Consider the following 57671-nt stretch of genomic DNA (forward strand, 5'->3'; position numbering starts at 1 on the left):
TTTTCCCATCTGGTTTTTCACCGTCTTGATTACCTTGGTTTTTCCCATCTGGCGTTTTACCGTCTTGGTCACCTTGATTTTTCCCATCTGGTGTTTTACCGTCTTGACCTTCTGGTTTTGGTTCTTCTGTTTTGCCACCGTTAGGTTCTTCTGTTTTACACGTCCCGAACTTATCTAACGTTTCTTTCAATGTTTCCTGGCTTATATTGCTCCAGTCTGAAACAAAGCGAAAGACAACAACATCTCCAGATTTTAATTTATAACTATCTGCTCCGACTTCTGCAGACTTATCATTTACATCATACAGCCAAGCACTTGTAGCCCCGGCCATTAAACCATCGATGCCTTTTACATATGTTCCAAACGACATCGTTTCAGATTCTACCTTGTCCCCCATGACCTTTTGCAGCAAACTTAAAGCTGTTTCCCCATCTTTAATTTGCTCTTCTTTCGGACATAACATAATGCCTTTTTGTGATTCCCCAATAATTGCAAGTTTTGCTGTATTTTCTTCAGCAAACGTAATATGTACTGTATTCGCAAAAGAAACAAATACAAGTGTCACTGCCATTAACGACGTAAGCAGCCACTTTTTCAACATTGCCATCCCAAAATTTCCTCCCTTACTACCATTTACACAAAAAAAGGCCCTTCAAGGGCGTGCGATTGACACTCTCTTTTTGTAAGTGTCGAACAAAAATGTACAACACCTCCTACCCGCATTATTCGCGGCTATATTTGTATAGGAAAAATAATTTTGTTTATGAACGTATCATTGTGATAACATTCACTTTTCTTGGCACAACTTACTCCCATTTAAGTTATCGTAAAACGATAAACCTATACATTCTGTAAATTTTAAATTTCTGTATTATTTTACTATTGACAAAGAATTTTGTCCATGCTTTATCGGATTTATTTTCTAAGAATAATAACTTATTAACTCTTAACTATGTAAACTCTTTTCACTAATAATGACGCCATCTTCATCCGCATAAACATATTCATTTGGATTCCAATCCACTTGTCCAAAATGCAATGAAATATTTCGTTCTCCTTTTCCTTCTTTCACACTTCTATTTGGCATTGTCCCTAACGCTAAAATACCAATATTAATATTCTTTAGTTCACTAGAATCACGAACATACCCATTCACAATAATTCCTGCTAGCTTTCTTTCTTCTGCAATAGCTGCCAAATTATCACCAAGTAACGCACAATTCCTAGACGCTCCGCCATCAACAACTAATACTGTTCCTTCTGGTAATGTTTGCAATCCTTCCTTCACTAGTACATTATCATCTTTCACTTTTACAGTTGCAATTTTCCCGTGGAATTGTTCTTTCTTCCCAAAAGACCGAAAAGACTGGCGACATATTTGTAATTCCTTTTCAAACTCATCACATAGATCTGTAGTTTTCCACATCTTGTTCCCTCTTTTCCTTTTTCTTTCTACATAACATATTCTTGGCTTATTATCGTTTCCCTGTCTAATATTGCAATAATTTGTATGTACGGGAAAAGGATACAAAAACTATTGCCTTAAGAAGCTACCTTTATTATAATCTATTTCACAGATTGAATTCAGAATATTAAAATTAATAAAGTGAAGAAGGAGGAATTTTATGCAAATACAAACTGAGGCAAAAAAACAACCTAGTAAACAAAAGTTTAAAATGCCTGATGCGTACGTACTACTATTTTTTATTGCCTTACTTTGCGCCATTGCTACGTATTTCGTTCCTGCTGGAGAATTTAAAAGAGTTACAAACGGGACCGTTACAACGACAATACCGGGAAGCTATCATTCTGTTCCGCAATCACCTGTAGGATTTGTTTCTTTTTTTACCGCTATTGAAAAAGGAATGACACTTGCTGCTCCGATCATCTTTTTAATTTTATTTACAGGCGGTGCCATTGCCATTCTTGAAAAAACAGGTGCTCTTGACGGTTTAATCTATCATGTTATTAACAAATTTCGGAATCAGCAATTACTTTTCATTTGTATCGTTGCCGCACTTTTTTCTATTCTCGGAACGACTGGCATTATCGTTAATTCAGTTATCGGTTTTATCCCCATCGGTATCATCGTTGCACGCACATTAAAATGGGACGCTATCGTCGGTGTAGCAATTATTTATTTAGGCACTTATGCTGGTTTTAACGCTACTATTTTATCCCCCTCACCTTTAGGCATTTCACAAAAGATCGCAGAACTTCCGATGTTTTCGGGAATTGGTTTACGCACAGCTATCTATATATCTTTTTTACTTGCCACTATCCTTTATATTAATTGGTATGTAAAGCGCTTGAAAAAATTGAATAAAGGAAGCATTCTTGGCGACAACTGGTTTCCAAGTAACGCTCTTTCAAGCGAAAAGGAAGCAGAGAAAAAAGAAGTTCCTTGGACGATACGTCATAAATTAATTTTACTCGTTTCAGCTTTATCATTAATTGCATTTTTAATAGGCGCTTTTCGTCTACATTGGACGGACGCAGAAATGACCGCTACTTTTATTTTCATAGCAATTACAGCCGGAATAATAGGTGGCATGAAAGCAAACGATATCGCTTCTACTTTTCTAAATGGCTGCCAAAACCTTATCTATGGTGCTTTAATTGTCGGAATGGCTCGCTGTATTTCAGTCATTTTAGAACAAGGCAAATTACTTGATACTATCGTTAACCAGCTCGCACAGTCTCTTGAAGGACAAAGCCCTGTATTTGGTGTTATCGGTATGTACGTAAGTAGTGCCGCATTACATTTCCTTATTTCATCCGGAACAGGAGAATCGGTTATTTTTATTCCGATATTAGCTCCATTAGCTGATTTCATGCACATTACACGCCAAGTTACAGTACAGGCTGTTATGCTCGGCGAGGGTGTAGTAAACTGCCTTAATCCAACTTCCGGTGTTTTAATGGGCGTTCTCGCAGCGAGCGGCATTTCTTATGGAAAATGGATTCGTTTCATGGCTCCACTTGCACTCATTTGGTTTATCATTGGACTTGTTTTTCTTATTGTTGGGGTGAATATTGAGTGGGGACCTTACTAAATACTTAACTAGATAAATAAGTACTATCGTTCCATATAAATATCTATTCTATTTCCCTCACTAGTCCTATAAAAATCATTTATTCTAGTAAAAATATAAGAAGGGATTGATCATAATGATCAATCCCTTTTATCAAAATATAATACCTTTAAAAATCTTAGTTCCAGATTTTATTTACCCATTCTGGATGATCAATAAAAGGATTGCGGTTATGTTGATATTTTGTAAAAATCACTTCATTACGCTTTCGCTCTAAATCATCGACCGGGTCTTGTTCATTCCATTTTAATAAGACAGATAGTTTCCCCATGTATGGATCTTTATTGTTATTCACTTTTTCATTTAGTTCTAAATCTATTTCGCCGTTGTCTCCCTCGTAACGAACAGCCATATAAAACAGCATTCTAGCAATATCTCCTTTTACACTATCACGAGGTTCCCAAGAATCACTATCATATTTACATTCTGTCGCTTCAGAATGATTCACACCACCATTATCAAAATCCAGATTTCCACGTGAACTATTTACAGATACATCCGTCGCTCTTAAATGATGTAGATCTGTTCCAGGTCCTGCAGTCGTTCCAAAGTCACCGTGAGATTTTGCCCAAACATGCTCTCGGTTCCAGTTATTTACTCCTGATCCATTCGTAAGTTTCCCTTGCGAACGACCAGTATATAAGAGTATCACATTATTTTTATTATTTGGGTCCTCATCAGTATCTCTTAGCGCTTCCCAAACCGCACTGTATGATAGCTTTGTATGATTATCAATAATATTATGCAGTTCCTTCTTTAATTCTAAACCCGTTTTTCCTATTGCGTTATTATAATATGTATCGTCATAATTTTTCACAATAATCTCTTGTGCTGATGCAGAAGCTACTTCACCGTGTATAGTATCTGTGAATGATAGAGATGCAGAACCTAAAATAAAAAATGAAGACAGTGTAATCATAGCAAGCTTTGTATTTCGAAACTTCATATACCCATTTCCCCTTTAAAATATAATTTGAAGCTATTCACTAAAAAATGCTTTCTAACTCCCGAAACCTTTTAGAAACCCCTACCCCTTTTCTGTTTATTTAATACAAGACTCTATCCAGTCTGTATCACTTCTAAACTTTTTATTTATTCACATTCCAAACAATTTCACTTTTAACAAGAAATATCCTTCTCCTATAAAGATTATTAAAATATTCTTTACAATTTAAAAGTAGTTTAATATTAACTTATAAATTTAAATTTATTTATGCAATAATGCATATTTGATAAATACTTTAAAAAACAGTTTGAATAAAATGCATTCAAAGAAAACCGTGCCACAAAACAGATACAATCTAAGACAGAAATAATAAAAATCAAGATGATAGCTCGACTTTTCCCTTTTCCATAACTGTCTTTATTTTTGTGTAAAACCTTTCTTTCCCTGAATAATACGCACAAAAATAGATTGGATACCATGTAGGCACCAATCTATTTTAATTAAAGAAACTGTGTCAATTCTGCGTTCACAACACGTTGTGCAGTAATAATAACATTTTCAGCTGTTAGTCCATAAACACTATATAGTCCACCAGGTTGATTAGGAACAATTTGAACTTCATATTCAAATGCTTGTCCAAAAGTAGGATGAACTAAACTTAGAGTTGCAAAAGTAGAAGCATTAGAATTCACATTGAAGTTTACCTGTTCAATTAATACTAATGAACCGTCAAGTCTAAAAACTCTAGCTACTCCAGTAAGTGGGCCCGCAGTACGGTTAAGGATTTTCACCCTAACTCTATTTGCATTAGCAGGTTGATTTCCTACGTTTTCAATTGGTCCTGTAGTAAGAGCCATATAACATCACCTCCATTATATTATTATGATATTCAACGATAAACATTAATGTTATAGTCTAATTACCCAATTTACTTAAAATAAAAAGAAGCTCCAAATTCTATTATATTTAGGTCATAGATATTAAACTTAATAAAATCAAAGGCAGGAGCATATTTGATATGTTCCTGCCTTTTTATTGTGGGATACCGATAAATAGCCCTCTAGCTAAGATTTTAAAGTGCTACAAAATCAAAAATTTTATCTCACCACAGTTTTCTACGAGAATCCAGTGAACAGCTTATTTACATAATTTTTGTTCTCGGAAGTTGATTTTGTAGCGCCCTTTCTCGTAATTCACTATGTTTTCCAAAGAAAATAGTGAAAAACAGGGCGATGAATACATTTACAAAATGACAAAACTGTAAGAATACACGAATGTTTGTAAGAAAGTTCGATGTTTTCTTTTTCCTTTTTTTATTATAGTGAAAAAGAAGAACAAAATATTCTCTTATGTAGGAAAGGAAGATAATAATGATTGATCTATTAAATAAATGGATGTTAGAAAGTACAGCCAATTTTAATATCGTTGTAGGACTTACAGCACTTCTATTTTTGGGTTCAGTAATTGCACTTATTATTATTTACAAAAAAATTGGTAAACCGGTTGAAAGAACAAATACTATTTATTTAAAAATTACTTCTCGTATGTTTACTACTCAAATTCTAATGAATGCTATATTTATTTCTTTAGTTGGTAAAGATATTGAGAATTTCCGTCAAATCTTTATATTATTTGAAGCTTTTGTATTCTTTATTGGAGCTATTTATTCGTTTAAATTATATAGACAGGAGTACAAATGATTTACTTATAAGAAACAATAAAAAACAGTAGTGATTTTACATTACTGTTTTTTATTGTTCATTTTTAATTGTAAACTTTTCATTTTTAGTTAACTGTATATTCTATACATATGAGGTTAACATAACCCATCATTAGCGTTAGCGAGGAAAAAGGACAACCCTGCTCTCACAAATGAACCCTTTTTTAGTTCTATGAATCTATACATATTATATACATTCCTATCCTAACGTGGTTTTAGTGCTCTTGTTTGTTACTGGATTAGCCAAAAAACTGTATAAAATCTTGCATACTATTAGCGTGTTTTTTCAAAAATACTGGCATCCCCCAATTTGTGCTTTCTTATGGATATTTCTTGACTCCTCATTAAAACACTCTCCTGTTCTTTGTCTATCTTTAAGAATAAACCCTGCTTGTTTATTTCAAGTTCTTGCATCGAGGTTTTACCTTCTCCCAAAGCCAAACAAACAATTCAGATTACATGCCTATATCAAACTAAACATTCAATCTTTATCCAGTTTGTAAATAAAATAGGATAATCAGCCCCATAACGGACTAACTATCCTATAAATTATTATCTAAATTCAATAAAGTGAGACTTTAATCAGCCCTCACCAATCGGGCTTTTACGGGCAGTTGATCCCCACCTAATTTCTTTGCTTCCGCTGAAATTTGAGATGAGGGTCTTACTGCCCGGCAAATAGCGGGATAAAACTAGAACTTCTTTTCCTATGTATCATTACTTCGTTACCTCACCAAACTGCGCTCTCGTCACCTTCGCCAAGTCCTCTACTTTCAGCTCAATTTGTATACCAATTTTCCCGCCACTCACTATCATCGTTTCAAGTGATTGGGCACTTTCATCAATACATGTAGAAAATAGCTTTTTCATTCCAACTGGTGAACAACCGCCGCGAATGTATCCTGACACTTTCGTAATATCTTTAACAGGAATCATTTCAATTTTCTTTTCACTTACTGCTTTTGCGGCAGCTTTTAAATTTAGTTCCTCATCTACCGGAATAATAAACACATGATAATTTTTACTATTCCCTTGAGCGATTAACGTTTTATATACTTCTCTCACTTCTCGTCCAATTTTCTCGGCTACTGATACGCCATCAATTTTCCCATCGTCTGGATCATATGACATCATCGAATATTCAATTTTTTCTTTATCTAATATTCGCATCGCATTTGTTTTATCTTTTTTCATAACGTTCTCCTTAAAAGGTTATTTCATATTATTAAGTTTTATTATACACCCTTTTCCATTTCTCCTACATAACTTCACGTATATTTCAAAACTAAAAATATTGATAATTCAAAAATCATCTGATATAATTTGGAAAAACTTATGTTAAGGAGAGATTTGTAATGCGAAATTTTAATACTTCTTTCCAACTTCATCATCATACGTAACGCCGTGTATCCGAAGAAAAATTTTTCTTCGTGGGTACAGGGCTTTTCCTGTTGACCCACGAAGCGTTCATAAAGCTATGTGGGTATTTTTATACTCACATAGCTTTTTTTAATTTAAAAAGGAGTGATTACAATGGAAATGAGAAATGTAAAAGGAACGAAAGACTATTTACCAGAGGAACAAGTGCTGCGAAATAAAATTAAAAGAGCTTGTGAAGATACGTTTGAACGATACGGATGCAAACCTTTAGAAACGCCGACGTTAAATATGTATGAGCTTATGTCTTACAAGTACGGCGGTGGTGATGAAATATTAAAAGAAATATATACACTTCAAGATCAAGGAAAACGTGAGCTCGCCTTACGATACGATTTAACTATTCCATTCGCAAAAGTTGTGGCAATGAATCCGAACCTCCGCCTCCCTTTTAAACGTTATGAAATTGGGAAAGTATTTCGAGATGGGCCAATTAAACAAGGAAGATTTCGTGAATTTATACAATGCGACGTTGATATTGTCGGTGTAGAATCAGTCATGGCTGAAGCGGAACTCATGAGCATGGCGTTTGACCTGTTCCGAACATTAAACTTAGAGATAACGATTCAATATAATAACCGAAAATTGTTAAATGGTATTCTTCAGGCCATTAACATCCCTACTGAATTAACAAATGACGTCATTTTATCATTAGACAAAATCGAAAAGATTGGGATTGATGGTGTACGAAAAGATGTATTAGAGCGCGGAATTTCTGAAGAAATGGCTGATACAATATGTAATACTGTATTATCTTGTCTAAAGCTTACAATAGCTGACTTTAAAGAAGCTTTCAATAACCAACTCGTTGCCGATGGAGTAAACGAATTGCAACAATTACAGCAATATTTAATCGCTCTCGGAATAAATGAAAATACGATATTCAATCCGTTTTTAGCAAGAGGACTGACAATGTACACAGGTACTGTATATGAAATCTTCCTAAAAGATGGCTCAATTACATCTAGCATAGGTAGCGGCGGCCGTTACGATAACATTATCGGAGCATTCCGTGGTGATAGTATGAACTATCCAACAGTCGGTATCTCATTCGGTTTAGACGTTATTTATGCAGCACTATCGCAGAAAGAAACAATCTCATCTACAGCGGATCTATTTATCATCCCGCTCGGGACAGAATTACAATGCTTACAAATTGCCCAGCAATTACGTTCCACCACTTCCTTAAAAGTTGAACTTGAACTAGCAGGACGCAAATTAAAACGTGCCCTTAATTATGCCAATAAAGAGAATATCCCTTATGTGCTTATTGTTGGTGAAGAAGAACTTAGTACAAACACTGTTGTGTTGCGGAATATGAAGGAAGGTAGTGAGATGAAGGTTCCGATTTCTTCTTTAAGTAGTTATTTATAATACGAACCACCCTCGTTTGGGTGGTTTTTCTATTTTATAGATTATAATTAGTTTACATAAAATAATTACAATCTACTCAAAGCTACAAATATATAATATCAAATTATTCATTATTTTTGGTAATATATAGCTATGAATGATTTTAGGAGGATTCACTTTGAAAACCTACATACAAGCACTAAAGTGGACTACAGGTATCTATCATCTTTTATTACTTCCTTGTTATTATGTATTTCCAAGTCTTGTTAACCTATATGGGATACCTTTACTTCTATTGATTGTGTTACATATCACTACTATTTTATTAGCTAAAAAAGTAGACATGAATACGTACCCTCATTATATCGGCATTATCGTTACTCTAGTTGCCTTTTTCCCTTATATAGACATCGTTCTACATATGATAGCAGCCATTTTCCTTATATTAGATGCTGCTTCTACGAATGCAAAAGAAGTTTATGATTCATAGATGGATAAAATGAAACTTTAATCCATTGAGTTTTGAAATAGGTCAGCAAAAAGGATTTACTTTTTAAGTAAACCTTTTTTCATTTTTAATTACTTTCCTTACTCCAGAATAATAAAAGAATATTCTGTTTAATTTTTATAAATTTCTAAATATTTATAAAACATTCAAATTAACATACATTTTAGTTATGTAAAAAATCTAAGTTTTAAGGAGATGAATCCATGCTTAAAAAGTTGATAGCAGGTGCATTATTAACTGTTTCGTCGTTAACTGGAGGAGTGGGATTAGTATCAGCTAGTACCGAAAAGGATTATTCGATTTCCTCTTTCGAATATGTAACTGTAGATGAAAAGACTGTTGATTCGTTTAACAAATTGAGTGCTCCATCAAAGAAAGACGTAAAAATAACATTAGTTCTACCGAAACAAAATCAAAATGGAGACTGGTTATCTTATGGATTTTCGAGCAAAGAAAGTTTAGAGTCTTTTATTGAAAAAGATAAACAAAGGTTGAATAATTCAATCACTCCCCTTGGTGTTGGTGGAAGCGGACCTGGTAGTACAGACTTCTATAAACACACAAATCAAGGTAGCGAGTATTTTTCTCTAAGTAGCGGTTATAAAAACTTGTCTGCTAGTTGGCAAAATCAAATTGTTTCTGTACGTACAGCATCCCCCACTGCTAGCTATTCAACAACGCTATGGGAACGTACTTCAACGGACGGATATGGAAAAGGTGTTGTTTTTAAACACGCTGATTGGTATGGTCAAATTGCAAACTTAAATAACTTTCCAACTTCAGCAGTTGAAGTTGGAAAGTAAAAATATAGAAATAAAAGGTGTTTTCACGTATGGAAACACCTTTTATTTCTACAACTATTTCACATATCTCGTCTATACTAATTTCAACTCTTAATTATTATTTTTCGTATTCCTACTCTCCAAAACCTTCTCCATATTATGAGTTGCCCACTCCATCATTAATAAAATCATTGGACGAAGAGATTCACCAAGATCGGTTAACGAATATTCTACTTTAGGTGGCACTTCACGGTATACTTCACGATGTATGATGCCATCTGCTTCAAGTTCTCTAAGCTGAAGTGTTAACATTCTTTGTGTGATATTAGGTTTTAATCTTTTTAATTCATTAAACCTCTTTTTCCCATCTAATAAATGATACAAAATAACACCTTTCCATTTTCCACCAATCACCTCTACCATCGCTTCAACTGGACAAGAATATTTATTTAAAAATGGGTAATTTATATTTTTTTCATTTGAACAATCCATAATAAATCCCTTCTCTTAACAATAGTATCTTTTTTGATACTATAACACATAAATGTGCGTACTTGTATCTATGTTACTTTAAAAATATAATTTACTTACAAAATAAATTAACGAAAAGAGGAACTTTTATGACAAATACAAACGAAATTACAAAAGAGAAAATTATGGAGGCTTTTCATTTCAGACATGCATGTAAAGAGTTCGATCCTATGCACAAAATTTCAGAAGAGGATTTTAAATTCATTTTAGAAACAGGCAGATTATCTCCTTCTTCTTTTGGATATGAACCTTGGAAATTTATTGTCGTACAAAATAAAGAATTAAGAGAAAAACTACAACCGTATTCATGGGGCGCTGGTGGGCAACTTGCAACAGCAAGCCATTTCGTCATTGTTCTTTCAAGAAACATTAAAGATATGCATTATGATGCAGAGTATATTAAATATATGATGAACGATATTATTGGATTGCCTGAAGACACTCAAAAAATTAGATATGAATTCTTCAAAAAGTTCCAGGAAACAGATTTTAACTTATTACAATCTGATCGTACTGTATTTGATTGGGCATCTAAACAAACTTATATTGCTTTAGGTAATATGATGACGAGCGCAGCTCAAATCGGCATTGATTCTTGTCCGATAGAAGGATTCGATAAAGAGAAAGTAGACTCCTTACTTCGTCAAGAAGGCATTATACAAGGCGATAATCTTGAAGTATCAGTTATGGTTGCCTTTGGTTACCGTAAAGAAGATCCAAAACGTGATAAAACAAGACAGACTATGGATACAATTGTTGAATGGATTAAGTAATATAGCACACACAAATAATGCTCCTAATAGCTGTATACTCATACTAAAGAAGAATGAATTGTTTTCTTACGTATGAATTTGGTTTTTCATGGAAAGATATGTTAGTATGTATACAGTTTGAGTGCTCTATTTTTAGAGTCGAACAGGAGGAGAATGAATATGTCTGATATTGAAGTTGGCGAAGTGTTTACTCTTAGTGATGAGAATAACGAAGAGCAAGAAGTAGAAGTACTTGGAGCGATGGATGTCGAAGGTGCAGAATATATTGCAGTTGCCTTTGTTGAAGATATCCAAACAGAAACTGAGGAAGACATTGATATTTTCTTTTTAAAAGTAGAAGAAGATAATGAGTTTTCATACATTGAAAATGATGAAGAGTTTGATAAAGTATCTGCTGCGTTTGAAAAGATTTTGGATGAGCAAGAGCAAGAATAGTATGAATGAAAAACACGAGGGCGGGTGCATATCCGCCCTCGTGTTTTTATTCATCACTCATTCAGTGATTTATGCAGTAACTCCAGTACATCTTTCATCGCAAAAGGTCCATCTTTTTTAACATGCTCTGCAAATTCTGAAACGAGACGTAATGTTCTCACACTTTCGATTGGATGTTCTCCTGATGCACTTTCAGCTGAAAGCATAACTGCATTCGTCCCGTCCAGTACAGCTTGAAACACATCAGTCACCTCTGCTCTTGTTGGAATAGAATGATCTACCATAGATTGAAGCATTTGTGTTGCTGTAATGACATATGTATTCGTTCGATTACATTCCTGAATCATCATTTTCTGTAAAAGCGGAATGCATTGATACGGTAACTCTACTCCTAAATCGCCCCTTGCAATCATAATTCCATCTGCTTCTTTACATATATCTTGAAAATTCTCGATTGCTTCCATTGTTTCTATTTTTGCAATTACATTAGGTGACGTTTCTTTATACTGTTGTATAAAATCTCGTATTTCTTTTATATGACTAGGTTTTCTTACGAAAGAACACGCGATAAAATCAACATTCTCTTCTAAAAGAAACTGAATATCTTTTTTATCTTTCTCTGTAATAGCTGGTAAACGAACAGCCGCATCTGGTAAATTAACTCCTTTATGAGATGAGATATTGCCACCTGTTTTTACCTTCGTTTCTATTTTGTCCGTACTTATCTTTTCAACAATTAATTCAACTTCTCCATCATTAATTAAAATTCTACTGCCTACTTTCACATCATTCGGTATTCCTTCATAATCAACACTCGCTTCTGTATTACTCCCTGTAACTGGTTGTGTATGTAAAATAAAAGAATCTCCTGCCTGAAGTGTAATTTGCCCTCCCTTCACTTCACCTAATCTTATTTTAGGTCCTTGTACATCACCCAAAAATTTAATAGAGTCATCTAATGATTTCACTAAACGAATGATGTCTTTATGACTTTCATGCGTGCCATGCGATAAATTCAGTCGAACAATTTTCATACCATTCTTTATTAACTGCACTAACGTTTCTTTATTATTACTTGCGGGTCCAATTGTACAAATTCGATCGATTGTCATTTTTGTCACCATCCTTTTTTTAATAAGTTTCCCATATGAACTTAAAAATAACAGAGATTCTGACATGAATAGATTTAAATTTACATGAATTTCATAAAATTAAACCTGTATCCCTTGCTGGCTAAGCATTAGAAGATATATTCGCTTTTTTGCAAATGAAGACATGTTGAATCGAAAGTAAAAGAAAAGTTAAGTATGGGATAAACCATTGAGAGTTTCGAAATTTTCATATATTGTATGAATTGAGTTCGAACTCAAAAATTTAAAAAGGTGGGAAAATTAGTGAATATGAAAAAATCTTTATCGGTGACAACTTTAGGGTTAGCGGTGTTAGGTTTTGGTTTTACTAATAACGCAAGTGCTTCAGAGATCGATACTGTAGACAAGCAGCCCGTTTTAGTTGACTTTGATACAATTCAATCAACAAAAACATCTAGTGTTCCTAGTTTGACTATTGCAGCTGCACCTAAGAATGACTCTAACATTAGCGTATATACTCCCTTTTTTGGTAACCCATATGCAGTTGCTAAATCGAAATCAACTACGACCGAAGACTATGTTTATGCAAAAGCAAGAACTTTCAATGGCGATGGCTCATTAGTAAATACGAAAAGTAATAGTGCAAAAAAATCATCCTTTGTAAGTGCTACAGCAACCAACACAAGCATTTATTATGGAGATGATTACGCTATCGGTAATCATACCTATAAATTAAGTGGTTATAATGATGTGAATCACGAAACAAAAGCTTTCTGGTAAGAAAGAGAAAAAAGATATGCATCTTGCATATCTTTTTTCTCTAATATTTTACATATATTGAGGTGCTATTTATGAAACAAATATATATTATTAGCTGTGTTTTACTTATTTCAGTACTTACAATTTATATTTTGTTCAATACTTCAATCATACAACCTCATCCACCTTCCATAGAAAATAAACGAGAGCAACAAACCAATACTATTTCTTACGGATTGAAGGATAATCAAGGCCAACACATTAACAATGGCAGTACAATTACTAGTGAGGATAATAAAATTAATGTAACATTATCATTCGTACATACTATTAATGAAAACCGAAAATATGGATTAATTGTTCTAGAAGATTACGAACAAAAACCTTTTAAAATAGAAGATACTACTAATGAAATATCACACTATTTTTTTGATATGAAACCAAACAGTTCAATTACTACGAAAATCTCTTTACACACTTCTCCTAATGCAAGTGAATTAACCTTTTTAATAATTAAAAAACCTGAATACAAATTAAAAGATAATAACTTAAATAAAGCAGCTATTTTAGAAGATATTCTAAGTATGCGATATTCAATACATCCTCTTCAGAAAGAAAACGAAAAAATAAAACTCTCCCTTATAAATCCAGATGCAATTTTAAAAGACGGTCTTTACGAACCAGTATTTGTTACGAACCGTGAAGAGAATTTACAAACTGTCTTCTTTGAAAAGGAAGGCAAGCAATTAATTCTATCAAACGGTAATGAAACAAATGATGAAATGACTTACGCAATCGTGGCTTTTAAAGATTGGAAACAAGTTGAAATATTTAACAATAGAAAAGTTGTTTATACTAAGCTTGCACCTGAAACGAGACAAATCTTTAATTTCACATTGCCTTTAGTGGATCAGGAAAGTAATTTTCAACTCGTCGCTTTTCCATTTCCTTTTAAAGTTAGCGAAGAAGATTATATCAGTCAACAAGCATTCAGTTCCTTTCGCATCGTAATTGAAAATGAAAATAAATAAGTTATACTGTGCACATTACAACAACCTAAAAAAGGCCTACTCACACGAGTAGGCTTTTGAAACTATGAAAGTTTCGTCAATAACTGATTTAAATCTTTTTTCGTTTTCGTCGTTAAAGATTTCATTTTATTAATATCGATTTTTTCTTTCTCCGCTCCTACAATTAACGGATACATACTTTGACCGATTGTTTTAGAATCCGTCGGATGTGATGCCTCTAGCTCTTTTTCAATCACATCCCACTTTTCATTAATTTGTTTGCCAAGCTTATTCACTGTTTCCAATTTCGGATTAGCAGCTAACTGCTTGTCCAAGCTATCAATTAATGCTACAACTTCTTTAACGTTCGTTTTCACAGCAACACTTTTCTTCGGATCTTTCGTTGTCTTTCCGTTATTGTTTGTGCTTGTACTTGTGCTTTGATCTGCTGTTTTCCCGCTAGTCGTTTGATCATTTGTTTTTCCTGTCGTTTCTTTTTCTTTTGTTTTTACATTTTCGTTTTGAGTTGACGTTTTGCCGTTACTTTCTGTTCCTGATGATTCTTTCGTATTTTTTGCATCCTTATCTGTTTTTTCATTTGAAGAAGTATTTGTTTCTTTTTCAGTATCTTTCGTTGTTTTTGACGCTTCATCTGCACTTGTCGTTTTTGCTTCTCCATCATTTTGCGCAGTTACTTGCTCTTTCTTTTCCGTTTCTTTATCTACTGAAGGACTACAAGCTGCCATAGTAAGCATTGTACCAATTGTAATCGATGCGATAGCGACCTTTTTCATTTTCATATAAATCCCCCTATGTTTTACATAATTTATCCTCCCCTTTACGATTCGATTCCCCCTTAAAAAATCCCTTTTCATACGAATTATCATCTTTCCGACAGTAATCTTCATAATAATACGTACAAAAACTGATAAACTCATTTTAATATTCGAGTTTCTTCTACTTCATTTTTCTGCTCGCAAGTAAAAGAAAAAGAGTATATTGTCACATTAAGAATTACTATCTTCATATGACAATATACTCTTCTATCAAATTTTTATCTTTCTTGACATTTTATTTATACAAAAAAATAAAATTTTCTTTCGTTTTTTGTTTCTCAACATTTGTTAACATAATATTTTTATGAATAACCACCATTCGAGTGAATGACTTGCCCAGTAACCCATTTCGCTTCTTCACTTACTAAAAAAGAAATTAAGCGCGCAGCATCCACCGGTTCTCCTACTTTACCTTGCGGGAATTTCCATACTAAATGATGCTTCAGCTCCTCTGTAATCCATCCTGTATTCGTCGGTCCTGGATCTACAGCATTCACTGTAATCCCCTTCTCCATTGCAACTGGTGCTACTGACTTTGTAAATGCTTCGATTGCCCCTTTCGTTGCTGCATATGCTAGTTCATCTGGCATTGGGCCTACTGACTGTCCTGAAGTAAGATTAATAATACTCCCGCCCGTTTTAAGTGAATAATGTTTTATAAACAATGAACTTAATAGCATAGTAGCCCGAACATTAACTGTATAATGTTTATCCAACTGCTCTACATCTAATTCCTCAATCCTCGTATGAGTAGAATATACTGCATTATTAACTAGAATAGATGGATCACCTAACCGTTCTGATACCATATAAAACAAACGATTTGGCGAATAAGACTGCGATAAATTGATTTCTGCCATTTCACATCGAACATCGTAACTTTCAATTTCCTTTTTCAGCAAAAAGGGTTCTTGATCACTCATTCCCCATGGCATCGCTTTATCATACTTTGGCCAGTACGTGAAAAAAATGTCTATCCCCTTTTGAGCAAGCACCTTGCATACAGCTGCACCAATTCCATTCAGACGAGTTGCCCCTGTTACAATTGCTATTTTCTTCACCTTTTTCTCCTCCATCTATACACAGATCCCCTGCATGAATACAGAGGATCTATCTTCTTATTGAATATTTGACAGTATACGTTCAGCACCTAATTTTAACATTTTAATAAAGATATAATTTACAATCGTAAACATTACAAATAAAACGATAAACATAACCCATAGTCCGACATGAAGGAAGAAGTATAATACACTTACTCCCCCCACAATAATTAAAGCTATTAAAATATTAGCCAAAAAATTCCACAAAGTGGTATATCGACTTTTAAATAATTTCTGCTCTGTATCCCAATGAATATCTGCAGTTTGTGCGTCCCAGCGTGTTCCGATTAAATTAATTAATAACAACCCGTTCGCACTTAGTAAAAACCACAGTATCATAAAGACTGGAGAAATCCCAGCTACAACTGCCATCGTAATACCGAATACTGCTAAAATGATCACATTAATTAACCAAGCAGTGATTGCTTTCGCAAAAAAGATATCCGAAGCCTTTACTGGTAAATAACGATTCACAAACCAAGAGCTTCCATCTCGCGAAAATGACGTTGTTGCAATGACGTTACTACCCATTAAAAATAACGATGCACAAAGGCCAACACCAATTGCAAATCCCGTTGTCTCTGGATTGTTAATATACTCTGTAATAAACTTTAAATTCCCATCTTGCACAAATAAAATAAAGAACAACATAATCGGCATAACGAAAGTTTGTACAATACAATTTAAGAAAAATTGTGGTGTACGGAATAACGTTTTAAATTCCTTTTTCACATACGCTTTTAAATGTGAACTTTGTACCGTTGATTTCTGTAATCCTTCGGCTGAAATGACCTCTTTTTTTGCTGTACTCGTTGAAAGTCCAATAACCCCTTTTAAATATGTACGCTCTGCAATGTAATAAAACAACACAAAAAATACAAATGAAATAAGTGCAAAGATTAATACATATAAAGGACCCTTCCAATTTGCATTTTCTACTAATGCCACTGCTCCGAAATATGTAGTTGGAAAATAGTTTGTCATTTGTACTAAAAGAGAAGATTGGTTGTTCGCAAGGTAATCCGCAATTGCATCTTCAGAAAACGAACTTTTATTTTTCCACTGTAAAAATACATTAATTCCTACAATAAATAGTATACTTACAATTCCAATAAATATATTTCCTCGGTCTTTATTTTTTGCTATATTTGTATACCTCATAATAACTGTCATCAGTAACGAAGCTAGTACTAACGGCACAATCGGGAAGAGTAAGTAAATAAAAATCATGTATATGTAATATGTAATAAATGCGCCACTTTTTAATCCGTACGTAATAAAGATTGGTAATAAAATGAATGAACTCATTACGTATTGTGTTATTAATACTGTTAAAAATTTTGCCGAAATAATCTGGGCTGGTTTTAATGGTAATGGTAGTAACATTTCAATGTCATTGCTGTAGTAAAATACAGTTAAAATGTTCGTTATACTCATTAAAAATACCCATATACTCGCAATCGCAAGTCCCATTGCGATAATCATTCCTGGATCTTGCCCTAAATGTATCATTCCCTCATACATTGCGTGCGTGATAGAACCAAATAGTAAAAAGCCGACAAATAAAATGGCTGCAAATGAAAATACATACGCCCATCGCTTCTTCTTATCTGTTATAAAATCTGCATAATTTAATTTTAATAATACTTTCGTTAACGTCCAAATTTTACTCATTGCCCGTCATCTCCAAGAACATTTTTTCAAGTGATTCATTGGATTTAAAATGATCTCTCATTTCATCTAAATTCCCTTTAAACTGAAGATTCCCCTTATTAATAATTGCAACGCGGTCACATATTTTTTCTGCTACTTCTAATACGTGTGTCGAGAAAAATACAATCTTTCCTTTATCCGCATGTTCTCTCATCATTTCTTTTAAAATATATGCGGATTTCGGATCAAGCCCCGTTAACGGTTCATCTAAAATCCATATATCTGGCTCATGCACGAGCACACCAATAATAACGATTTTTTGTCTCATACCGTGCGAATAACTTTGAATTTGATCCGATAACGCATTGTAAAGATCAAATTTCTTCGCTAAAGACTCAATTCGCTCTTGTCGTACGTCTTTCGGCACTTCATACATATCTGCCATAAAGTTTAAATATTCAATTCCTTTTAATCGTAAAAACATATCTGGGCTATCTGGCACATAACCAAACGTCTTTTTCGCTTCCATCGGCTCTTCCATAATATTTTTTCCGTTAATCGTAATAGTCCCTTTGTCTACCCCGTGAATACCAGTAATCATCTTAATTGTCGTTGATTTACCCGCACCATTCGGCCCTAAAAATCCAAAAATTTCTCCGCTAGGTACAGATAAACTTAAGTCTTTTACTGCATAGGTAGACCCATTATAACTTTTTGACACATTCGTAATTTCAATCATTCCATCCAATCCTTTCCTTAATTACCAAATAACTATATTGATATTATAGCATACTTCTATTTTAAGATTTTTACATTTTTCAGTTTATTTAACCTTTAAAATAAATATACACCCCTAATCCAACAACTAAAACGACAGCTAGTATAATATAAATCATTGTTAAGCGTTTAATATTCCCCTTTGTCGCTTTGCTATAATTTGCATCACCATTCCGCCCAATTAACACCGTCGCAATGACAGTAATCACTACAAGTAATACAACGATCATGATCCAAGTTAGCATTTCTTCCTCCCCCTCCTTACAACCATTTTACAATATTATCCTCTCTATTTTGCAGCATATTTCCTCTTTTTACTATTATTATGAAGCAAACTGGAAAACTATTATTACCATTCCTATCCAATTGTGATATATTTGTAACATAACGTGACTTATTTCTAACAACGTAAGGAGGACCTATCATGAAAACTACTTGGATAAAATATTTAGGGTTTCTCGGTTTCTTCGGTTTCCTCGGCTTTTTTTATGAAAAAGGACTGTTTACTATGTTGTGTTTCTTCTCCTTTTTCACATCGTATAGAACAGTTCAACACGATGAACTATTTGAACAAATCGTCAATAAATCGTGCCGCAATGCCTTTATCGTTACATTACTAACTACCGCTATCATTCTGTTTATTGAAATGTTATTTCCAAACCCGGTACTACAAGAGATTGATATCGCTCTTATTTTCAGCACACTCATTCTTACGTTCGGCTTCTCTATGTTCTTTTACGATAAACCTGTTGATGAAACGGAAGATGCACCATGGCGTTCGTAACGAAAATAAAAGAATACCGCGCCAAGTTGAACATGACACAAGAAGATTTAGCAAAGAGCGTTGGTGTGCGACGTGAAACAATTAGTCATCTCGAAAAAGTTAAATACAATCCTTCCTTACAACTTGCTCACGATATAGCGAAGGCACTACATAGTACGATTGATGAGATTTTTATTTTTGAGGATAAATAAAAAATACCGTCATTCTTTCCAAGAAGAATGACGGTATTTCTCATTGATTATCCATATAAAACCGCATGAAATACGCCTAATAGTAAGTATTGATCCTGCATGTAATCTTCATCATATACATTCATCTCAATGTAATACATATCTTCCTCAAGACGAATATTCCAATCTGCAATTACATAGCCCTTTCGTAATAACTTTCCCATTCCAAATGAAGTTTTATGAACAACATATTCTTCTGCCTTATATGTAAAGGTAAATAAGAAATTTGCATCCAATAACTTTCCGTCACATACAAGTATTTCATGCTCTGCATCATGATTATCTTTGTACGTTACTAAAATCCTTCTTTGGCGCTGCCTACTTACATCCTTTGCAATGACGCGAATATTGTCCTTACTATCCTTTATTTCATAAATAATATTACTACCAATTTTCGGAATAAAATCCAGCACTCTCATCAGCGTATTTTTATAATAGCCCCTTACTACACCTACTTGCTCACTTCCATTATAAACCTCTATCGGCGTCGTATCTGCCTTGCTATCACACGGTCGTTTGTAAGAGAGTTGCATCATTCGCTCTCCTCTTAAGTACTGATCAAACGTCACAGGATATTCTATCATGCGCAGTTCCTTATTTAACTCATATAAATAGCGTTGAACGCTCTCTATTAATGTTGTAGTAGCTATACGCTCTTGAAGTTCAAATTCTTGCCAGCTGGAAAAAACATTCCATTGATTATAATCCTCTTCGTAGAAGAAACCAAGAATTACCTCTTCACGGTCAGCCGTTTCATATTTCATAGGCACGTTCTGCCCATGTTGAACTTGTTCCATCCACTGACCTAAATAAATCCCCAGCTCTGCAACCTTCATACATGATTTTTGAAAAAATACACTGTCACTCGCGCAAATCGTTACATCTCCTTCGATAAAGCCCTTTGAATAAGCATCATACCGTGGCTCATCCTTCTGCGGGAGATTCTTGTCTAACTCAAATAAAAACGTTAACATCCTTTATTCACCTCTAGTTGTTACACAGCTCTTTCCTATATTGACTGTAACTGAACATATATCAATACACTTAAAATGAAGCTACTTTTTCTTTAGTCACTTCTACAATTTCTAAAATTTGTAGCAGACTCTCCACTTCATAAGTCGGCTTAACATCTGTCCTATTTTCTTTCAAACTCGGATTATACCAACACGTATCAATGCCGTAATCTTCTCCGCCTCTCATATCAGAAGAAAGCGAATCTCCAACCATTAATACACTTGATTTATCTGTAATCCCAAACTTTTCAAACGCATAATCAAAAATCTCACGTGCTGGTTTTTGATGACCAACCTCTTCTGAAATAATAATATGATCAAAGAAATTACATACAGGCGAATTTCCAATTCTCGATTGTTGCACCTTCGTATATCCATTCGTAATAATACCTAACTTGCAATCTTGTAGATCCTCACATAATTGCACTGCACCTTCTATAAGATGTACTTCTTTCCCTAAGTTTTCAAGATATACATCGCTAAATTGCTGCGCATCTACTTTTATATTATGAAGGGCAAATAATTGTCTAAATCGATCTACCGCTAATTCACTTAGCGTAATCATTTTATTTTCTAAATCTCTCCATAATCCATTACTAATCTCTTTATAACTTGCAAGATAATCATTATACCCTGTAGGCATCCCGAACTGTACAAACGCATTATGTAATGCGTGTCTTTCCGTTTCAGGGAAATCTAATAATGTATCGTCTACGTCGAATAATATAAATTTGTATTTCATGATGTTCTCCTCAATTCCTATATTCTCATAGCTTAATTATATCAACAATAAGAAAAGGAGGCTAATTAAAACCAGCCTCCTTCTTCTTACTTATCTTCCAGCAATAACACTTTCATTTCCTCTAACGACTCTTTCGTAAAGCCGAGAGATTCTTCAGCGTATGCTTCAACTGATCCGTATTGCTTTTGAATTTCACCAATCGCAGCTTGCAAGTATTCAGCACGTGCTTCAAACATTGCACCTAATATCGCTCTACTCTCATCGTTTTGTAATTTCGCACCTAAAAAGGCCATCATTTTTTCATTTAGCTTTTCACGGAATCCGTTACTTAGTAAGTAGTCTTCCATTACTGTTTTTTCTGGTACACCTAGTAAAAGTAGTAATAATGCTGAACCAAATCCAGTACGATCTTTTCCAGCTGTACAGTGGTTTACTAACGGTAAGTTTTCCGGGTTTTGCGCTAAGTTTAAGAAGCTCACGAATGCCTCGTTACCACTTACGAAATCTTGATTCATTTTCACAAGATACTCACCTGGTTTTCCTAACATAGAAAGGTCACCAACTTGGAAAAACTCATTTATATTTAAGTCTTTCGCTAAGTCTTGCATAACTGGTAAGCACACTTGACGAGCACCCGTAATTTCTGGATTCGGCTTATGCTTCACTTCAAAGTCTGTACGGTAATCGCAAATTAACTTTAAACCAGACTTTTGTAAATAGGCAATATCCCATTCAGTTAGCCCTGCTAATTCTTCAGAGCGGTATAATTTGCCCCATTTTACTTTACGGCCTTCAGTCGTTTCATATCCTCCCATATCACGGAAGTTAAACGCGCCTTGTAATGGCAGTCTACGCTCAGCTACTGTTACTGCTTGTCCATTACTTCCTACTAATCTAAAATATGGACGTTCATTTTCACTCGGGTTTTCAATTGTATATGATAATTCTCCATTTACCGTTGCAAGTAATTCTCCAGTTTCTTCAATATGTTCTGGTGAAGTACTCCAATAAATACGAACTTCTTCTATATTATTTTCCCACTTTATTTGTAACGTATTATCTTTATTTCTTTCTACAGTTGCTTGTAACCAATTTCTTTGCTGTCCCATTCTTTCACCAACGCTTTCTCATATAATCGAATCTCACTCTATTGTATTATACAAATATCTACTTTGTCGTTCTCATTTTTCTTTTTATCTTACAAACAGGCGAAAAGTTCTTTTACTTGTTCAAAATTTGTACAAGGGTTCTCACTAGATGTGTCCCAGATTATATCCTAAAACTTCCTTACATACCGCTCAGTACAACTCAGCAACTGACATCCATTCTTTTCAAAAACATCCTTCATCCATTCATTTTGTATATTTGTCTCACCAATATAATAAGATGCACCTATTTCCTTTAAGACAAACATCGCACCTGCAAATAATGCCGCTTCATATCCCTTATTACGCATATTTGGAGTAACTGCGAAGTACATAAGTTTCCCTTCTTCTAACGTACCTCTTTCAATATGCGGGATTACAATTCCTATCGGCTCTTCATCGACACTCGCTGTTAAGCAATGTTCTTTCCATTGCTCACCAATTTCTTGTAGCATCATATGCACAAATTGATCATGAGCGACTGGTTCTCCCGTCGCTTCATTCCACAGTGAATAAAAAGCCTCTTCTCCAACTTCTTCAATAAGCTTAAAATCCATTTCACTTTCTACATCTTCTACTTCATATATATCTTTAAATACAATCATGTTTTCCGTAACATATTCAAATGAATACGTTTCAAAACATTTTTTATACACATCATAATTTGGACTTTTTGAAGAGATTTCAAAATGTAGTTTTTCTAATCCATCTTTTTTAGCTTCAGCAACGCAATATTGCATCATTCCCTCTAATTGCTCTTCTGTAAAAATCTCTGCATTATTTTCTTTTATCATAATAGAAGAAGCATTTCTTCTTATTTTAAAATATTTTTCTAACTGTTCTATCGTCGTCATATTCTTCCCTCATCTATATCATACTCGAATTTCTAATCGTTCTCCTTGCATGAGCAGGATTGTCCTTGAATATATAGAATACTAGAAAAGATCGCATCTTTAAAGTGCGGAGGAGGTTCTCCAGTGGATATTACAGCATTGCAACAACAGTTAGAGCTTATACAACAAAATGACTATACGCAACTACAGCATATAGACGTAAATGAGTTAACTTTGAACATGCTCCAGTATATCGGAACGACTGATAGCTACGTTCGTTACCAACTTATATATAAATGTTTTGCGCATTTCATTCATCATGAATTCCTTATGGACGATCAGCTGAAATTACTTCTGCAAACTTGTTTAAGTGATGAGTATTTATATTGTGACATTTACTCCCCACATACAGATGGGGTTTTCACACGTTCTTACACTGTTTCGTTAATTGCGTTAATACTCCAATTCGCTAATTCGCACTACTTTTGTACAGAGGAAGATATCGAAGAAATAAAAAATAAACTCATTACATACACAAACTTAGAAACGGATTTTCGGGGCTATATCGAAAATAAAGGATGGGCTCATTGTCTTGCTCACGTATCTGATGCCTTTACTGAAATTGTTCATAATACGTATACAACTTTTGAATGGTACGAAGAATTAATTCATTGTTTATTAAATAAAATCTTTATTCCATCTGACCTTTTTCATAATAACGAAGATGAGCGCATTGTTACGCCATTACTAGCAATGCTGTATCATGATTTTCCTCAAAACGAGTTAATTTCTATTATTCATAAAAAAATAAAAAGGCTTCCTCAAATAAGAAAACGCCTTTCGCTTAATGAGTATTGTATTTTATGTGCCAACATTAAAACCTTTTTACGCACATTATTTTTCAGAACGAAAGACGACCATAACTTAGCCTTTACAGCACGTAAAACAGAACGAATGTTAAAAGAAATTCCTAACTATTATTAAATACAAGGAGCAATGACATGGGTTATATTGAAGATATGAGAAATCTAGTAGGAAATCATCCACTTATTCTAATAGGATCACACGCCATTATATTAAATGAAAAAGATGAAGTATTGCTGCAGCTCCGTACAGATTTTAACCGCTGGGGCATTATTGGTGGTGCCCTAGAATATAACGAAACGTTAGAAGATGCTTTAAAACGAGAAGTGTTTGAAGAAACTGGACTTATTATTAAAAATCCAGAACTATTCCGTACATACTCAGGGCCAGATTTCTTTCAAATCTATCCAAACGGCGATCAAGTAAACGGTGTACTCGTTGTTTATATTTGCCGAGAATTTCATGGTGAACTTGTATGCGATCAAAGTGAATCAAAAGAACTACGCTTCTTTTCACTTAATGAATTACCTAATAATCTTCCCCCTGTTATTGAGAGGATTATTACAGATTATCAAAAAAAATAAGGGAACGCTTAACGTTCCCTCTCAAATCCAATCCGTTTTTTAATTTCCGCTAAATTTACCTTTGCAATAGCGCGTGCCTTCTCAGCACCGTTTTCTAACGCCTCATATAATAAATTCGGCTCATTCATATACATTGCGTACTTTTCACGAGGTCCAGCTAACTCACGATCTACAACGCGAAACAACTCTTTTTTCACATCGCCCCATCCGATTCCAGTCTCATATTTTTCACGTAATGACTGTATTTCGTCTTCTGTCGCAAATTCTTTATAAATTGTAAATAAGGTTTCTAGTTCTTTCGGTTCATTTGGAAGTGAAGAATCTGTTTTGATTTTAAATATTAACTTTCGAAGTTTTTCTTGCTCTGCAAATAATGGGATTACATTTCCGTAACTTTTACTCATTTTCCTTCCATCAAGACCAGGTAAAATAGCTCCTTCTTCTTGTATGACATACTCCGGTAGTGTAAATGTCGTGCCAAATGTATGATTAAAATACGTCGCAATATCACGCGCGATTTCAATATGTTGAATTTGGTCTTTTCCGACAGGTACATGTGTAGCTTGAAATAGTAATATGTCGGCTGCCATTAAGATCGGGTACGTATATAACCCCATGTTCACTCCCGCATCGACCTCTAACCCTACTTCTTTATTTTGCTCCACCTTCGCTTTATACGCATGAGCACGGTTCATAAGACCTTTCGGAGTTAGGCAAGCTAAAATCCAAGCTAATTCTAGAATTTCCGGTACTTCTGTTTGCCGATAAAAAACAACATCTTCCCCAAGTCCAAGCGATAACCAAGTAGCTGCTACCTCTTTCGTATAACTGCTGAACTTTTCTGAATCATGCACAGCATTTAATGCATGATAATCAGCTATAAAGTACAATGCTTTTCCTTCATTATTCTTTGACATTTGTAATGCAGGTTTAATCGCACCAATATAATTTCCTAAATGTGGATAACCTGTCGGCTTAATTCCTGTTAACATTATTTTTTCACTCACACTAACTCCTCCTTTCTCAAAATAAAAAGAGCCTCTCATCCTTAAAAAAGGACGAGAGACTCCCGCGGTACCACCTTAATTAGCTATCATTAGCTCACTTCATACTTCAATAACGTGAAGTAACCGTCTTTACCTACTCATTTCAGTTAGAAGCTCCAGAGTCCATTCCATATTCATCCCTTACTGATTCTCACCACATATCAGCTCTCTGAAAAGTTTCGAATATGTACTCTTCTCTTTCATTGCTTTTTCGTTATTTTTTACAGTTTATCACATTTCACTTCCAAACAAACCCGAATTTTCTATTTTATATAGCAGGAATTTCCACTTCAATTGTCTAATATTATATAGGTTTGCAGAAATATTCGAAACAACTTTGGAGGTTTTTTCATGGTAAAATATATATCCATTTTAGGTTCCACAGGATCCATCGGCACATCTGCATTAGATGTCGTTTCAGCTCATCCTGAACATTTCAAAATCGTCGGTTTAACCGCAAATTATAATATCGATCTTCTTGAGCAACAAATCAAAACGTTTCAACCTCGTATTGTAAGCGTTGCAACAAAAGACTTAGCAGACACGCTTCGTACGCGTATTTCAGCGAATACAAAAATCACATACGGAACTGATGGCTTAATTGCGGTAGCTACTCACCCTGATTCAAATCTTGTATTAAGTTCTGTTGTCGGAGTTTCCGGACTACTTCCAACGATTGAAGCATTAAAGGCGAAGAAAGATATTGCCATCGCTAATAAAGAAACGTTAGTTGCAGCTGGACATATCGTAACTGAACTAGCGAAACAAAACGGATGTCGCTTAATTCCAGTAGATAGCGAACATTCAGCTATTTTCCAATGTTTAAACGGAGAAAATAATAAAGAAATTGAGAAATTAATCGTTACAGCTTCTGGCGGTGCATTCCGTGATAAAACACGTGATGAAATGCAAACATTACAAGCTAAAGATGCTTTAAAGCACCCAAACTGGTTAATGGGCGCAAAACTAACGATTGATTCTGCCACATTAATGAATAAAGGGTTCGAAGTAATGGAAGCGAGATGGCTATTTGATATTCCATATGAAAAAATTGATGTAATGATTCATAAAGAAAGTATCATTCATTCTTTAGTAGAATTTATTGATGGATCAGTTATGGCACAGCTCGGTGCTCCTGATATGAGAATGCCGATTCAATATGCGTTTCACTATCCTACTCGGCTACCTTCTTCCTATGAAAAATTAAATTTATTAGAAATCGGTAGTTTACATTTTGAAAAACCAGATTTAGAGAAGTTCCCTTGTCTACAATACGCATATGAATGTGGCAAAATCGGTGGTACTACTCCCGCTGTATTAAATGCAGCAAATGAACTTGCGAATGCACTATTCTTAAAAAATGAAATTGCCTTTTTCGATATTGAAAAAACAATTTACAAAACAGTTGAAGCTCATCATAACGTAAAAGATCCTTCACTAGATGCTATATTAGAAGCGGATCAATGGGCGCGCCAATATGCAAATGAATTGTTAATAAAAAAGCGCTAAAACAGTTCCCACTGTTTTAACGCTTTTTTTCACGTATTCAACTTAACAAATCTATAACCGTGCGTAACTAACACTTTTAATATCGCATATCCTGGAATGGCTAAAATAATGCCCATAATCCCGAATAAGTTTCCGGCAGTTAAAATGATAAAAATGATAGTAATCGGATGAATATCTAACTTTTTACCCATAACTTGCGGAGAAATAAATTTACCTTCTGCTAATTGTACAACCATCATAACGATAATTACTTTTAACACCATTGCTGGCGAGTCGATGAATGCGATAATTAACGCTGGTGTAATCGCGATAATTGGTCCTACGTACGGAACGATATTTACAATCATCGCTAAAATCGCAAGTAATACCGCATATTTAATACCAATAATAAGATAACCAATTAATAGCATAATACCGATAAATAAGCTGACGATAATTTGACCTCTAATATACGAGCTAATCGCATAATGCATATCATCTAGTATTCTCATTGCTGCTGGTTGTCTTTGCTCTGAAATGAACTTTAAGAAGTGATTCGGCAATTGTTCGCCATCTTTTAAAAGATAGAACAATATAAATGGAACCATTACAAATGTTAAAACAACCTCTGTAATAGTACTCAAAAATCCAGTTACATTCCCAGTTACTGATGATAATGACTTTGTAAAATCAACTGTATAGTCTTTTACCATATTCGCAACATTAATATTTAAATTCTCCTGAATTTTACCGAGTAAATTACTTTCCCCGAATCTACGTGCTGCTTGTTCAATCTCATGGCCAAAATACGGTAAGTTATCAATTAATGCATCAATTTGATCTTTAATAATAGGGATAACCGTTACAACTAAAAATACAAATAATCCTAGTACGATTAAATATATAGAAGCTATCGATACGATTCTTGAAACACCTTTCTTTTCTAAAAGCGAAACGAATGGATGTAAAATATAGAATAGTACGCCTGCTAATAGTACTGGGAAGAAAATTGTTTTTAAAAATACGATAAACGGTGTAAAAACAAATGATATTTTTGTTAGCAATAAAATATTAATGAACAATAACGCAAATCCAAGTAATACCGCCAAATAATTTTGTTCTCTAAAAAACTTTCTTAACTTATCTCTTTTTCTTATATTTATTTTCTCCAATGAAACCACCTCTTCGAATGATGAAAAGCCCTTATTCAGGGCTCTTCATCATAATCTATATATCTATTTCTTTGCAGCTTTCACTACAAATGATACAATAAAAATTAACACGATTGCACCTAATAATGCTGGCACTACATGAATCCCACCAAATGATGGCCCAAAGGATCCAAATAATCTACCACCTAACGAAGCACCTAATAAACCTGCGATAATATTTCCGAACATACCACCTGGGAAATTTTTACCTGTTATAGAACTAGCAATTGCACCTATAATAGCACCAACTATTAATGTGATAATCCATCCCATTTTTAGTCCTCCATTTCTATTATAGTTTGTATGATTTAATACAAACATATGTATTTATCATTGCTAATCATATTTCACTATAGAAATATATTTACTACTATTTTACATATGGAGATACATATATTATATGCAAAAAAGAAAAATATTGTCAAACTCACCCATAAAGCAATTATATTCATATACCATATTTAAAGGAGGCTTCATTATCTATGATTCTTAAGTTAAATTCCACTTCTTTTGAAGTAGCAACATCCATTTTACAGGTTCAAATTCCAGCTTATAAAGTTGAAGCAGACTACTTAAATAGTACTGCCATACCTCGTTTATATGATACTGTAAACGATATTCAAAATTGCGTTGAAACATTCTATGGATATTTTTCTGAAAATAAACTTGTCGGTTTTATTTCTTTTGTACAAGAAGAAAAACTAATCGATATCCACAGGTTAGTTGTATCGCCCGATTTTTTTCAAAAAGGAATCGCAACGAAACTCCTAATTTATATATTTAACATGTTTCCCTCTTCAATGACATACATTGTACAAACAGGTAAAGCGAATACCCCTGCTATTACTTTATATAAAAAACACGGATTCATTACAGTATCAGATACAATACTTCCTGACGGTATGATTCTTACGCAATTAAAAAAGACAGAATACACAAAATAATTTGACTTGTTCGCTCCTTTATGTTATTTTTTACTTTATAAAACCTTTTGCTGAGTCCAAATTTTGGAGCGGGGGAACCATTTTTGTAGCTATGCTACTTGGGGCGAATCTTTTTTAAGTAGGGAAACTCTCACTTCCCGAGTCCGACAGCTAACCTCGTAAGCGTAATGGGAGAGGAAGGTGCTTTTTGCCTATGTTACACATTTTGCCTCCTTAATTATAAATATGGGATCGATATCAAATAGTCACCTATATTTATAGAAAAGGAGAATGTATTATGTTACGTTTATCTGATCACGCAATTAAAATGATGGAGCAAAGACTTCGAATTGAAAAACAACGCACATATCAAGCAAATAAGGTTGTAGATAACTTACATCACAAATACTTCTTTCAGCATATTTTTCAACCGAAAAGATAAAGAAAATGTTTATTTAATATTAAAAAACACAAGGTGTGTCTTACAAAGACATTCCTTGTGTTTTTTATATTCTTTATAAAATTCTCACTACATTTAAGCTTGCTGTAATCGCACCTGCTATAGTAGTCACATGCCCTACACCTAACGGGCCATTTTGTAATATTAATGTTGAATTGGCACTCGTCACATTCACAAGAAGTGTATTTGAAATGGCTGGTTCGATTACTACAGTTGATGTCGTTACGTTTTGTATAAAACTCCCTGTTAGTTGCGTTCCATTTAATAGCAATCTAACAGATACTGTCTCATTCCCACCATTTGCATCCCCTTGAAAATAGTAGCTTACTAAATATATTCCTGGCGTCGTTACTGTGACTGTCGTAGCACTAGTTAAAGATACACCAGTTCCATATACAGTGGATCCAGAATTAATTGGGATGTTGGCACTTGCTGCAATTGTACTTGTTGATGTAGAAAAGAAATATCCGCCACCTGTCGATATAGCAGATGATCCTGTTGCTCCAGTTAAGCCTGTTGGACCCGTGGCACCTGTTGGGCCTGTTACTCCTGTTCCCCCTGTCGCTCCTGTTATTCCTTGTATGCCTTGTATTCCGGTCGATCCAGTTGCACCAGTCACTCCTGTCGCTCCTGTTGCGCCGGTTGCTCCCGTCACACCTTGTGGGCCTTGAATTCCTTGGATTCCTTGTGGGCCTGTTATTCCAGTCACTCCTGTTGCTCCCGTCGGACCCGTTATCCCTTGCGAACCTTGGATTCCTTGGATTCCTTGTGGACCTGTTACTCCCGTAGAGCCGGTCGCTCCTGTTGGGCCTGTTACTCCTTGTGGACCTTGAATTCCTTGAGGACCTTGAGGACCCGTTACTCCCGTCGGACCTGTTGCTCCAGTTGCACCGGTTGGACCCGTCGAGCCAGTTATACCTTGTATGCCTTGAGGTCCAGTCGGGCCTGTTGGACCAATCGGACCTTGAATTCCTTGCAGACCTTGAATTCCCTGTGGACCGGTTGGACCTTGTATCCCTTGTATTCCCTGAATCCCTTGCGGGCCTGTTGCACCAGTTGGACCGGTTGGACCCTCTGGGCCTTGCACTCCTTGTATTCCAGTCGCTCCCGTTGGACCTATATCTCCTTGTGGACCTTGAATTCCTTGGATTCCTTGAGGACCAGTTGGACCTGTTATACCACTTATCCCTTGCACTCCTTGTAAACCTTGAGGACCGGTTGGACCGAGTGAACCTTGGATTCCTTGTAGCCCCTGTAAACCAGTTGGACCGGTCGCTCCCCTTACTCCTTGCTCACCTTGTATGCCTTGTATCCCTTGAGGGCCGGTTGGACCGATTGGCCCCTGTGCCCCTTGCACTCCTTGTGGACCAGTCGGACCGGTTGCTCCTACCGGTCCCTGGATTCCTTGTAGACCTTGCGGACCAGTCGGACCGGTTACTCCTTGTATCCCTTGTGGACCTTGAATGCCTTGATCACCCGTTGGACCCGTTGCCCCTATTGGTCCCTGTACTCCTTGCAAACCTGTTACACCAGTTGCTCCGGTCGGTCCCTGGATTCCTTGTACCCCTTGAATTCCAGTCGCTCCTGTTGCTCCGGTCGCTCCTGTTGCCCCTGTTGCTCCAGTCGGACCAGTTGGACCCCCTGGTGATCCTGCTGGACCGGTTGGACCAGTTGGACCTCCTGGTGGACCAGTTGGACCGGTTGCTCCAGTCGGGCCAGTTGCAGAACCTGTCGGACCAGTTATCCCAGTGGCTCCTGTTGGGCCAGTTGGACCTGGATCACCTTGTAAACCGGTTGGACCAGTCGGACCGATTACACCTTGCACTCCTTGTATTCCTTGTATTCCTGTTGGACCTACCTGCCCCATCTCTCCCTGGGGACCTTGTAAACCTTGAACACCAGTTTCCCCTTGTGGACCCATTGGTCCTTGCTCCCCTTGAATTCCTTGAGAACCAGTTGGCCCTGTTGGACCAATCGGACCCTGTATTCCTTGTATTCCGGTTACACCTTGTAAACCACTACCTCCTAAATTACCTTGCACACCTTGTATACCAGTATTTCCAGTTGGTCCAGTCGGACCAATTTCCCCTTGCACTCCTTGTATTCCTTGTACTCCTGTTGGGCCGGTTGGACCGATTTCTCCTTGCATTCCTTGTATTCCTTGTATTCCTGTTGGACCGGTCGGACCGATTGGGCCAGGAATTCCTTGTATCCCTTGAATACCAGTTGGACCAGTCGGACCTCTTTCTCCTTGTATTCCTTGAACACCTTGTATTCCCTGTGGGCCTCGTTCTCCCATAGGTCCTTGATTACCTTGAGAACCTTGTGGTCCAGTTAAACCAGTTGGGCCGGTTGGACCATTTTCTCCTTGCACCCCTTGCACTCCTTGTATTCCTTGTGGGCCGGTTGGACCGATTGGACCTTGTACGCCTTGTATTCCTTGCGGTCCAGTTGGTCCACCTAAAGCACCAGTTGGACCGGTTGGACCAGTGGGCCCCGTAATACCTGGCGGTGGAAAAGGAATAGGTGCTTGAAACTTACTACACTTATCTTGATTCTTCACAAGCATCTCCCCCGTTATAACTAACGTATCAAACTATTTTTAATACATTTAAACTAGCTGTTATCACACCAGATAATGTCGTTACATGCCCGATAGCTAACGGACCATTTTGTAAAGACAAAGTTGCATTTGAAGAAGTAACTTCAATGACCATCGTATTCGAAACTGCTGGTTCTAATATAAAAGTACCTCCTGTAACATAAAAAATAAAACTCCCTGCGACTTGTATTCCATTTAAAGTAAGCCTCACTGAAATTGTTTCATTTCCGGCAGTTGGATCGCCTTGAAAATAATAGCTTACTAAATAAATTCCTGGCGTACTTAACGTTACAGTTGTTGCATTTGTTAAACTGACATCAGAACCAAAAACTGTAGATCCAGAATTAATTGGTATTAACGCATTCGCTGCAATTATACTCGTTGAAGTAGAAAAGAAATAACCTCCCCCGCTAGGTAAGCCAGTCGCTCCTGTCGCTCCCGCTATTCCCAAGAAACCTATTGAACCTGCACTACCAGTTGCTCCTGTCGGTCCCACCACGCCACTTGGGCCCTGACTACCTTGTGCTCCAACTGGGCCTATACTACCACTAGCACCTGTCACCCCACTTGCTCCAATTGGGCCTTGCAACCCTTGAATCCCTTGTATACCTTGTATTCCTTGCGGACCCGTTGCACCTGTATTGCCTGTCGTTCCCGTTATTCCTTGTATTCCCGTAATCCCTTGAACACCTTGCACACCTTGTAGTCCAGTTGCCCCAGTTGCTCCTGTGGCTCCAGTTTCGCCCGTTGCTCCTGTAATTCCAACATTTCCTTGTGGGCCTTGTGGGCCTTGACTACCTTGCGCTCCTTGGACTCCTTGTGAGCCTGTTATACCGACTTCCCCTGTATTTCCTTGGGGACCTCTAATTCCTTGTGCACCTGTTGGGCCGATAATTCCTTGCACTCCTTGTATTCCTTGCACTCCTTGCGCTCCTGTTGGACCCGTTATTCCTTGTAATCCTTGAGGACCTTGCAAACCAATAGCTCCAGTCGGTCCTATTATTCCTTGCACTCCTTGAGGACCTTGGGCACCTTGTGTACCTGTCAATCCGGTAGTCCCTTGTATCCCTTGAACACCTTGAGGACCTTGTGTTCCAGCTGCTCCTGTTTCCCCTTGAATTCCTTGAACTCCTTGTATACCTTGTGCTCCAGCAGGACCAGTTGCTCCTCGGATTCCTTGTATTCCTTGAGCTCCTTCCGCTCCTGTAACACCAACTGGACCAGCTATCCCTTGTATTCCCACCATTCCTTGTGCACCTGTTGGACCTATCACACCTTGTATACCTTGAATACCTTTAGGACCTTCTGCACCAGTTGGACCAGTTACTCCCAGCGGACCTTGTATTCCTTGAGAACCTTCTGCACCAGTTGGACCTGTTATACCTTGGTTACCTTGAGGACCTTGTGCTCCTTGTACTCCAACTGCTCCAACTACACCTTGGGAACCTTGCGCTCCCCTTACACCTTGAGAACCTGTTGGACCTGTTATACCTTCCACTCCTTGCGCTCCAATTGGTCCTATCCCTCCGCTTACACCTGTTGAACCGGTCGCACCCGTTGGACCTGTTGGACCTCCTGGTGGACCGGGTGGGCCAGCTGGTCCAGTCACCCCACTAGAAGGGCCAATTGGACCGGTCACTCCCGTCGGACCGCCCGGTGGTCCTTCTGAGCCTTGAGCGCCAATACTACCCGTCGCTCCTGTTATACCTCTTATTCCCTTTATCCCTTGAAAACCTGTTGCTCCCGTTATACCTTGTATTCCTTGCACACCTTGTGGTCCTTGTAAACCTATTACACCTGTTATCCCCTTTATTCCACTTATACCTTGGGCACCTTGCATTCCAGTAGAACCAGTTGGACCCACTTCACCTTGTATTCCTTGAGCTCCTTGTGGGCCTTCTTCTCCAGTAATTCCTTGTATACCTTGGAAGCCGTCTTCCCCTTGTATACCAATAGCCCCTTGCTCTCCTTGTATTCCTTGAACACCTTGAGGGCCTTGTGGACCAGTTATACCCGAGACTCCAGTTATGCCTCTCTCTCCCTGCATTCCTTGTGCCCCTGTTTGTCCTCGCTCACCTATTTCCCCTTGTATTCCTTGTATGCCTTGTATACCTTGACTACCAGCAGGACCCGTAGCTCCTTGTATTCCTTCTAATCCTTGTACTCCAATATCACCAATTAGACCTTGGTTACCAATTAATCCTTGAGCACCTTGGAGACCAGTTGGGCCAGTTATACCTTGCTCTCCTGTATCACCAATAACCCCTTGTATTCCTTGTGCTCCTGTTGTCCCTCGGGGACCTTGTATCCCCCTGATACCTTGAGGACCTTGGGGCCCAGTTGCTCCCGTCGGTCCAGTCACCCCTGTAGGACCAACAGGACCTTCATGCCCTCCAGTTGGACCGATTGGACCACTATTACCTGTCGGACCCGTTGCTCCTAGAAGCGGAAGAGGCAGTGCCACTCCAAATTTTTTGCACTTTCTATGATGACGCACAACAATCCCCCTTCCCCAAAATAATTACACCTTTTATATGAAATGCATTTTTATAAGAAAAGTACACATTTAACCTGAATTTTATTAAAATAAAGAAGCCTATCATTTGTTTGAAATGATAGGCTTCTTTTATAAAAACAGTTTATTTTCTAGCTTTAATAATAAAAGTAGTCGGCACCATTCTAGCTTTATATAAAGAATAATACTTCGTAGACGGCTCAGCTAGTTCTCCATCAAACGAGCTTGATGGTTCAGGCTCTTCTATTCTCTCAATTTTAAATCCCGCTCTATTTAACTCATTTATGTATGTACTTATTTTTCTCTTATATAATGTCGCTTGTACATTTTCTCCTTTAAATGTTTCAAACGTAATGGGCGTTTCCTCATGATAAGAAGACTTTATAGCAACTTCTTCTGTACCATACTGTAAGTTTGAATATATGGGATGCTCCCAGCTAAAAATAAAACTTCCTCCTGGCTTTACATACGAATAAATCAATTCCAACGTTTTTCTTAAATCCGAAGTCCAGCCTAATGCATAAATGGAGTATACAATATCAAAATAATCTTTCGGTATATCCCCTTCTTCTTCCATTGCTCCACATATTAACTTTGGATTCCAACTCTTTAACGTTTCATTCGCTATTTTAATTTGTTCACTTGAAAGATCCAGACCCCATACTTCCTCTGCTCCATGTTCCCCCATATATTTCAGCGAATGCCCACTTCCACATCCAATATCAAGTACCTTTTTATCTTTAATTGAATCGAACAAATGAATCTCATCTTCAGACGCCGTATAAGGACCATATTTCGGTAAACAATCCACTTGAAAGAAATAAGGTGCAACTGTATCCCAACACTTTTTATTTAAAGCTAACATTTGTGTACCTTTCATATGCTACATTCCCCCATCCATTTTCTTCCCCACTATTAATTACACATCATAACCCGTTCTTCCTTTTCTCTTCGCTCGGTAATTTTTCACTTTTGCAATTGTACCGCACGCTCTTCCTCCTTCTTCTCCAGCATACATACCGCACCATCTTTTACTTCCATTACGCGAATGATCATAAAATACCCAGCGGCAATCTGGACATGCTTTTAACCTTCCCCACACATTTTCTTGAATTGACATTAATACAATGCTTAACACTTTTGTATACACATTCTTTTCATATACTGGTTCATATGTAATACCTTTCATATCATCCTTTATATGTACATGAAATGGGTATTTCTCTAACCATTTTTGCAATGATCCTTTGCCTTCAATTGTCATCCGAATATCTTCTCGAAAACCTCTTAATTCCTCTATCCTATGAAATGGAAACTCTTCATCAAAATATTCTTTCATAAAGAGCTTTATATCTTCTTTTGTTTGCAGCAAATCAATTGGCTCTCTCGTATCGTTTGGTATTCTCCATGTATTTAAAAATTCCCGAATATATTCTAGTTCATTTGGAGCGTTTTGATTCAATTCGATCCACCTTCTTCTTAAAATTTACTTTTTTCTGACTTTATGTATAATTATAGTATAAAATAGTTAACCATCAAATAATTTTACTGGTTACATAATTAGGAGGATTTCTATGAAAGGTTTCTCAACACCGATACGTTTCATGCTTATTTCTTTATTTTTTATGTCTTTTGGGTATTTTGCAGTATACGCATTTTTAGCTATTTATCTATTAACCTTTCTTCATTTTTCTGCTGTCCAAGTAGGAACAGTGTTGACGATTATGACAATTACATCACGAGTTATCCCATTATTCTCAGGGTTAATTGCTGACAAAATAGGCTATATCATTATGATGATAGCCGGATTATTTTTAAGAGGAGTCGGATTTATCGCTTTAGGAATATGCTCTGATTTCTATACAATTTCTATTTCTTCTGCACTTATTGGCTTCGGAACTGCATTTTACGAACCTGCCGCTCGCGCTATATTTGGCTCACAGCCAGCTCATTTGAGAAAAAATTTATTTACATATTTAAACCTTAGCTTTAATTGCGGTGCAATAATCGGACCAATTGCAGGAGGATTCTTACTCTTACTCGATCCACTCTACGCTTTCTCTCTAACAGGATCTCTTATGCTGTTATTTGCTTTTATTTTTTACTTACTTAAAAATCACTTCCAAGTCACTACTGAAAACACGTCTATTACATTAGGAATACAGGTCATCTTACAAAACAAATCTTTCCTTCTGTTTTCCTTTATCATGATTTTCTTCTATATTATGTTTACTCAGCTTACTGTCGCACTTCCACTTCATATGAAAAACATTAGTAATAGCAATCAACTTGCTACACTCGTTATTACGATAAATGCGATAACAGGCGTCATATTTATGATATTATTCCGAAAATTATTCCACAAATACAACACACTTTCGATTATTAAATACGGTGTTTTATTAATGAGTATTTCCTTTTTACTCCTTCCTTTATTTCAACACCCATATTGGCTCTTTATTTGTGTAATTTTATTTACAATCGGTGAAACACTCGTATTACCTAACGCTGATATCGCTATTGCAAATTACAGTAATGAATCATATACAGCCACTTTCTTCGGATTTTATCAACTATCACTCGCATTTGGTTTTATCATTGGTAATTATACCGGTACATCTTTTACATCCAACTTAAGCGGAATGTATACACCATGGCTTATTTTTGGCGGAATAGGACTTATTGGTTTTATTTCACTACATATTTTGAATATAAAAAAAGTGGCCTCTAAAGAGGATATACACCTATGTAATACAAGCGACCTATAACGAAAAAGATTCGACCATCATATGTGACAGTCGAATCTTTTTATTTTTCATATTCAAGGTGATTATGTCTTTTACAACCAAATAAATAGCAAGCGCCTATATAATCAGTTTCAAACTCTAATCCTGGAACATATCCAGATTTGATACGTTCTACCATTGTTTTATAACAATTATTCTCTTCTGTATATTCCTCAATTAACTCTTTCTTATCATTTTCTGTCCAGTTTTCTTCTACTTCTTCATTCTGAACATCTTCTATATCTGCTGTTTTCGCTTCGATAGATTCCCGTATAACTTCATTTATACGGGAGAAATTATTCGTTTTATATAGAGCATACACAAATCTACCAATCCAATTAGGACTTTTCCAGCATTCTTTATATCCCTTTTCGAACCATTCAATTGCTTCTTTATAGCAATTCAATTCAACATATAAATCTGCTACATTAATTTCCCCTAAAAAATTATCAGATTCCCTGTTAAAAGTATCTAACTTCTCTTTTGCTTCTGTCGTTCGTTCTAAATCAATTAAACATTTTACATAGCTATACATGATATAGTCCGAATCCCCTGCAACTCGTAAAAAAAATTCCGAAGCTTTTTCCAGCTCTCCAAGGTTATAATGAGCTACAGCTACATTATGATATGCTTCATCCGATGGTTGAATCGAAATAGATTTTTGTAATACTTCTTTCGCTTCTGTCCATTTTTCTTGTTTCATGTAAATGTCCCCTAAGATGTTATAAGGAAAGTATGAAGAAGGATTCAACTTAACAATTTCTCTTATTAATTCAAGAGCTTTATCATCATTCTCTTCCTCATAGAAGTACATCCAAGCCAGATTATTGAGAGATTGTACGTCTCTAGATTCATGTACTGCTTGTTGAAACAGTTCCATTGCTTCCTCATATTTATTTTGTTCAAACATTTCAATTGCCTTCTCGTTAATGTTCAAATAACTACCTCCGAAGTGAATGAATTCATCTATTCCCTATCATTATTGTAAAATGTAAAAATTGTAATTCCCACAAAAAATTTCTTTCTCCTGTCTACATTTCGATTGAACTAGAAGCTAAAACACACGAATTTACAACAATAAGTAAATTTTTCAGTCTCTCTTACATTGGATATACAGCCTTTTTTAATTTACATATTATGGTACAATAAAAAGAGTACTAGCTAAACATTTACGCTCCACACTAGCAGTCTAACAATGCCAAAATCAAAAATCACATAGAATCGGAGGGGATGTTATGAAAAGGAAATTACTTGTTCTTCTATTCACCGGAATCATACTATCAGGATGTTCAACTATAGCAGAGAATTCTTTAGAAAGCGGGAAAGGCAGTATGGAATTATTAACACCAACGATCACAGCAAAAGATAATGAGTTAGAAATTAAGACAGAAGGAATTGATGAAAATAAAGTAACTTTTATTTATGTTGCTAATAAAAAAGTGTTAGAACAAAAGCTAAAGAATGGTGAATCCTACAAGCTTAACATTAAAGATATCGAACACGCTCATCGGACAGACTACAAACCAAAAGTTCAACTTTTGCAAACGAAAGATGATAATGATGATGGAGAAATAGTAACCTTCAAACAAGTTAGATATACAGTTAAAAACTGATTTTAAAGTTGTTTCATTATAAATGTAACGAACCAAAATATACTTTTAACAGTAGATAAATGTAGGGGGTGCTAACATGAAAAAACGATGGATTTCTTGGTGGATTGGTAACATATTTTGGATTATCGTTTTTGGAATATGGGCCGCTATTATTTGGCTACGAGATGTTGATGGGGCTGGTGTTATTCAAACACCTGAAATTAAATCAATATCACTTATCGTTTTATTAATTGCGTTTATCATACCGGTATTTTTTCAAATTATATGGCTAATCATTAATTTGAGAATGAGTAAAAAAAATAATTATACGATTTAGTTTTTTTGAATTAATAGATGAATATTTTTCATAAAAAAAGAGAGAAATCTACATCAAAATAGATTCCTCTCTTTTACATTTGGACTTATACCGCACTTTTAATGCAGCACTACTCCTCTTTTTTACGATGCATGTTCATCTTTCTTTTTCATTAACGCTCTTTTCTTCATCGCCTTCGTTAAATATCCACCCTTAAACGAGCGAATTTCATACGAAGACATAAACGCTTTCGGTGCAATTTCATTAATGATTTCTAAAAGCTCTTTCTCCCTAGAACGCTTTGCGACGATATCTAAGCGATAACGTATAGAATTAATACCTTCGCCCTCAAATACTGTAACGCCAAATCCAGAGTGACGTAATTCATCTACTAATTCATTACAACGGTCTAGTAAACTAACTTGATACGTAATATAACCAATTGCTAATTTATTCTCTATATAACCGCCTAATAACAGTCCCGCACTAAAGCCAATGACATAGGCAACGATGTTCATCCAATTTGATAAATCTTGAAACACAATACCTAAACTGACAATGTAAATAGCTCCTTCTAACAATCCAACACCAGCAGCGGATCTTGTTTGATTCTTTACAAGCAAAATCGTACGGATTGTTAATATTGGAACGTAAATAATTTGAAGCACAAAAATAAGTAGCGCTTGTAACATTGGTATCCACCTCTTTCAAAAAGTCTTTTGTCATAATAACATACATAACCTTTAGAAATCGATGGGTTTTTTAAAATTTTTTTATTATTTTTCATACTATTGAAAAACACAAAAAAGAAGCGTATTATATTTGTCATTAATTTGATTACTTGTATCATATCGCTAAACTAAAAAAGGAACCTGATTAGGTCCCTTTCATCATAGCTCTATGTTTTTCGAAGCATGTTCTCTTTGCTTCTCTTCTTCTTTCACTAACTGCATATTTGCATACGCTAAATTTGCAATCATTAAAAAGTGACCACCTAAAATACCTGTACCGAATGCCCACATTTCCATTTCATGCTCAATTTCATACATGATGATAGCTCCTAAAATAGCAGCTGCAAATCGGTTTAAAACTCCTAATCCAGGAGCCTTTTCCTTCATTACGATACTTTTTCCGAGTTTCTCCACTCTGCGAGCTAATAACCAAAGACAATAGGCGCTTACTGCTAATCCAATACCGAACCCTGTCACTTGTTTTCCAAACGGAGTAATCGTCCACATAAGTAGTAAACCACTAAAGATCACATACAATTGTAATCGATATACACGTAAGGCTTCTTGAATCAAAATATCCGCTCCTAAGTTCTCATTTTTTGTACTTTAGAAGAAAAGCAGCAACTTACACAGTTGCTGCTTTCTCTTCTTCTTCTTGTTCTTGTTCCATCTTACGAATTTCAACACGTTTAATTTGGTAAGCGTCTTTTTCTAACACTTTAAATTCATAACCTTCCGCCTCAACGTGTTGTCCTTCTTCGATTTCATGATTTTGCATCATAATCCATCCACCGATTGTATCCACATCATCTTCTTCGATGTGTAATCCAAATAAATCTTTCACTTCTGAGATAAGCACTTTTCCATCAACAATGATATGTTGCTCGTTCACATGTTGAATTGGCGGTGCTTCATCTTCATCATATTCGTCACGAATTTCGCCGACGATTTCCTCCAAGATATCTTCAAGCGTTACAATTCCGGCTGTTCCTCCGTACTCATCATATAAAACAGCCATCGGAATTCGCTTCTTCTGCATTTGAAGTAATAAATCGTGAATTGGAGTCGTTTCCATCACTTCAATAATCGGACGCATATACGAGCGAATAGATGATAAATCTTTTTGATCCTCGGTCATATATCGAATAAAGAAATCTTTTACGTTGACCATACCGATAATATCATCTTTATCTTCTCCAAAAATCGGATAACGTGTGTATCGCTCATTTTGGATCACTTTCATGTGTTCTTCTACTGAATCTTCCAGGTAGAAACCAACGATTTCTGTTCGCGGTACCATAATCTCTTTTGCAATACGATTATCAAATTCAAAAATGTTATTTACATACTTGTATTCAGCTTGATTAATTTCGCCACTTTCATAGCTATCTGAAAGGATAAGACGTAATTCTTCTTCTGTATGAGCTACTTCATGTTCTGAAGCTGGCTTTAAACCGAATAAACCAGTTATCACACGAGCTGAACCGTTCAATACCCAAATAAATGGATACATTACTTTATAGAACATCATTAATGGACCTGCCAATAATAACGTTACCCTTTCAGCCTTTTGAATTGCCATCGTTTTCGGAGCTAATTCCCCTACTACAACGTGTAAATACGTCATAATCATAAAAGCAAGACCAAATGTTAATACTGATGAAATAGAAGGATTTAAGTTCCATTTCTCAAATAACGGGTGTAATAACTTTTCAATTGTCGGTTCACCTAACCAACCTAATCCCATAGCTGTAACTGTAATACCTAATTGACAAGCAGATAAATATTCATCTAAATTTGTTGTTACTTTTTTCGCTGCTAAAGCACCGCGTTTTCCTTCCGCAACAAGCTGATCGATACGACTTGAACGTATCTTTACAATCGCAAACTCTGCTGCTACGAAAAATCCAGTAAATGCGATTAAAATCGCAACCATGACTAAATTAAATATTTCCAATGAATCCCCTTAGTTAAAAAACTAAGGTGTCCACCTCCTGTATACTATAATGTTTTCTTATTTGTTCGTTAGAAAACATAGCCCGATACAAAAATTAAAGAGGTCGGATTTCACTTATTCTATAATAATAGAGCAAGTGTCTGTATTAAAGCTGTCGTTTGACCAGATAAAGATTTCGATATTTTTTCACGTTGTGAATCAGTCAATCCATCTAAAAGCGGCTTTAACTCAGTAAGCTCCACTTCTAATTGATGAATATGGTCTGTCACTTCATTCACTTGTTTCGAAACGTGTTCATTGATACCGAGCAGCTTCTTCTTCTCCTCGATTTTCTCTTTAATCTCACAAAGCGGCATATGCATTTCTTTGCACTTCTCAATAAATTGTAATGTCTCAAATGCTGTTTCGTCGTAATAGCGATAATTAGATTGAGATCGCTCCGCTTTTAAGATACCTAGATTCGTATAATAATCAATCGTTCGTTTCGACACGTGAGCCATGAGAGCCAACTGTCCGATTCGATACACCTTCCCAACGATCTTCCCCCCTTGTTTATATTACTTACATCATACAATACATAAACTGTACAGTCAAACGTGACGGTTTATTATTCACAATTTATACAAAATCCCAATCTCCTCCTATGATGATTCAATACGAGTAATCTACACTTATACAATAAAATTACTAAACTACTACCTAATCACTACATTGTCTGCCACTTTTAACCTTTCTTATTTAAAAGCATATCCTACTAATAATGATTGCTTGTATAGGAGGGAATTAATATGAAAAAGACAATCATTTCTCATTTTTATAATGAAGAATACCTACTTCCATGGTGGCTTATGCATCACACGAAAATATTCGATCACGGCATTTTAATTAATAGAGGGTCTACAGATCGTTCCGTAGAGATTTGTAAACTATTAGCACCCCACTGGGAAGTACGAAATTCAAGATTTCTTGAGTTTGATCCAACTAATACTGATATTGAAGTGATGGAAATTGAAAGAGAAGTTTCAGGTTGGAAAATCGTTTTAAATACTACTGAATTCTTTTGTTGTAATAATACTGAAGAATTTTTTTCATCTCTTCATACACTAGGCCAAAACATGTATGCGATTAGAATGATTTTAATGATAGATAATCATAATTATAATTATTCAAAGCCTAGATATTCTATCCCCTTAGTAGAACAGCGATACCACGGTGTCTTCCCTTATAACCCAAATCTCGGATGTGCTTGGAGATTTATTCACAATCATCTAGACGGTGCATATTTACCTGGTAGACATCATTCGCGGCACGGATATATAATTTATGACTATCCTTCATTTATTTTAAAATTTTATTTTAGCCCTTGGAATGAACAATCAAAAGCAAGAAAATTACAAATTACACCTACCCTTTCAAAAAGGGGTGTTCAAATGGGACTTCAAACACATTACGGTCAATCTCCTGAAGTACTGGACATACGTTTTTTAGAGCTTAGTAACCTAACACAAGACCTCCGTCATAACCCTGAATATCAAAAATTATTTCCAAAATTCAAACCGTAATATTTTCTGCATCGTCATCACCTCAAACATTTTCATTCACTTAATCAAAAACAATCTCATTTGCATAAAACATGAATACTGTATAAATAATAAATTTTTATTTTAGGAGGAAAAAATGAAAGCTGTTATTCTTGCTGGTGGGTACGGTACAAGAATTGGGGAAGAAACACATTTAAAACCGAAACCTATGATTGAAATTGGAACAAAACCCATTCTATGGCACATTATGAGTTTGTATAGTCATTACGGGATTACTGAGTTTATTATTTGCTTAGGCTATAAAGGATATGCAATTAAAGAGTTCTTTCTAAATTACAACTTACACATGTCTGATTTCACAATACAGTTAAACGATAATACAATTACTAGCCATTCTCATCGTGTAGAACCATGGAAAGTTACACTAATCGATACTGGTGTAAATACCGAAACGGGTGGCCGAGTGAAAAAGATTAAAAATTATGTCGGAGACGAACCTTTCTGCCTCACTTATGGTGATGGATTAAGTAATGTAAATATAAAAGAACTTATTACATTCCATAAAAAACATGGAAAAATGGCTACTGTTACTGCCGTACAACCTCCTGGTAGATTCGGTTCTCTCATATTAGATAAACAGTCTGTAACATCTTTTCAAGAAAAACCATTAGGTGATGGCGGATGGGTTAACGGTGGATTTTTCGTTTTAAATCCTGAAGTTTTCAATTACATTAGTGGAGATAAGTCTGTTTTTGAAACAGACACTTTAGTTCAGTTAGTAAACAAAAATGAATTGGCCGCATATCAACATTCTGGTTTTTGGCATCCGATGGATACATTGCGCGATAAAAATAAATTAGTCGAGCTATGGGAAAGTAATAACGCTCCGTGGAAGGTTTGGTAATATGGCTTCATCATCTTTTTGGAATAAGAAAAAAGTATTTATTACAGGACATACTGGATTTAAAGGCTCCTGGCTCACCCTTTTCTTAAGTTCTTTAGGTGCAGAAGTAGTAGGCTTTTCTTCTCATCCCCCATCCATTCCTAACACTTTTGAACAAGGTAACGTAGCAAAAGAGTGCACGACAATGAAAGGCGATATTACAGATTACCATTCTTTATTTCATGCCATGAAGCAGCATAAACCTGACATAATATTTCATTTAGCAGCTCAGCCAATCGTAACCGCTTCATACAAAAACCCTATCGATACATTCAAAACGAATGTTTTAGGTACTGTTCACGTGCTAGAAGCAGCAAAGTCCATCGAAAGCGTACGTGCCATTATTAATGTGACAAGCGATAAATGTTATGAGAATGACGGTAGTGGCGACCGAGCGTTCGTGGAAAATGACCGACTAGGAGGTTTCGACCCTTATAGCGCTAGTAAAGCTTGCGCTGAAATAGTGGCAACATCCTATCAAAAATCATTCTTCCGCACTAATACCCAGAAACTCGCCTCAGTCAGAGCTGGTAACGTCATCGGCGGTGGTGATTGGGCAGAAGACCGATTATTCCCTGATATCATTCGGGCATATTTGCACAATCATACTTTGTGTATTCGAAACAAATATGCCGTCCGTCCGTGGCAACATGTTTTAGATCCTTTACATGGCTATATCCTTTTAGCTGAGAAACTTTGGAATGATGCTAAATATGCAGAAGCGTGGAATTTCGGCCCAATGAATGAACCTAACAGAACCGTTCATGATGTTATTGAATCTGTAATAAAATTATGGAATAACCCACTAACAATCATTTCCTCCTCTACAAATACTCCTTATGAATCACCTGTTTTAACACTCGATAGTACAAAAGCAGTAAACAAACTCGGCTGGACTCCTAAGTTATCAACAGATGATGCTATCGCTTGGACTGTTGATTGGTACAAAAAATATGCATCTGGTGAAAATATAGAATCTTTCACACGACAACAAATCGATGCATTCAAAAATTTATAAGGGGGCTATAAAATGGAACAGAAAAAATGCCGTTTTTGCCACTCATTACTAACCAACACTTTTTTAGATTTGGGCGTTTCCCCTCTTGCTAATTCATTTGTAGCTCCTGAAAGCTCATATAAAATGGAACCTTTTTATCCGCTACACACATTTGTTTGTAACTCTTGTTTACTCGTACAGCTAGATGAATTTGAATCCCCGCAAAATATTTTTCATAACTATTTATACTTCAGCTCTTACTCCTCAAGTTGGCTACTACACGCTAAACAATATGTAGAAATGGCGATTAAGCGTTTCAACTTAACGAAACATTCAAAAGTGATTGAAATCGCAAGTAACGATGGGTACTTATTACAATACTTTAAAAAAGAAAATATCGAGACATTGGGAATTGAACCCGCGAAAAACGTAGCAGAAATTGCTATCAAAAAAGGAATTCCTACTCATGTAAATTTTTTCAGTAATGACTTAGCAAAAAAATTGCCACAAGCTGATTTAATCGTCGCAAATAACGTATTAGCACATGTTCCAAACTTGCATGATTTTGTTGCCGGTTTAAAAACGTTATTAAAACAAGATGGCACGATAACAATTGAATTCCCACACTTATTAAACCTCATATCCTTTAAACAGTTCGATACTATCTACCATGAGCACTTTTCCTACTTCTCACTTATAAGCCTTCAAAAAGTTTTAAGTTATCATCATTTACAAATTGTTGATGTAGAAGAACTTTCAACGCATGGTGGTTCCTTACGGATTTTTGTAAACCATCTAAGTGCCCAATCAACTATCCATTCCAATGTTACAAAATTAATTCAAAAAGAAGTCGACCACGGGTTAGATACATTAGATTGCTATCTCCTTTTTTCTAAACGCATCGAACAATTGAAAATAAATATTTTAAAGTTTTTTATTGAAGCGAAAGCTTTAAACAAACAAATTATCGGTTACGGTGCTCCAGCTAAAGGAAACACCCTTTTGAATTATTGCGGGATAGGTAAAGAATTTCTAGCTTATACAGTAGATAAAAATCCTCACAAACAAAATCTCCTTTTACCAGGAACTCGTATTCCAATAAAATCTCCAGCAGAAATTAAACGTACAAAACCGGATTACATTCTTATACTTCCTTGGAATTTGAAAGACGAAATTATGAAAGAATGCTCTTTCATTCGTGAATGGGGCGGTAAATTTTTAGTGACGGTTCCAGAAATTGAGGTGATCGAGCCATGAAGAAAGTTGTTGTAACAGGTGGTAGTGGCTGGATAGGTAAATATGTTGTACATTCACTTATACAAAAGGGATATGAAGTGCACGCCACGTATAATAAAAATAACCCCTCTCACCTCCCTTGCCATTGGCATAAAGTAAACTTGCTTCGCGATGACGAAGTAAAACAATTCATTTCGGATGTTCAGCCTAGCCATCTCATTCACCTTGCTTGGGAAGCAGTGCCACCAGCATGCTATGTATCTATTAATAATTACTATTGGCTAAAGTCTAGTATTTCATTGATTCAACACTTCACAACATGCGGCGGAAAGCGTGTTGTCGTTGCAGGTACTGGCGCAGAGTACGAATGGTTTAACGGCGTATTATTTGAAGATTCACCGCTCCTTTCCTATAAAACCCCGTATTCTTTATGTAAAAATGCACTGCACTCCTGGCTAGAAACGTATGCACAACAAACAGGCCTCAGCATGTGTTGGGGCCGCATTTTTCATATGTATGGACCTCACGAACAAGGTAATCGGCTCGTTTCTAACATTATCACTTCCTTATTAAAAAACGAGGAAGCACTATGTACACATGGAAAACAATCGAGAGATTTCCTCCATGTGAGTGACGTCGCTGACGCTCTCGTAACAATATTAGAACACAGCGTTACAGGCACCATCAATATCGCTTCTGGTCAATCTGTACAAATTAAAAAGTTAGCTTCTATCATTGCTAAAAAGATAGGAAAAGAACATTTAATTAAACTAGGTGCAATCCCTTTCTCTAAAGATGAACCTTTATTTGTCGGGGTTAATGTAGAACGTTTAAAAACTGAAGTAAACTGGAAACCAACATACGATCTAAATACAGGAATTGAAGAAACAATTTTATGGTGGAAATCATTTATACAAAAACATAACGATATGCATCATTAAAACGTAAATCCTTCGTTCCTCTCGCTAATTCCTTATACCATTCTCCTAATCTTTCCGACGTAATAATATGGTGCGTCCCCATTCCCCCATGCTTACTAGCTTCAGAAAGAGTCGGACCAATTTGTAACTTTCTCTTTCTCATCGCATCGTTCCACGGACTAAACCCAAACCATAATATACAGGCAAGAGGTGGATAAATCATCGATTCATGTGCAGATAAATGTCTTCCAACCGTATAACTTCCATGCTCATGATTATGAATAAATCTACCTCTTCTCCATAACGGCCAATCTTCTGGTAAATAACCATGAAATCGCTGTTTCATTAAAGGTATTCCAAAGTTAAGGTCCGGATAGTTGTAGTTAGGATCATCAACCATAATAAGCCCGTCCAGCCAATACATCCTCCCCCCCAATTCATTTAGCGATTTCCAAAACTGATTTTTATCTTGCACGCAAAGAAACTCAGTCGTATTTAAAATCATTTTCCATCCTTGTACTTCTTGTTCTATCCTCATCACTTCATGATCTGTCGCATATGCATCAAACTCTGGATTTACAGAATCTCGCACCTCCCAATGCGGTGCGAATTTTTTACAAATCTCAACGGAACGATCTGTTGAACCTTTATTAATTAAAATACCATGATCAAAAAGTTTCGTATGATGCATAAGCCACCATGGCAATAAATACTCTTCATTGTAAAAATGTGAAATAACGGTTGTAGTTATAATAATCTCCTCCTCTTTCTCTATTAATCTACTTTTTATCCTACAACCAATATACTCATAAGCAAAAATATGTTTCCTAATTATTGATCAAATATTATTATTAATATTTTTGTAAGTTTTCCTTTGGTACCCAGCCCTTCTCACCATCTCTTCCTTCGCACCAAACCCATCCATTCAATTCTTCTAATCCGATCAATCTTTCTCCAATACTCACATTTAATTCTTTCGCAGTATATTGTTTTATAATAATTCCTGTTCCATTCATATCTTTTCTTATAATTTGCTCCGGAACCCATCCTTTCCGGTTATACTTCTCTTCGTGACAAAACATCCAGTTTTCCCAGTTTTCCGGACCAGCGTAACTCTCTATCATTTTCACTACATCCCCCTCTTCTAAGCGAATTGGATTAGGATAATTGCTAACATGTGATTTTATAACGATATATTTCATAACAACCTCTAATAATCAGAAAATTAAGTTATAATATCATTATAACTTAAAGAGGAGGAATGCACGCATGTACTACAACACTTCATTCGAAAACGATCAACCTGTAGGCCGTCTATAAACTAAGACGGGCTTATAACACATACACTATGCCTCGTCTTAGGGAACTCATATTACCCTAAAAATAGACGGAGGTACTTCAAATGAAACAAACCATTTTAGGAGCTATATGTTTATCACTAGCAGCAAGTATATGGGGCGGTATGTATGTTGTTAGCAAATACGTACTCGATTTTATCCCACCACTAACACTCGTTTGGCTACGCTTTATCATTGCTTTTGTTGTTTTGTATGGCATTTTGAAACTAGCTGAGAAAAAGCAAAAGAAAAAAGTAACCATTCGCAAAAAAGATTGGCTCCTCTTCGCTTGGATAGGATTTATTGGATATTTCATTTCAATCACATGCCAATTTATCGGAACAAAATTATCCGACGCTCATACAGGCTCGTTAGTTACATCAGCTACGCCTGCATTTATGGTTATATTTGCAGCGCTCATTTTGAAAGAAAAACTAACCGCTCATAGACTTTTATCTACTATAATAGCGACAATCGGTGTCATTATCGTAATCGGATGGGATATTGAAATTGGCTCCTATTTTATCGGAACAATCATTTTAGTTGGAGCCGCTATTACGTGGGCCTTACTATCTATTTATGTAAAAATCGCTTCAATCCAATTTTCATCCTTAGTTATTACAACGTATGCCATATTCTTTTCACTCTTTTTTATTACACCTTTTATGATAGGAGAACTACAAACATCCTCTATCGGAACAGTAAATACGTACGTAATATTAGGCGTATTATACTTAGGAATCGTTTCAACAGCAGGTGCCTTTTTCCTTTGGAATAAAGGATTAGACTTAATGGATGCAAGCATCGGTTCCTTATTTTTCTTCTTCCAACCTATCGTTGGATCATTACTTGGTTGGCTCTTATTAAATGAGACATTAAATAGTAACTTTTTCATTGGTGGTATTCTCATTATATGTAGCGTTTTCATTACTACTTTTGAAAAGAAATAAAAAGCAGGCAGAGATTCTTAGTCTCTGCCTGTTCGCATTATTGGATCTTGGTCGTGAAAACCAATACAAATCGGTATATTACTTTGCACTTCACTACGTACACTTATAAAACTACACAGCGTTTTAGCAATTAAATATAAAGTTACACCGACTGCTTTTTCACTTGTGTCAAAGCCATTTCCATTATACATATCTGCTAATTCTACAGACCCCGGCCCCTCAATATTATATGTCCATTCAGATGCCCAATCATCGTCCTCTTCTTCAAGTGGAATATATTCCTCACAAATATAAAACTGACTATCCCATTCGTTATCAAGGTCATACTCAAAATAAATCGCTTTTGATTCTTCATTAGTAGCCATTTCTACAGCTGCATCCAAACCTACTCGAATACTTTCCTTATATGACTCTATATCAATTGCTTTAATTCGTTCTGCATATTCTGCAGACGCTAACATGCTACAAATTTCAAAATACTTCGCTTCTATTTGCTCTACTGCTAACGAAAAGACATCCTCTTGCATCTCTTCTAAATACTGAAATATATCCACACTAAACACTCCTCACTCTTTACGCACTCCAATGCGATGGACGGGATAACATTTTCGGTAATTTCGTATGCTTATCCCCTTTCGCTGCGTTAATTTGAACTTGCGTCAGAAAAATACTATTTGTAAAATCAGCCCCGCGAATATCTGCATCTCTTAAATCTGCTCCGATAAGATCTGCTCCTCTTAAATTTGCTCCATTTAAGTTAGCCGCAATTAAGTAAGCACCCCTTAAATTTGCACCTTGTAAATTTTTCTTTTTCAAATTTGCTCCCATAAGATCTGCTCCGCGGTGAATGATTCGTTTCTTACGTGCAGTATTCATTTCCTTCCATACTAATTCGCTCGTTTCTAAAAGAAGAATGTTCACCTCTGCCCTATGCATTGGAACATTTATTTTCATTAACTCATCTGGATTTAAATTCGAAAGTCGCTCTGTCTCCTCAATTGCGGTCTCCAGCTCTTTATGAATTGGCTGTGTTGCCTTTAAAAGAATCGCTTCATTCAAATACCAAAGCATTTCATGAAGTTGATGCATAACCGGAAAAGCATCGTACATTTTTCTTGCATGCTTTGCATCTTTCCGCCAATCAATCCCTTTAAACGTACCCTGAGAAATCTTCTGCCCAGCACCGAAACACTCAAATACTGTACAACCTTTATAACCTTTTCCTCTAAGATTTTTATGTATACTACATTTAAAATCTGATTGTAAGTTAGAACATGGTTTACCACCATCTTTATTCACTGCAAAATCTACCGATGCTGCGAACGGTAATGCAACGCAACATAGACCGAAGCATTTTTCGCAGTTTGCTTTTAAATGATCGTTATGATTAGTCAAAATCTATACCCCCTGTTGTCTTTTGACTATTTCATAATATTCCAACTGTAATAAATAATCAATTTTAAAATAAACCAGCATCTTTCGTTTCAATTCATAACTTTATCATTCGATTTCCTTTCAATTGAAAAGGACTATTTCTATTTAATGAATTATAATTAAATTATAAATTTTCTAACTAAAAAGGGGACTTATTATGACACTAGAAATGAAAACAAACTGTCAAATTTGCGATCAATCACTCGAACAAGATTCTGAAGCATACATTTGTGTATATGAATGTACATTTTGCGCACCATGTACAGAAGAAAGACATAACGTTTGTCCAAACTGCGGCGGCGAATTAGTACGTAGACCGAAAAAGAAATAATAAAAAGCAAAGCGATATCGCTTTGCTTTTGTTTAGGCATCTGAAATTATATATTTAAAAACTTCACACAAACAGGCTCTGGCACAACAACATCAGATTGTAAAAGTGTTAACTTACCTGTAGATTCATCTCTTGAAAATAACACAAGATTATGTGACTTTTCATTTGTAGCAACAAGAAACTTTTCAGTAGGATCTAATACAAAGTCTCTTGGCCAATTTCCTTCTGTAGATGTATGTTCCACAAATGTAAGCTGGCCTGAGTTTTGATCTACGCTATAAACAGCGATACTATTATGACCACGATTACCTGCATATACAAAGCGGCCGTCAGAAGAAATATGGATAGCACTGCCTTGACTATTTTCATCAAATTGTTCTGGAAGAGTAGAAATATACTGTAATTCTGTAAAGGATCCTTCTTCCGAGTTATATGTTAGCGCAATAACCTCTGAACTAAGCTCCGTCATTACATAAGCGTATTTTCCATTTGGATGAAAAGCAATGTGTCTTGGTCCACTTCCCGGATTCACAGACAGGCTATTCACTTCTATTAATGTACTATCTTTTACTTCATACGTAATTATTTTATCTATCCCTAAATCAACGCCCACTACATATTTTTCATCAGGAGTATATCCCGCGTAATGTGCATGTGGTTTTTCTTGTCTTTCTTTATTCGGACCTGAACCTTCATGCGCCATAATAGATGAAGCAGGATTTACAGTTCCATTTTCTTCATTTACTTCAAAAGACTCAATCGTTCCTTTATGGTAATTTGCTGTAACTACTGTATGATTTCCACTATCAACACTAATATGACAAGGAGAAGCCCCTTCTACTACTTGTCTATTTTTCGCTTTTAGTTCTCCAGTATGACTGTCAATGGAATAAGCAGCTACACCGCCAGATTCGCCTTCCTTAACAACGGAATAGAGATATTCATTATTTCGGTTAATCGTTACATATGTAGGGTTATCCAACTTAGCGGCAAGTGTTACATTACCAATTTTTTTTGCTTCCGTGTCTAAAATAAACTTATATATTCCTTCACTATTTTCTTTCGTGTATGTTCCAATATATCCGATAAACTCTTTGTTATCCTTCATTTTCATAACCCTCTCTCCCTATATTTTTCATTCATCATACTTCTTAAAATATTTTATGTTGAAAGAGTATCCTAAAAAATCGGAGTACCTCTTTATACGTTACCATATTTTCTTGGTAAATAGCTTTTAAACCCACTTTTTTTGATACGCTGCTATACTTTCATATTCTTCTTCCAATTGACGGGACAAACGGATATAGATTGGCGTTAAATCTTTATATTTTTCCACACTTTCCATGTTTGGCTCATGATGAAAATCTGCACCTACCATTTCAGAAACTACGGATAATGTATCTATTTCACCTAAACTATATAAACCGAGGATTGCAGCTCCTAAGCAAGAGCTTTCGAAACTTTCCGGAACATATACGTCTTGATGGAAAATATCCGCCATCATCTGTCTCCAAAGTTCCGACCTTGCAAAACCGCCTGTCGCTTGAATTTTTTTCGGTTCGCCAATTAGTTCTTTTAAAGCGAGAAGAACTGTATATAAGTTATAAATTACCCCCTCTAAAACAGCACGGATAAGATGTTCTTTTTTATGATGCAATCCGAGTCCAAAGAAAGATCCTCGTGCATTTGCATTCCATAAAGGAGCTCTTTCCCCTGCTAAATACGGGTGAAATAATAAACCATCAGATCCAGGATTCACTTTTGCTGCTATTTCAGTAAGCACCTCATATGGATCTTTTCCTAAGCGCTTTGCAAGTTCAATCTCTGAAGTGCCCAATTGGTCACGAGCCCATCTGAAAATCATACCACCGTTATTAACTGGACCACCGATTACCCAATGGTCTTCAGTTAACGCATAACAAAAAATTCTACCTTTTGGATCTGTTACAGGACGATTTGTTACAGCACGTATCGCACCGCTTGTACCAATTGTAACAGCCACAACGCCAGGATCTATTGCATTTACACCTAAATTAGATAGTACTCCATCACTCGCTCCTACTACAAAAGGCGTAGAAACAAGTACATTCATCTCTTTGGCAAGCTCTTCATCTAATCCTGTTAAACTGTGCGTTGTTGGAACAAGCTTTGAAAGCTTTTTATCTGTAATTCCCGCTACATGTAAAGCCTCTTCATCCCATTTTAAAGATTTTAAATTGAACATTCCTGTCGCTGATGCTATAGAATAATCAATTACATATTCTTTATATAACTTGTAAAAAACATATTCTTTAATAGAAATGAATTTATAACTTTTTGCGAATAACTCTGCCTGCTCATTCTGTAGCCAAACTAATTTCGAAAGTGGTGACATCGGATGAATTGGTGTCCCAGTACGAAGGTAAATTTCATGACCATTCATATCATTCTTTATTTTCTCCGCCCAGCTTGCACTTCTATTATCTGCCCAAGTGATACATCTCGTTAATAGCTCTCCTTTTTCATCTACAGCAATGAGACTATGCATTGCCGAACTAAAAGAGACACAAAGAATATCATTCGGCTGTACACTACTTATTCGTACAGTTTCTTTAATCGTATTTATTACTGCATGAAAGATTTCTTCTGGGTCTTGTTCTGCTGTTTCAGGTGTAGGGGAATATAAAGGATATTCAATTCCATGACTAGCAATAACAGATCCATCAGTAGAAAATAGAACTGATTTTGTACTAGTTGTCCCAATGTCTACACCAATCATATATTTTGAGCTCACCATCTCTTCCTCCTAACAAAAAATTGCTACAGTATCCCACCATAAAAATACATTCCTTTTATCTATTGAAAACGTTGTAAGCCATAATTATCTAAATAGAAACATCTTTATCTTAAACAAACATATCGAGTAGTAAAACTCCTCCAAAAGCGATAAATGAAAGTAATGTTTCTAATACTGTCCATGTTTTAAATGTTTCTTTCACTGTTAAACCTAGGTATTCTTTTACCATCCAGAACCCAGCATCGTTTACGTGAGAAAACATTAACGCTCCTGCACCTGTTGCAATGACGAGTAATTCTAAATTCACACCTGTCGTATTTTCAACGATTGGCGAAACGATACCGGCTGCTGTTGTTAAAGCGACTGTCGCTGACCCTGTCGCAATTCGAATTAACCCAGCTACTATAAATGCTAATACAATTGGAGATAGAGCTAAATGCTCAGACATTTGAGCAATAGCATTCCCTACCCCACTATCGATGAGAATTTGCTTAAATCCCCCGCCGGCACCAATAATCGCAACAATTGAACCGATTGGTAATAAGCTATCTTCTGTTATCTTCTTAATAGCTTTTTTATCGATACCTTGACGAAATCCAAGAAAATAGAACGCCGTAAAACATGCAATCAATAGTGCAATTATAGGACTACCGATTAATGTGACAATCTTCATCAAAGTATTAGAAAGAGGCACATAAGGAGCTGCTGCAGCTAAAACCATTAACATAACAGGTAACAATATAACTAAAAATGAAACTCCTATTCCTGGTAATTTCGTTGATTTTGTATTTACACGAATCAATTCTGGCTCATTTTCAGGAATTACACGTTTGTGAATCCATTTCGCAAATATAGGACCTGCAATAATCGCTGCAAAAAATGTAATAATGAGTGAATACATTAGTACCTTCCCAAGATTCGCTTTATAAATACCAATTGCAACTATGGCCCCTGGATGCGGAGGAACAAGGCCGTGTACGACAGATAGCCCAGCAATTGCTGGTAATGCTATCAATAAAATATTTTGTTTCGTTGTTTTATGAATTGAAATTACTAACGGCAGTAATATTAAAATGCCTACTTCAAAAAACACCGGGATTCCAATAATAAAACCTGCAATTAACATAGCCCATGGTAAGTTTTTTATCCCAAAGGATTTTATAAAGAACTCTGCCACCTGCATTCCAGCACCTGACTCTGCCATCATTTTCCCTAAAATTGTACCTAATACTAAAATACCTACTAAATGCCCGAGAACACTGCCGACTCCCGTTTCATAAGCACTCACTATTTTATCCATTGGCATCCCAGACATAATTGCTAAAAACAAACTTGCAATCGTTAAACTAATAAATGCATGCCATCTCCACCACGATACCCCTAAAATAACAATTACGATTGATAATAATGTAATCATTAAAAGGTACATATTCATACGCAGTTCCCCCCCTTTATGTAAACCCTTTCAAAATTGCTATACAATTAAGAGAACCTATATAGTTCTTTCATGAGTAAGAATTTATATATCGATATACAAATCATCTTCACAAAATAATAATTTATACAAAAAGAATCTCCCTTATCAGAGATACATGTTAACTCACCTCTCTGATAAGGGGATTTCTCTTCCATAATTATAATGTTATTGTGATAAACGCTTCGTGCGATCAATTTTCCCTTTTTTAAAAGTGAATGACACTTTCTTCTCTTGCTGTTTTCACGTAGTAAGACTACAAACTCAGGTTCCAGTTTAAACGATGAAGTTACTTAGGATTTGTCTTCTCATGAAAAACAATTTTCGGAAAGCACCTTCACTTTCATAACATTATAATTTAGGCGCTTTCGCCCAATCAGCAGCAAATTTCTCAATACCTTGGTCTGTTAATGGGTGCATAGCAAGTTGTTCAATTACTTTATAAGGGATTGTTGCAATGTGAGCACCTGCCATCGCTACACGAGTTACATGATCTGGATGTCTAACAGAAGCCGCAATAATTTGTGTATCTAGTTGATGAACATCGAATAATTCAGCAATTTTAGCAACTAATAGTACACCATCTTCAGAAATATCATCTAAGCGTCCTAAAAATGGCGAAACGTACGTTGCACCTGCTCGAGCAGCTAAAAGTGCTTGGTTCACCGTGAAAATAAGTGTAACATTCGTTTTCACACCTTTTTCAGTAAGGTAGCGACAAGCTTCTAATCCTGCTAACGTCATCGGAAGTTTAATTGTAACTTTTTCATCGCCACCGTTAATTTTAATCAGTTCTTCTGCTTGGGCGATCATCTCTTCAGCTGTAACAGCATCTGGCGTTACTTCTGCCGAAACAGATTCAACTTTAGGAACTGCCTGACAAATTTCTGCAATACGGTCTTCAAATTTAATGCCCTCTTTTGCTACTAAAGAAGGATTCGTTGTAACACCAGCTAAAACTCCAAGTTTATATGCTTTTTTTATATCCTCAAGATTTGCAGTATCAATAAAAAATTTCATGATTAATTCCCTCCAGTTTTTAAACGTTGATGAGTTACATGTTTAATATGCTTATCCCGTAAAAGCCCGATTGGTGTGGAA

63 protein-coding genes, 1 riboswitch and 1 other annotated feature are annotated in these 57671 nt (G+C 35.9%); of the genes, 26 read left to right on the forward strand and 37 right to left on the reverse strand.

What is annotated here, in order from left to right; all coding sequences use genetic code 11:
• Together HMPREF2590_RS18775 and rraA are read right to left on the reverse strand one after the other, a co-directional pair.
• On the reverse strand, positions 1 to 607 hold a 607-nt coding region (locus HMPREF2590_RS18775; protein WP_141763548.1), incomplete at its 3' end, for a DUF4430 domain-containing protein.
• A 339-nt stretch (positions 608 to 946) separates the two neighbouring features.
• A complete protein-coding gene (gene rraA, locus HMPREF2590_RS18780) occupies positions 947 to 1426 on the reverse strand; it encodes a ribonuclease E activity regulator RraA (protein WP_000266033.1) in 480 nt (159 codons plus the stop codon).
• A 199-nt stretch (positions 1427 to 1625) separates the two neighbouring features.
• On the opposite strand from rraA, the gene HMPREF2590_RS18785 reads away from it, so the two are divergent.
• Positions 1626 to 3056 carry a YfcC family protein gene (locus HMPREF2590_RS18785; RefSeq protein WP_001166970.1) on the forward strand — a complete coding sequence of 477 codons (1431 nt, stop codon included), beginning with the start codon at positions 1626 to 1628 and terminating at the stop codon, positions 3054 to 3056.
• A gap of 157 nt (positions 3057 to 3213) precedes the next feature.
• On the opposite strand, the gene HMPREF2590_RS18790 is transcribed toward HMPREF2590_RS18785, so the two are convergent.
• Together HMPREF2590_RS18790 and HMPREF2590_RS18795 are read right to left on the reverse strand one after the other, a co-directional pair.
• Positions 3214 to 4041, reverse strand: coding sequence for an endonuclease I family protein (locus HMPREF2590_RS18790; RefSeq protein ID WP_000672200.1), 828 nt, complete (start codon positions 4039 to 4041; stop codon positions 3214 to 3216).
• A 500-nt stretch (positions 4042 to 4541) separates the two neighbouring features.
• The gene (locus HMPREF2590_RS18795) at positions 4542 to 4898 is read right to left on the reverse strand and encodes a hypothetical protein (RefSeq protein ID WP_001229425.1); all 357 of its coding nucleotides are present in this window, start codon (positions 4896 to 4898) and stop codon (positions 4542 to 4544) included.
• Positions 4899 to 5411: 513 nt separating this feature from the next.
• Between HMPREF2590_RS18795 and HMPREF2590_RS18805 the strand changes: the two genes are divergently transcribed.
• The gene (locus tag HMPREF2590_RS18805) at positions 5412 to 5741 is read left to right on the forward strand and encodes a hypothetical protein (RefSeq protein WP_000566272.1); all 330 of its coding nucleotides are present in this window, start codon (positions 5412 to 5414) and stop codon (positions 5739 to 5741) included.
• A 293-nt stretch (positions 5742 to 6034) separates the two neighbouring features.
• Here the strand turns inward: HMPREF2590_RS18805 and HMPREF2590_RS30435 are convergent, their stop codons facing one another.
• Together HMPREF2590_RS30435 and ybaK are read right to left on the reverse strand one after the other, a co-directional pair.
• Positions 6035 to 6175, reverse strand: coding sequence for a hypothetical protein (locus HMPREF2590_RS30435; protein ID WP_001156924.1), 141 nt, complete (start codon positions 6173 to 6175; stop codon positions 6035 to 6037).
• Between the two features lie 303 nt (positions 6176 to 6478).
• Entirely contained in the window at positions 6479 to 6955 is a 477-nt protein-coding gene (ybaK, locus tag HMPREF2590_RS18810) for a Cys-tRNA(Pro) deacylase (RefSeq protein ID WP_000710861.1), read from the reverse strand.
• Between the two features lie 339 nt (positions 6956 to 7294).
• On the opposite strand from ybaK, the gene HMPREF2590_RS18815 reads away from it, so the two are divergent.
• The 3 genes from HMPREF2590_RS18815 (at position 7295) to HMPREF2590_RS18825 (ending at position 9862) form a co-directional block, all read left to right on the forward strand.
• Entirely contained in the window at positions 7295 to 8572 is a 1278-nt protein-coding gene (locus tag HMPREF2590_RS18815) for a histidine--tRNA ligase (RefSeq protein ID WP_044584700.1), read from the forward strand.
• 157 nt (positions 8573 to 8729) lie between these two features.
• Positions 8730 to 9041: a hypothetical protein gene (locus HMPREF2590_RS18820; protein WP_000860723.1), complete on the forward strand. Its 312-nt coding sequence runs from the start codon at positions 8730 to 8732 to the stop codon at positions 9039 to 9041.
• A gap of 221 nt (positions 9042 to 9262) precedes the next feature.
• Positions 9263 to 9862: a hypothetical protein gene (locus tag HMPREF2590_RS18825; RefSeq protein ID WP_050822003.1), complete on the forward strand. Its 600-nt coding sequence runs from the start codon at positions 9263 to 9265 to the stop codon at positions 9860 to 9862.
• A gap of 90 nt (positions 9863 to 9952) precedes the next feature.
• On the opposite strand, the gene HMPREF2590_RS18830 is transcribed toward HMPREF2590_RS18825, so the two are convergent.
• Positions 9953 to 10333, reverse strand: a complete 381-nt coding sequence (locus HMPREF2590_RS18830; RefSeq protein WP_003313296.1) for a winged helix-turn-helix transcriptional regulator — start codon at positions 10331 to 10333, stop codon at positions 9953 to 9955.
• 128 nt (positions 10334 to 10461) lie between these two features.
• Here HMPREF2590_RS18830 and HMPREF2590_RS18835 point away from each other — a divergent pair, with 128 nt between their 5' ends.
• Positions 10462 to 11145: an NAD(P)H-dependent oxidoreductase gene (locus HMPREF2590_RS18835; RefSeq protein WP_000185718.1), complete on the forward strand. Its 684-nt coding sequence runs from the start codon at positions 10462 to 10464 to the stop codon at positions 11143 to 11145.
• 153 nt (positions 11146 to 11298) lie between these two features.
• Positions 11299 to 11580 (forward strand): DUF1292 domain-containing protein, encoded by a 282-nt coding sequence (locus HMPREF2590_RS18840; protein ID WP_002005464.1) that lies wholly within the window; start codon positions 11299 to 11301, stop codon positions 11578 to 11580.
• A 53-nt stretch (positions 11581 to 11633) separates the two neighbouring features.
• Here the strand turns inward: HMPREF2590_RS18840 and HMPREF2590_RS18845 are convergent, their stop codons facing one another.
• Positions 11634 to 12692 (reverse strand): pyruvate kinase, encoded by a 1059-nt coding sequence (locus tag HMPREF2590_RS18845; RefSeq protein ID WP_025966655.1) that lies wholly within the window; start codon positions 12690 to 12692, stop codon positions 11634 to 11636.
• 282 nt (positions 12693 to 12974) lie between these two features.
• Here HMPREF2590_RS18845 and HMPREF2590_RS18850 point away from each other — a divergent pair, with 282 nt between their 5' ends.
• Both HMPREF2590_RS18850 and HMPREF2590_RS18855 read left to right on the forward strand, forming a co-directional pair.
• Positions 12975 to 13451, forward strand: coding sequence for a hypothetical protein (locus tag HMPREF2590_RS18850; RefSeq protein WP_001056346.1), 477 nt, complete (start codon positions 12975 to 12977; stop codon positions 13449 to 13451).
• Positions 13452 to 13522: 71 nt separating this feature from the next.
• Positions 13523 to 14461, forward strand: a complete 939-nt coding sequence (locus tag HMPREF2590_RS18855) for a hypothetical protein (RefSeq protein ID WP_044584702.1) — start codon at positions 13523 to 13525, stop codon at positions 14459 to 14461.
• A 62-nt stretch (positions 14462 to 14523) separates the two neighbouring features.
• Here HMPREF2590_RS18855 and HMPREF2590_RS18860 read toward each other — a convergent pair whose 3' ends face one another.
• From HMPREF2590_RS18860 to HMPREF2590_RS18880, 5 genes are all read right to left on the reverse strand, one after another.
• Positions 14524 to 15240, reverse strand: coding sequence for a hypothetical protein (locus HMPREF2590_RS18860; RefSeq protein WP_000782566.1), 717 nt, complete (start codon positions 15238 to 15240; stop codon positions 14524 to 14526).
• Between the two features lie 338 nt (positions 15241 to 15578).
• Positions 15579 to 16337 carry an SDR family oxidoreductase gene (locus HMPREF2590_RS18865; RefSeq protein ID WP_000716965.1) on the reverse strand — a complete coding sequence of 253 codons (759 nt, stop codon included), beginning with the start codon at positions 16335 to 16337 and terminating at the stop codon, positions 15579 to 15581.
• A 57-nt stretch (positions 16338 to 16394) separates the two neighbouring features.
• Positions 16395 to 18053 carry a putative ABC transporter permease subunit gene (locus HMPREF2590_RS18870; protein ID WP_000036887.1) on the reverse strand — a complete coding sequence of 553 codons (1659 nt, stop codon included), beginning with the start codon at positions 18051 to 18053 and terminating at the stop codon, positions 16395 to 16397.
• Positions 18046 to 18771, reverse strand: coding sequence for an ABC transporter ATP-binding protein (locus HMPREF2590_RS18875; RefSeq protein ID WP_000570203.1), 726 nt, complete (start codon positions 18769 to 18771; stop codon positions 18046 to 18048). The genes HMPREF2590_RS18870 and HMPREF2590_RS18875 overlap by 8 nt, the downstream gene beginning before the upstream one ends.
• Positions 18772 to 18859: 88 nt before the next feature.
• The gene (locus tag HMPREF2590_RS18880) at positions 18860 to 19054 is read right to left on the reverse strand and encodes a hypothetical protein (RefSeq protein WP_000958863.1); all 195 of its coding nucleotides are present in this window, start codon (positions 19052 to 19054) and stop codon (positions 18860 to 18862) included.
• Positions 19055 to 19233: 179 nt separating this feature from the next.
• Here HMPREF2590_RS18880 and HMPREF2590_RS18885 point away from each other — a divergent pair, with 179 nt between their 5' ends.
• Positions 19234 to 19593, forward strand: a complete 360-nt coding sequence (locus tag HMPREF2590_RS18885; RefSeq protein ID WP_000859233.1) for a DUF3796 domain-containing protein — start codon at positions 19234 to 19236, stop codon at positions 19591 to 19593.
• The gene (locus HMPREF2590_RS18890) at positions 19581 to 19784 is read left to right on the forward strand and encodes a helix-turn-helix transcriptional regulator (RefSeq protein WP_000896306.1); all 204 of its coding nucleotides are present in this window, start codon (positions 19581 to 19583) and stop codon (positions 19782 to 19784) included. The genes HMPREF2590_RS18885 and HMPREF2590_RS18890 overlap by 13 nt, the downstream gene beginning before the upstream one ends.
• A 47-nt stretch (positions 19785 to 19831) precedes the next feature.
• Here the strand turns inward: HMPREF2590_RS18890 and HMPREF2590_RS18895 are convergent, their stop codons facing one another.
• From HMPREF2590_RS18895 to HMPREF2590_RS18910, 4 genes are all read right to left on the reverse strand, one after another.
• Positions 19832 to 20797: a tubby C-terminal domain-like protein gene (locus HMPREF2590_RS18895; RefSeq protein WP_000955104.1), complete on the reverse strand. Its 966-nt coding sequence runs from the start codon at positions 20795 to 20797 to the stop codon at positions 19832 to 19834.
• A gap of 70 nt (positions 20798 to 20867) precedes the next feature.
• Positions 20868 to 21578, reverse strand: coding sequence for a YjjG family noncanonical pyrimidine nucleotidase (locus HMPREF2590_RS18900; RefSeq protein WP_000875417.1), 711 nt, complete (start codon positions 21576 to 21578; stop codon positions 20868 to 20870).
• Positions 21579 to 21664: 86 nt separating this feature from the next.
• Positions 21665 to 22687, reverse strand: coding sequence for a tyrosine-protein phosphatase (locus HMPREF2590_RS18905; RefSeq protein ID WP_000531497.1), 1023 nt, complete (start codon positions 22685 to 22687; stop codon positions 21665 to 21667).
• A 167-nt stretch (positions 22688 to 22854) separates the two neighbouring features.
• Positions 22855 to 23577, reverse strand: a complete 723-nt coding sequence (locus HMPREF2590_RS18910) for a GNAT family N-acetyltransferase (protein WP_000207426.1) — start codon at positions 23575 to 23577, stop codon at positions 22855 to 22857.
• Positions 23578 to 23700: 123 nt separating this feature from the next.
• Here HMPREF2590_RS18910 and HMPREF2590_RS18915 point away from each other — a divergent pair, with 123 nt between their 5' ends.
• Together HMPREF2590_RS18915 and HMPREF2590_RS18920 are read left to right on the forward strand one after the other, a co-directional pair.
• Entirely contained in the window at positions 23701 to 24540 is an 840-nt protein-coding gene (locus HMPREF2590_RS18915; protein WP_000355452.1) for a DUF2785 domain-containing protein, read from the forward strand.
• Positions 24541 to 24557: 17 nt separating this feature from the next.
• On the forward strand, positions 24558 to 25004 hold the full coding sequence (locus HMPREF2590_RS18920) for an NUDIX hydrolase (protein WP_000540460.1): 447 nt from the start codon (positions 24558 to 24560) through the stop codon (positions 25002 to 25004).
• Positions 25005 to 25012: 8 nt separating this feature from the next.
• On the opposite strand, the gene HMPREF2590_RS18925 is transcribed toward HMPREF2590_RS18920, so the two are convergent.
• Positions 25013 to 26011, reverse strand: a complete 999-nt coding sequence (locus HMPREF2590_RS18925) for a tryptophan--tRNA ligase (protein ID WP_001290896.1) — start codon at positions 26009 to 26011, stop codon at positions 25013 to 25015.
• Between the two features lie 44 nt (positions 26012 to 26055).
• Positions 26056 to 26263, reverse strand: a binding site (T-box leader).
• Between the two features lie 138 nt (positions 26264 to 26401).
• On the opposite strand from HMPREF2590_RS18925, the gene HMPREF2590_RS18930 reads away from it, so the two are divergent.
• Positions 26402 to 27559, forward strand: coding sequence for a 1-deoxy-D-xylulose-5-phosphate reductoisomerase (locus tag HMPREF2590_RS18930; RefSeq protein ID WP_000241795.1), 1158 nt, complete (start codon positions 26402 to 26404; stop codon positions 27557 to 27559).
• A 29-nt stretch (positions 27560 to 27588) separates the two neighbouring features.
• Here the strand turns inward: HMPREF2590_RS18930 and HMPREF2590_RS18935 are convergent, their stop codons facing one another.
• Together HMPREF2590_RS18935 and HMPREF2590_RS18940 are read right to left on the reverse strand one after the other, a co-directional pair.
• Entirely contained in the window at positions 27589 to 28710 is a 1122-nt protein-coding gene (locus HMPREF2590_RS18935; protein WP_000411480.1) for an AI-2E family transporter, read from the reverse strand.
• 63 nt (positions 28711 to 28773) lie between these two features.
• Entirely contained in the window at positions 28774 to 29022 is a 249-nt protein-coding gene (locus HMPREF2590_RS18940; protein ID WP_000539730.1) for a GlsB/YeaQ/YmgE family stress response membrane protein, read from the reverse strand.
• A 209-nt stretch (positions 29023 to 29231) separates the two neighbouring features.
• Here HMPREF2590_RS18940 and HMPREF2590_RS18945 point away from each other — a divergent pair, with 209 nt between their 5' ends.
• Together HMPREF2590_RS18945 and HMPREF2590_RS30440 are read left to right on the forward strand one after the other, a co-directional pair.
• A complete protein-coding gene (locus tag HMPREF2590_RS18945; protein WP_000601229.1) occupies positions 29232 to 29693 on the forward strand; it encodes a GNAT family N-acetyltransferase in 462 nt (153 codons plus the stop codon).
• 38 nt (positions 29694 to 29731) lie between these two features.
• Positions 29732 to 29874, forward strand: a riboswitch (cyclic di-AMP (ydaO/yuaA leader).
• A gap of 96 nt (positions 29875 to 29970) precedes the next feature.
• The gene (locus HMPREF2590_RS30440; protein ID WP_000945243.1) at positions 29971 to 30114 is read left to right on the forward strand and encodes a hypothetical protein; all 144 of its coding nucleotides are present in this window, start codon (positions 29971 to 29973) and stop codon (positions 30112 to 30114) included.
• Positions 30115 to 30187: 73 nt separating this feature from the next.
• Here the strand turns inward: HMPREF2590_RS30440 and HMPREF2590_RS18955 are convergent, their stop codons facing one another.
• The 4 genes from HMPREF2590_RS18955 to HMPREF2590_RS18970 all read right to left on the reverse strand — a co-directional run bounded on the left by HMPREF2590_RS18955 (position 30188) and on the right by HMPREF2590_RS18970 (position 36711).
• A complete protein-coding gene (locus HMPREF2590_RS18955; protein WP_070861495.1) occupies positions 30188 to 32701 on the reverse strand; it encodes a BC_3345 family exosporium-associated protein in 2514 nt (837 codons plus the stop codon).
• A 22-nt stretch (positions 32702 to 32723) separates the two neighbouring features.
• Positions 32724 to 35231 (reverse strand): collagen-like protein, encoded by a 2508-nt coding sequence (locus tag HMPREF2590_RS18960; RefSeq protein WP_044584704.1) that lies wholly within the window; start codon positions 35229 to 35231, stop codon positions 32724 to 32726.
• 142 nt (positions 35232 to 35373) lie between these two features.
• Positions 35374 to 36129: a class I SAM-dependent methyltransferase gene (locus HMPREF2590_RS18965; protein WP_000679180.1), complete on the reverse strand. Its 756-nt coding sequence runs from the start codon at positions 36127 to 36129 to the stop codon at positions 35374 to 35376.
• A 39-nt stretch (positions 36130 to 36168) separates the two neighbouring features.
• Positions 36169 to 36711: a CGNR zinc finger domain-containing protein gene (locus HMPREF2590_RS18970; protein WP_001072941.1), complete on the reverse strand. Its 543-nt coding sequence runs from the start codon at positions 36709 to 36711 to the stop codon at positions 36169 to 36171.
• 112 nt (positions 36712 to 36823) lie between these two features.
• Here HMPREF2590_RS18970 and HMPREF2590_RS18975 point away from each other — a divergent pair, with 112 nt between their 5' ends.
• Positions 36824 to 38017, forward strand: a complete 1194-nt coding sequence (locus tag HMPREF2590_RS18975; RefSeq protein ID WP_044584705.1) for an MDR family MFS transporter — start codon at positions 36824 to 36826, stop codon at positions 38015 to 38017.
• Between the two features lie 40 nt (positions 38018 to 38057).
• Here HMPREF2590_RS18975 and HMPREF2590_RS18980 read toward each other — a convergent pair whose 3' ends face one another.
• Positions 38058 to 38972: a tetratricopeptide repeat protein gene (locus tag HMPREF2590_RS18980; RefSeq protein ID WP_044584706.1), complete on the reverse strand. Its 915-nt coding sequence runs from the start codon at positions 38970 to 38972 to the stop codon at positions 38058 to 38060.
• A 298-nt stretch (positions 38973 to 39270) separates the two neighbouring features.
• On the opposite strand from HMPREF2590_RS18980, the gene HMPREF2590_RS18985 reads away from it, so the two are divergent.
• Positions 39271 to 39648 (forward strand): hypothetical protein, encoded by a 378-nt coding sequence (locus HMPREF2590_RS18985; RefSeq protein ID WP_000823781.1) that lies wholly within the window; start codon positions 39271 to 39273, stop codon positions 39646 to 39648.
• Positions 39649 to 39724: 76 nt separating this feature from the next.
• Positions 39725 to 39964 carry a DUF3923 family protein gene (locus HMPREF2590_RS18990; RefSeq protein ID WP_000747679.1) on the forward strand — a complete coding sequence of 80 codons (240 nt, stop codon included), beginning with the start codon at positions 39725 to 39727 and terminating at the stop codon, positions 39962 to 39964.
• A 122-nt stretch (positions 39965 to 40086) separates the two neighbouring features.
• Here HMPREF2590_RS18990 and HMPREF2590_RS18995 read toward each other — a convergent pair whose 3' ends face one another.
• From HMPREF2590_RS18995 to HMPREF2590_RS19010, 4 genes are all read right to left on the reverse strand, one after another.
• A complete protein-coding gene (locus HMPREF2590_RS18995; protein ID WP_000938438.1) occupies positions 40087 to 40635 on the reverse strand; it encodes a DUF2179 domain-containing protein in 549 nt (182 codons plus the stop codon).
• A gap of 198 nt (positions 40636 to 40833) precedes the next feature.
• The gene (locus HMPREF2590_RS19000; RefSeq protein WP_000613876.1) at positions 40834 to 41247 is read right to left on the reverse strand and encodes an ATP synthase subunit I; all 414 of its coding nucleotides are present in this window, start codon (positions 41245 to 41247) and stop codon (positions 40834 to 40836) included.
• 52 nt (positions 41248 to 41299) lie between these two features.
• A complete protein-coding gene (locus tag HMPREF2590_RS19005; RefSeq protein ID WP_000402257.1) occupies positions 41300 to 42631 on the reverse strand; it encodes a hemolysin family protein in 1332 nt (443 codons plus the stop codon).
• Positions 42632 to 42750: 119 nt separating this feature from the next.
• Complete coding sequence (locus tag HMPREF2590_RS19010) at positions 42751 to 43158, reverse strand: MerR family transcriptional regulator (protein WP_000285635.1); 408 nt, start codon at positions 43156 to 43158, stop codon at positions 42751 to 42753.
• 261 nt (positions 43159 to 43419) lie between these two features.
• Between HMPREF2590_RS19010 and HMPREF2590_RS19015 the strand changes: the two genes are divergently transcribed.
• The 5 genes from HMPREF2590_RS19015 to HMPREF2590_RS19035 all read left to right on the forward strand — a co-directional run bounded on the left by HMPREF2590_RS19015 (position 43420) and on the right by HMPREF2590_RS19035 (position 48289).
• Positions 43420 to 44193 carry a glycosyltransferase family 2 protein gene (locus HMPREF2590_RS19015; protein ID WP_000750974.1) on the forward strand — a complete coding sequence of 258 codons (774 nt, stop codon included), beginning with the start codon at positions 43420 to 43422 and terminating at the stop codon, positions 44191 to 44193.
• Positions 44194 to 44308: 115 nt separating this feature from the next.
• Positions 44309 to 45076, forward strand: coding sequence for a glucose-1-phosphate cytidylyltransferase (rfbF, locus tag HMPREF2590_RS19020; protein WP_000648800.1), 768 nt, complete (start codon positions 44309 to 44311; stop codon positions 45074 to 45076).
• A gap of 1 nt (position 45077) precedes the next feature.
• On the forward strand, positions 45078 to 46133 hold the full coding sequence (rfbG, locus tag HMPREF2590_RS19025) for a CDP-glucose 4,6-dehydratase (protein WP_000168666.1): 1056 nt from the start codon (positions 45078 to 45080) through the stop codon (positions 46131 to 46133).
• Between the two features lie 12 nt (positions 46134 to 46145).
• Positions 46146 to 47369, forward strand: a complete 1224-nt coding sequence (locus HMPREF2590_RS19030; protein WP_000435776.1) for a class I SAM-dependent methyltransferase — start codon at positions 46146 to 46148, stop codon at positions 47367 to 47369.
• Positions 47366 to 48289: an NAD-dependent epimerase/dehydratase family protein gene (locus tag HMPREF2590_RS19035; RefSeq protein ID WP_000758375.1), complete on the forward strand. Its 924-nt coding sequence runs from the start codon at positions 47366 to 47368 to the stop codon at positions 48287 to 48289. The genes HMPREF2590_RS19030 and HMPREF2590_RS19035 overlap by 4 nt, the downstream gene beginning before the upstream one ends.
• Here HMPREF2590_RS19035 and HMPREF2590_RS19040 read toward each other — a convergent pair.
• Together HMPREF2590_RS19040 and HMPREF2590_RS19045 are read right to left on the reverse strand one after the other, a co-directional pair.
• Positions 48258 to 49058, reverse strand: coding sequence for a glycosyltransferase family 2 protein (locus HMPREF2590_RS19040; RefSeq protein ID WP_076774856.1), 801 nt, complete (start codon positions 49056 to 49058; stop codon positions 48258 to 48260). The genes HMPREF2590_RS19035 and HMPREF2590_RS19040 overlap by 32 nt on opposite strands.
• 61 nt (positions 49059 to 49119) lie before the next feature.
• Positions 49120 to 49470 carry an SH3 domain-containing protein gene (locus HMPREF2590_RS19045; protein ID WP_000875289.1) on the reverse strand — a complete coding sequence of 117 codons (351 nt, stop codon included), beginning with the start codon at positions 49468 to 49470 and terminating at the stop codon, positions 49120 to 49122.
• A 200-nt stretch (positions 49471 to 49670) separates the two neighbouring features.
• Between HMPREF2590_RS19045 and HMPREF2590_RS19050 the strand changes: the two genes are divergently transcribed.
• Complete coding sequence (locus tag HMPREF2590_RS19050; RefSeq protein WP_000814730.1) at positions 49671 to 50555, forward strand: DMT family transporter; 885 nt, start codon at positions 49671 to 49673, stop codon at positions 50553 to 50555.
• Positions 50556 to 50572: 17 nt separating this feature from the next.
• Here HMPREF2590_RS19050 and HMPREF2590_RS19055 read toward each other — a convergent pair whose 3' ends face one another.
• Together HMPREF2590_RS19055 and HMPREF2590_RS19060 are read right to left on the reverse strand one after the other, a co-directional pair.
• A complete protein-coding gene (locus HMPREF2590_RS19055) occupies positions 50573 to 51109 on the reverse strand; it encodes a hypothetical protein (protein WP_000350928.1) in 537 nt (178 codons plus the stop codon).
• A gap of 19 nt (positions 51110 to 51128) precedes the next feature.
• On the reverse strand, positions 51129 to 51950 hold the full coding sequence (locus HMPREF2590_RS19060) for a pentapeptide repeat-containing protein (protein ID WP_000181431.1): 822 nt from the start codon (positions 51948 to 51950) through the stop codon (positions 51129 to 51131).
• A gap of 196 nt (positions 51951 to 52146) precedes the next feature.
• On the opposite strand from HMPREF2590_RS19060, the gene HMPREF2590_RS19065 reads away from it, so the two are divergent.
• Positions 52147 to 52320 carry a DUF1272 domain-containing protein gene (locus HMPREF2590_RS19065; RefSeq protein ID WP_000171492.1) on the forward strand — a complete coding sequence of 58 codons (174 nt, stop codon included), beginning with the start codon at positions 52147 to 52149 and terminating at the stop codon, positions 52318 to 52320.
• Positions 52321 to 52366: 46 nt separating this feature from the next.
• Here HMPREF2590_RS19065 and HMPREF2590_RS19070 read toward each other — a convergent pair whose 3' ends face one another.
• The 4 genes from HMPREF2590_RS19070 to fsa all read right to left on the reverse strand — a co-directional run bounded on the left by HMPREF2590_RS19070 (position 52367) and on the right by fsa (position 57590).
• Positions 52367 to 53434, reverse strand: a complete 1068-nt coding sequence (locus HMPREF2590_RS19070) for a lactonase family protein (RefSeq protein ID WP_000782205.1) — start codon at positions 53432 to 53434, stop codon at positions 52367 to 52369.
• A gap of 120 nt (positions 53435 to 53554) precedes the next feature.
• A complete protein-coding gene (gntK, locus tag HMPREF2590_RS19075; RefSeq protein ID WP_004419966.1) occupies positions 53555 to 55096 on the reverse strand; it encodes a gluconokinase in 1542 nt (513 codons plus the stop codon).
• Between the two features lie 109 nt (positions 55097 to 55205).
• Positions 55206 to 56531, reverse strand: a complete 1326-nt coding sequence (gene gntP, locus HMPREF2590_RS19080; protein ID WP_050822006.1) for a gluconate permease GntP — start codon at positions 56529 to 56531, stop codon at positions 55206 to 55208.
• Positions 56532 to 56921: 390 nt separating this feature from the next.
• Entirely contained in the window at positions 56922 to 57590 is a 669-nt protein-coding gene (gene fsa / locus HMPREF2590_RS19085; protein ID WP_000667676.1) for a fructose-6-phosphate aldolase, read from the reverse strand.
• Between the last annotated feature and the right edge of the window lie 81 nt (positions 57591 to 57671).

The organism is Bacillus sp. HMSC036E02 (genome assembly GCF_001836235.1).
Lineage (GTDB): Bacteria > Bacillota > Bacilli > Bacillales > Bacillaceae_G > Bacillus_A > Bacillus_A cereus.

Bases quoted from the DNA above. Each gene is read 5' to 3' on its own strand.
- rraA (WP_000266033.1), bottom strand. From the start codon at position 1,426: ATGTGGAAAACTACAGATCTATGTGATGAGTTTGAAAAGGAATTACAA.
- HMPREF2590_RS18785 (WP_001166970.1), top strand. From the start codon at position 1,626: ATGCAAATACAAACTGAGGCAAAAAAACAACCTAGTAAACAAAAGTTT.
- HMPREF2590_RS18790 (WP_000672200.1), bottom strand. From the start codon at position 4,041: ATGAAGTTTCGAAATACAAAGCTTGCTATGATTACACTGTCTTCATTT.
- HMPREF2590_RS18795 (WP_001229425.1), bottom strand. From the start codon at position 4,898: ATGGCTCTTACTACAGGACCAATTGAAAACGTAGGAAATCAACCTGCT.
- HMPREF2590_RS18805 (WP_000566272.1), top strand. From the start codon at position 5,412: ATGATTGATCTATTAAATAAATGGATGTTAGAAAGTACAGCCAATTTT.
- HMPREF2590_RS30435 (WP_001156924.1), bottom strand. From the start codon at position 6,175: ATGCAAGAACTTGAAATAAACAAGCAGGGTTTATTCTTAAAGATAGAC.
- ybaK (WP_000710861.1), bottom strand. From the start codon at position 6,955: ATGAAAAAAGATAAAACAAATGCGATGCGAATATTAGATAAAGAAAAA.
- HMPREF2590_RS18815 (WP_044584700.1), top strand. From the start codon at position 7,295: ATGGAAATGAGAAATGTAAAAGGAACGAAAGACTATTTACCAGAGGAA.
- HMPREF2590_RS18825 (WP_050822003.1), top strand. From the start codon at position 9,263: ATGCTTAAAAAGTTGATAGCAGGTGCATTATTAACTGTTTCGTCGTTA.
- HMPREF2590_RS18830 (WP_003313296.1), bottom strand. From the start codon at position 10,333: ATGGATTGTTCAAATGAAAAAAATATAAATTACCCATTTTTAAATAAA.
- HMPREF2590_RS18835 (WP_000185718.1), top strand. From the start codon at position 10,462: ATGACAAATACAAACGAAATTACAAAAGAGAAAATTATGGAGGCTTTT.
- HMPREF2590_RS18840 (WP_002005464.1), top strand. From the start codon at position 11,299: ATGAATATGTCTGATATTGAAGTTGGCGAAGTGTTTACTCTTAGTGAT.
- HMPREF2590_RS18845 (WP_025966655.1), bottom strand. From the start codon at position 12,692: ATGACAATCGATCGAATTTGTACAATTGGACCCGCAAGTAATAATAAA.
- HMPREF2590_RS18855 (WP_044584702.1), top strand. From the start codon at position 13,523: ATGAAACAAATATATATTATTAGCTGTGTTTTACTTATTTCAGTACTT.
- HMPREF2590_RS18860 (WP_000782566.1), bottom strand. From the start codon at position 15,240: ATGAAAATGAAAAAGGTCGCTATCGCATCGATTACAATTGGTACAATG.
- HMPREF2590_RS18870 (WP_000036887.1), bottom strand. From the start codon at position 18,053: ATGAGTAAAATTTGGACGTTAACGAAAGTATTATTAAAATTAAATTAT.
- HMPREF2590_RS18875 (WP_000570203.1), bottom strand. From the start codon at position 18,771: ATGATTGAAATTACGAATGTGTCAAAAAGTTATAATGGGTCTACCTAT.
- HMPREF2590_RS18880 (WP_000958863.1), bottom strand. From the start codon at position 19,054: ATGCTAACTTGGATCATGATCGTTGTATTACTTGTAGTGATTACTGTC.
- HMPREF2590_RS18885 (WP_000859233.1), top strand. From the start codon at position 19,234: ATGAAAACTACTTGGATAAAATATTTAGGGTTTCTCGGTTTCTTCGGT.
- HMPREF2590_RS18890 (WP_000896306.1), top strand. From the start codon at position 19,581: ATGGCGTTCGTAACGAAAATAAAAGAATACCGCGCCAAGTTGAACATG.
- HMPREF2590_RS18895 (WP_000955104.1), bottom strand. From the start codon at position 20,797: ATGTTAACGTTTTTATTTGAGTTAGACAAGAATCTCCCGCAGAAGGAT.
- HMPREF2590_RS18900 (WP_000875417.1), bottom strand. From the start codon at position 21,578: ATGAAATACAAATTTATATTATTCGACGTAGACGATACATTATTAGAT.
- HMPREF2590_RS18905 (WP_000531497.1), bottom strand. From the start codon at position 22,687: ATGGGACAGCAAAGAAATTGGTTACAAGCAACTGTAGAAAGAAATAAA.
- HMPREF2590_RS18910 (WP_000207426.1), bottom strand. From the start codon at position 23,577: ATGACGACGATAGAACAGTTAGAAAAATATTTTAAAATAAGAAGAAAT.
- HMPREF2590_RS18920 (WP_000540460.1), top strand. From the start codon at position 24,558: ATGGGTTATATTGAAGATATGAGAAATCTAGTAGGAAATCATCCACTT.
- HMPREF2590_RS18930 (WP_000241795.1), top strand. From the start codon at position 26,402: ATGGTAAAATATATATCCATTTTAGGTTCCACAGGATCCATCGGCACA.
- HMPREF2590_RS18940 (WP_000539730.1), bottom strand. From the start codon at position 29,022: ATGGGATGGATTATCACATTAATAGTTGGTGCTATTATAGGTGCAATT.
- HMPREF2590_RS18945 (WP_000601229.1), top strand. From the start codon at position 29,232: ATGATTCTTAAGTTAAATTCCACTTCTTTTGAAGTAGCAACATCCATT.
- HMPREF2590_RS30440 (WP_000945243.1), top strand. From the start codon at position 29,971: ATGTTACGTTTATCTGATCACGCAATTAAAATGATGGAGCAAAGACTT.
- HMPREF2590_RS18955 (WP_070861495.1), bottom strand. From the start codon at position 32,701: ATGCTTGTGAAGAATCAAGATAAGTGTAGTAAGTTTCAAGCACCTATT.
- HMPREF2590_RS18965 (WP_000679180.1), bottom strand. From the start codon at position 36,129: ATGAAAGGTACACAAATGTTAGCTTTAAATAAAAAGTGTTGGGATACA.
- HMPREF2590_RS18975 (WP_044584705.1), top strand. From the start codon at position 36,824: ATGAAAGGTTTCTCAACACCGATACGTTTCATGCTTATTTCTTTATTT.
- HMPREF2590_RS18985 (WP_000823781.1), top strand. From the start codon at position 39,271: ATGAAAAGGAAATTACTTGTTCTTCTATTCACCGGAATCATACTATCA.
- HMPREF2590_RS18990 (WP_000747679.1), top strand. From the start codon at position 39,725: ATGAAAAAACGATGGATTTCTTGGTGGATTGGTAACATATTTTGGATT.
- HMPREF2590_RS18995 (WP_000938438.1), bottom strand. From the start codon at position 40,635: ATGTTACAAGCGCTACTTATTTTTGTGCTTCAAATTATTTACGTTCCA.
- HMPREF2590_RS19015 (WP_000750974.1), top strand. From the start codon at position 43,420: ATGAAAAAGACAATCATTTCTCATTTTTATAATGAAGAATACCTACTT.
- rfbF (WP_000648800.1), top strand. From the start codon at position 44,309: ATGAAAGCTGTTATTCTTGCTGGTGGGTACGGTACAAGAATTGGGGAA.
- rfbG (WP_000168666.1), top strand. From the start codon at position 45,078: ATGGCTTCATCATCTTTTTGGAATAAGAAAAAAGTATTTATTACAGGA.
- HMPREF2590_RS19030 (WP_000435776.1), top strand. From the start codon at position 46,146: ATGGAACAGAAAAAATGCCGTTTTTGCCACTCATTACTAACCAACACT.
- HMPREF2590_RS19035 (WP_000758375.1), top strand. From the start codon at position 47,366: ATGAAGAAAGTTGTTGTAACAGGTGGTAGTGGCTGGATAGGTAAATAT.
- HMPREF2590_RS19045 (WP_000875289.1), bottom strand. From the start codon at position 49,470: ATGAAATATATCGTTATAAAATCACATGTTAGCAATTATCCTAATCCA.
- HMPREF2590_RS19050 (WP_000814730.1), top strand. From the start codon at position 49,671: ATGAAACAAACCATTTTAGGAGCTATATGTTTATCACTAGCAGCAAGT.
- HMPREF2590_RS19065 (WP_000171492.1), top strand. From the start codon at position 52,147: ATGACACTAGAAATGAAAACAAACTGTCAAATTTGCGATCAATCACTC.
- HMPREF2590_RS19070 (WP_000782205.1), bottom strand. From the start codon at position 53,434: ATGAAAATGAAGGATAACAAAGAGTTTATCGGATATATTGGAACATAC.
- gntK (WP_004419966.1), bottom strand. From the start codon at position 55,096: ATGGTGAGCTCAAAATATATGATTGGTGTAGACATTGGGACAACTAGT.
- gntP (WP_050822006.1), bottom strand. From the start codon at position 56,531: ATGAATATGTACCTTTTAATGATTACATTATTATCAATCGTAATTGTT.
- fsa (WP_000667676.1), bottom strand. From the start codon at position 57,590: ATGAAATTTTTTATTGATACTGCAAATCTTGAGGATATAAAAAAAGCA.